The sequence below is a fragment of the Telluribacter roseus genome (assembly GCF_017355915.2).
Classification (GTDB): domain Bacteria; phylum Bacteroidota; class Bacteroidia; order Cytophagales; family Spirosomataceae; genus Telluribacter.
On record NZ_JAFEUV020000013.1, the window covers coordinates 1 to 57,671 of the forward strand.

Annotated in this window: 49 protein-coding genes (1 of these 49 running past the window's edge); 18 read left to right on the top strand and 31 right to left on the bottom strand. The window is 51.7% G+C overall.

Annotation, left to right across the window (positions count from 1 at the left end):
* Nucleotides 1-119 precede the first annotated feature (119 nt).
* Nucleotides 120-908: a 3-keto-disaccharide hydrolase gene (locus JTN23_RS20050; protein ID WP_247236824.1), complete on the bottom strand. Its 789-nt coding sequence runs from the start codon at nt 906-908 to the stop codon at nt 120-122.
* 173 nt (nt 909-1,081) lie between these two features.
* On the opposite strand from JTN23_RS20050, the gene JTN23_RS20055 reads away from it, so the two are divergent.
* From JTN23_RS20055 to JTN23_RS20065, 3 genes are all read left to right on the top strand, one after another.
* Nucleotides 1,082-2,920 carry a 3-keto-alpha-glucoside-1,2-lyase-like domain-containing protein gene (locus tag JTN23_RS20055; protein WP_247236825.1) on the top strand — a complete coding sequence of 613 codons (1,839 nt, stop codon included), beginning with the start codon at nt 1,082-1,084 and terminating at the stop codon, nt 2,918-2,920.
* A gap of 89 nt (nt 2,921-3,009) precedes the next feature.
* Nucleotides 3,010-4,959: a c-type cytochrome gene (locus tag JTN23_RS20060; RefSeq protein ID WP_247236826.1), complete on the top strand. Its 1,950-nt coding sequence runs from the start codon at nt 3,010-3,012 to the stop codon at nt 4,957-4,959.
* 138 nt (nt 4,960-5,097) lie between these two features.
* Nucleotides 5,098-5,466 carry a YccF domain-containing protein gene (locus JTN23_RS20065; protein WP_247236827.1) on the top strand — a complete coding sequence of 123 codons (369 nt, stop codon included), beginning with the start codon at nt 5,098-5,100 and terminating at the stop codon, nt 5,464-5,466.
* A 148-nt stretch (nt 5,467-5,614) separates the two neighbouring features.
* On the opposite strand, the gene JTN23_RS20070 is transcribed toward JTN23_RS20065, so the two are convergent.
* The 3 genes from JTN23_RS20070 to JTN23_RS20080 all read right to left on the bottom strand — a co-directional run bounded on the left by JTN23_RS20070 (nt 5,615) and on the right by JTN23_RS20080 (nt 8,578).
* Nucleotides 5,615-7,444, bottom strand: a complete 1,830-nt coding sequence (locus JTN23_RS20070) for an ABC transporter ATP-binding protein (RefSeq protein WP_247236828.1) — start codon at nt 7,442-7,444, stop codon at nt 5,615-5,617.
* A gap of 352 nt (nt 7,445-7,796) precedes the next feature.
* Nucleotides 7,797-8,054 (bottom strand): DUF433 domain-containing protein, encoded by a 258-nt coding sequence (locus JTN23_RS20075; RefSeq protein WP_409049463.1) that lies wholly within the window; start codon nt 8,052-8,054, stop codon nt 7,797-7,799.
* Between the two features lie 71 nt (nt 8,055-8,125).
* The gene (locus tag JTN23_RS20080; RefSeq protein ID WP_247236829.1) at nt 8,126-8,578 is read right to left on the bottom strand and encodes a hypothetical protein; all 453 of its coding nucleotides are present in this window, start codon (nt 8,576-8,578) and stop codon (nt 8,126-8,128) included.
* Between the two features lie 166 nt (nt 8,579-8,744).
* On the opposite strand from JTN23_RS20080, the gene bioB reads away from it, so the two are divergent.
* Nucleotides 8,745-9,716, top strand: a complete 972-nt coding sequence (gene bioB / locus JTN23_RS20085) for a biotin synthase BioB (protein WP_247236830.1) — start codon at nt 8,745-8,747, stop codon at nt 9,714-9,716.
* A gap of 353 nt (nt 9,717-10,069) precedes the next feature.
* Nucleotides 10,070-13,687 carry a PAS domain-containing sensor histidine kinase gene (locus tag JTN23_RS20090; RefSeq protein WP_247236831.1) on the top strand — a complete coding sequence of 1,206 codons (3,618 nt, stop codon included), beginning with the start codon at nt 10,070-10,072 and terminating at the stop codon, nt 13,685-13,687.
* Between the two features lie 157 nt (nt 13,688-13,844).
* Here JTN23_RS20090 and JTN23_RS20095 read toward each other — a convergent pair whose 3' ends face one another.
* The 3 genes from JTN23_RS20095 to JTN23_RS20105 form a co-directional block, all read right to left on the bottom strand.
* Nucleotides 13,845-14,924, bottom strand: coding sequence for an aminotransferase class V-fold PLP-dependent enzyme (locus tag JTN23_RS20095; protein ID WP_247236832.1), 1,080 nt, complete (start codon nt 14,922-14,924; stop codon nt 13,845-13,847).
* A gap of 94 nt (nt 14,925-15,018) precedes the next feature.
* On the bottom strand, nt 15,019-16,923 hold the full coding sequence (gene serA / locus JTN23_RS20100; protein ID WP_247236833.1) for a phosphoglycerate dehydrogenase: 1,905 nt from the start codon (nt 16,921-16,923) through the stop codon (nt 15,019-15,021).
* A gap of 162 nt (nt 16,924-17,085) precedes the next feature.
* Nucleotides 17,086-18,090 (bottom strand): YheT family hydrolase, encoded by a 1,005-nt coding sequence (locus JTN23_RS20105; protein ID WP_247236834.1) that lies wholly within the window; start codon nt 18,088-18,090, stop codon nt 17,086-17,088.
* Between the two features lie 179 nt (nt 18,091-18,269).
* Between JTN23_RS20105 and JTN23_RS20110 the strand changes: the two genes are divergently transcribed.
* On the top strand, nt 18,270-18,686 hold the full coding sequence (locus JTN23_RS20110) for a hypothetical protein (protein ID WP_247236835.1): 417 nt from the start codon (nt 18,270-18,272) through the stop codon (nt 18,684-18,686).
* A 10-nt stretch (nt 18,687-18,696) separates the two neighbouring features.
* On the opposite strand, the gene JTN23_RS20115 is transcribed toward JTN23_RS20110, so the two are convergent.
* From JTN23_RS20115 to JTN23_RS20160, 10 genes are all read right to left on the bottom strand, one after another.
* Complete coding sequence (locus JTN23_RS20115) at nt 18,697-19,083, bottom strand: DUF4174 domain-containing protein (protein WP_247236836.1); 387 nt, start codon at nt 19,081-19,083, stop codon at nt 18,697-18,699.
* A gap of 69 nt (nt 19,084-19,152) precedes the next feature.
* Nucleotides 19,153-19,533: a co-chaperone GroES gene (locus JTN23_RS20120; protein WP_247236837.1), complete on the bottom strand. Its 381-nt coding sequence runs from the start codon at nt 19,531-19,533 to the stop codon at nt 19,153-19,155.
* Between the two features lie 133 nt (nt 19,534-19,666).
* Nucleotides 19,667-21,136 carry an MBOAT family O-acyltransferase gene (locus JTN23_RS20125; protein WP_247236838.1) on the bottom strand — a complete coding sequence of 490 codons (1,470 nt, stop codon included), beginning with the start codon at nt 21,134-21,136 and terminating at the stop codon, nt 19,667-19,669.
* A gap of 4 nt (nt 21,137-21,140) precedes the next feature.
* The gene (locus tag JTN23_RS20130) at nt 21,141-22,085 is read right to left on the bottom strand and encodes a glycosyltransferase family 2 protein (protein ID WP_247236839.1); all 945 of its coding nucleotides are present in this window, start codon (nt 22,083-22,085) and stop codon (nt 21,141-21,143) included.
* A 48-nt stretch (nt 22,086-22,133) separates the two neighbouring features.
* The gene (locus JTN23_RS20135) at nt 22,134-23,867 is read right to left on the bottom strand and encodes a hypothetical protein (RefSeq protein WP_247236840.1); all 1,734 of its coding nucleotides are present in this window, start codon (nt 23,865-23,867) and stop codon (nt 22,134-22,136) included.
* Nucleotides 23,864-25,285: a DUF6056 family protein gene (locus JTN23_RS20140; protein WP_247236841.1), complete on the bottom strand. Its 1,422-nt coding sequence runs from the start codon at nt 25,283-25,285 to the stop codon at nt 23,864-23,866. Before JTN23_RS20140 ends, JTN23_RS20135 begins: the two co-directional genes overlap by 4 nt.
* Nucleotides 25,278-26,228: a glycosyltransferase family 2 protein gene (locus JTN23_RS20145; RefSeq protein WP_247236842.1), complete on the bottom strand. Its 951-nt coding sequence runs from the start codon at nt 26,226-26,228 to the stop codon at nt 25,278-25,280. Before JTN23_RS20145 ends, JTN23_RS20140 begins: the two co-directional genes overlap by 8 nt.
* A gap of 36 nt (nt 26,229-26,264) precedes the next feature.
* Nucleotides 26,265-27,176: a DMT family transporter gene (locus JTN23_RS20150; protein ID WP_247236843.1), complete on the bottom strand. Its 912-nt coding sequence runs from the start codon at nt 27,174-27,176 to the stop codon at nt 26,265-26,267.
* Nucleotides 27,173-28,249, bottom strand: coding sequence for an LptF/LptG family permease (locus tag JTN23_RS20155; protein WP_247236975.1), 1,077 nt, complete (start codon nt 28,247-28,249; stop codon nt 27,173-27,175). The genes JTN23_RS20150 and JTN23_RS20155 overlap by 4 nt, the downstream gene beginning before the upstream one ends.
* 23 nt (nt 28,250-28,272) lie before the next feature.
* Nucleotides 28,273-28,935, bottom strand: a complete 663-nt coding sequence (locus tag JTN23_RS20160; RefSeq protein WP_247236844.1) for a metal-dependent transcriptional regulator — start codon at nt 28,933-28,935, stop codon at nt 28,273-28,275.
* Between the two features lie 206 nt (nt 28,936-29,141).
* Here JTN23_RS20160 and JTN23_RS20165 point away from each other — a divergent pair, with 206 nt between their 5' ends.
* The 4 genes from JTN23_RS20165 (at nt 29,142) to JTN23_RS20180 (ending at nt 34,473) form a co-directional block, all read left to right on the top strand.
* The gene (locus JTN23_RS20165) at nt 29,142-30,473 is read left to right on the top strand and encodes an Nramp family divalent metal transporter (protein WP_247236845.1); all 1,332 of its coding nucleotides are present in this window, start codon (nt 29,142-29,144) and stop codon (nt 30,471-30,473) included.
* A gap of 96 nt (nt 30,474-30,569) precedes the next feature.
* On the top strand, nt 30,570-32,510 hold the full coding sequence (locus JTN23_RS20170; protein ID WP_247236846.1) for a KUP/HAK/KT family potassium transporter: 1,941 nt from the start codon (nt 30,570-30,572) through the stop codon (nt 32,508-32,510).
* A 142-nt stretch (nt 32,511-32,652) separates the two neighbouring features.
* Nucleotides 32,653-33,393 carry a TVP38/TMEM64 family protein gene (locus JTN23_RS20175; protein WP_247236847.1) on the top strand — a complete coding sequence of 247 codons (741 nt, stop codon included), beginning with the start codon at nt 32,653-32,655 and terminating at the stop codon, nt 33,391-33,393.
* Nucleotides 33,394-33,486: 93 nt separating this feature from the next.
* Nucleotides 33,487-34,473 carry an aldo/keto reductase gene (locus JTN23_RS20180; protein ID WP_247236848.1) on the top strand — a complete coding sequence of 329 codons (987 nt, stop codon included), beginning with the start codon at nt 33,487-33,489 and terminating at the stop codon, nt 34,471-34,473.
* A gap of 73 nt (nt 34,474-34,546) precedes the next feature.
* Here the strand turns inward: JTN23_RS20180 and JTN23_RS20185 are convergent, their stop codons facing one another.
* Entirely contained in the window at nt 34,547-35,503 is a 957-nt protein-coding gene (locus JTN23_RS20185) for an aldo/keto reductase (RefSeq protein WP_247236849.1), read from the bottom strand.
* A gap of 100 nt (nt 35,504-35,603) precedes the next feature.
* Entirely contained in the window at nt 35,604-36,179 is a 576-nt protein-coding gene (locus tag JTN23_RS20190) for a GNAT family N-acetyltransferase (protein WP_247236850.1), read from the bottom strand.
* 279 nt (nt 36,180-36,458) lie between these two features.
* Between JTN23_RS20190 and JTN23_RS20195 the strand changes: the two genes are divergently transcribed.
* The 3 genes from JTN23_RS20195 (at nt 36,459) to JTN23_RS20205 (ending at nt 39,406) form a co-directional block, all read left to right on the top strand.
* On the top strand, nt 36,459-37,520 hold the full coding sequence (locus JTN23_RS20195; protein WP_247236851.1) for an NAD-dependent epimerase/dehydratase family protein: 1,062 nt from the start codon (nt 36,459-36,461) through the stop codon (nt 37,518-37,520).
* A 140-nt stretch (nt 37,521-37,660) separates the two neighbouring features.
* Nucleotides 37,661-38,509, top strand: a complete 849-nt coding sequence (locus JTN23_RS20200) for a hydroxymethylglutaryl-CoA lyase (protein WP_247236852.1) — start codon at nt 37,661-37,663, stop codon at nt 38,507-38,509.
* Nucleotides 38,510-38,578: 69 nt separating this feature from the next.
* Nucleotides 38,579-39,406: an enoyl-CoA hydratase/isomerase family protein gene (locus JTN23_RS20205; protein WP_247236853.1), complete on the top strand. Its 828-nt coding sequence runs from the start codon at nt 38,579-38,581 to the stop codon at nt 39,404-39,406.
* Between the two features lie 35 nt (nt 39,407-39,441).
* Here the strand turns inward: JTN23_RS20205 and JTN23_RS20210 are convergent, their stop codons facing one another.
* The 3 genes from JTN23_RS20210 to JTN23_RS20220 form a co-directional block, all read right to left on the bottom strand.
* Nucleotides 39,442-41,004, bottom strand: coding sequence for an Rne/Rng family ribonuclease (locus tag JTN23_RS20210; protein ID WP_247236854.1), 1,563 nt, complete (start codon nt 41,002-41,004; stop codon nt 39,442-39,444).
* Nucleotides 41,005-41,305: 301 nt separating this feature from the next.
* The gene (locus JTN23_RS20215; protein ID WP_247236855.1) at nt 41,306-42,148 is read right to left on the bottom strand and encodes a tetratricopeptide repeat protein; all 843 of its coding nucleotides are present in this window, start codon (nt 42,146-42,148) and stop codon (nt 41,306-41,308) included.
* Between the two features lie 39 nt (nt 42,149-42,187).
* A complete protein-coding gene (locus JTN23_RS20220) occupies nt 42,188-42,493 on the bottom strand; it encodes an HU family DNA-binding protein (protein ID WP_247236856.1) in 306 nt (101 codons plus the stop codon).
* A gap of 156 nt (nt 42,494-42,649) precedes the next feature.
* On the opposite strand from JTN23_RS20220, the gene mutY reads away from it, so the two are divergent.
* From mutY to JTN23_RS20245, 5 genes are all read left to right on the top strand, one after another.
* Nucleotides 42,650-43,741, top strand: a complete 1,092-nt coding sequence (mutY, locus tag JTN23_RS20225) for an A/G-specific adenine glycosylase (RefSeq protein WP_262918586.1) — start codon at nt 42,650-42,652, stop codon at nt 43,739-43,741.
* Nucleotides 43,742-43,851: 110 nt separating this feature from the next.
* Nucleotides 43,852-44,364: a single-stranded DNA-binding protein gene (locus JTN23_RS20230; RefSeq protein ID WP_247236858.1), complete on the top strand. Its 513-nt coding sequence runs from the start codon at nt 43,852-43,854 to the stop codon at nt 44,362-44,364.
* Between the two features lie 216 nt (nt 44,365-44,580).
* Nucleotides 44,581-45,897, top strand: a complete 1,317-nt coding sequence (locus tag JTN23_RS20235; protein WP_247236859.1) for a transporter associated domain-containing protein — start codon at nt 44,581-44,583, stop codon at nt 45,895-45,897.
* A gap of 100 nt (nt 45,898-45,997) precedes the next feature.
* Nucleotides 45,998-47,470 (top strand): IMP dehydrogenase, encoded by a 1,473-nt coding sequence (gene guaB, locus JTN23_RS20240; protein WP_247236860.1) that lies wholly within the window; start codon nt 45,998-46,000, stop codon nt 47,468-47,470.
* 134 nt (nt 47,471-47,604) lie between these two features.
* Entirely contained in the window at nt 47,605-48,804 is a 1,200-nt protein-coding gene (locus JTN23_RS20245) for a cytochrome-c peroxidase (RefSeq protein ID WP_247236861.1), read from the top strand.
* Between the two features lie 317 nt (nt 48,805-49,121).
* Here JTN23_RS20245 and JTN23_RS20250 read toward each other — a convergent pair whose 3' ends face one another.
* The 9 genes from JTN23_RS20250 to JTN23_RS20290 all read right to left on the bottom strand — a co-directional run.
* Nucleotides 49,122-50,033, bottom strand: a complete 912-nt coding sequence (locus JTN23_RS20250) for an SDR family oxidoreductase (protein WP_247236862.1) — start codon at nt 50,031-50,033, stop codon at nt 49,122-49,124.
* Nucleotides 50,034-50,061: 28 nt separating this feature from the next.
* A complete protein-coding gene (locus tag JTN23_RS20255) occupies nt 50,062-50,772 on the bottom strand; it encodes a peptidylprolyl isomerase (protein WP_247236863.1) in 711 nt (236 codons plus the stop codon).
* The gene (locus JTN23_RS20260; protein ID WP_247236864.1) at nt 50,769-51,371 is read right to left on the bottom strand and encodes a hypothetical protein; all 603 of its coding nucleotides are present in this window, start codon (nt 51,369-51,371) and stop codon (nt 50,769-50,771) included. The genes JTN23_RS20255 and JTN23_RS20260 overlap by 4 nt, the downstream gene beginning before the upstream one ends.
* A gap of 69 nt (nt 51,372-51,440) precedes the next feature.
* Nucleotides 51,441-52,832 carry a BamA/TamA family outer membrane protein gene (locus JTN23_RS20265; RefSeq protein WP_247236865.1) on the bottom strand — a complete coding sequence of 464 codons (1,392 nt, stop codon included), beginning with the start codon at nt 52,830-52,832 and terminating at the stop codon, nt 51,441-51,443.
* 224 nt (nt 52,833-53,056) lie between these two features.
* On the bottom strand, nt 53,057-53,698 hold the full coding sequence (locus JTN23_RS20270) for a carbohydrate-binding family 9-like protein (RefSeq protein ID WP_247236866.1): 642 nt from the start codon (nt 53,696-53,698) through the stop codon (nt 53,057-53,059).
* Between the two features lie 172 nt (nt 53,699-53,870).
* A complete protein-coding gene (locus JTN23_RS20275) occupies nt 53,871-54,206 on the bottom strand; it encodes a hypothetical protein (protein ID WP_247236868.1) in 336 nt (111 codons plus the stop codon).
* Nucleotides 54,207-54,364: 158 nt separating this feature from the next.
* The gene (gene lgt, locus JTN23_RS20280) at nt 54,365-55,219 is read right to left on the bottom strand and encodes a prolipoprotein diacylglyceryl transferase (RefSeq protein WP_247236870.1); all 855 of its coding nucleotides are present in this window, start codon (nt 55,217-55,219) and stop codon (nt 54,365-54,367) included.
* Between the two features lie 262 nt (nt 55,220-55,481).
* On the bottom strand, nt 55,482-56,351 hold the full coding sequence (gene lgt, locus JTN23_RS20285) for a prolipoprotein diacylglyceryl transferase (RefSeq protein WP_247236872.1): 870 nt from the start codon (nt 56,349-56,351) through the stop codon (nt 55,482-55,484).
* A 167-nt stretch (nt 56,352-56,518) separates the two neighbouring features.
* A protein-coding gene (locus JTN23_RS20290; protein ID WP_247236874.1) for a PVC-type heme-binding CxxCH protein crosses the window boundary here: on the bottom strand, nt 56,519-57,671 show its final stretch. It continues 2,684 nt past the right edge of the window; 1,153 of the gene's 3,837 nt are visible here — the last part of the coding sequence; the start codon falls outside the window, past its right edge; its stop codon occupies nt 56,519-56,521.

The window sequence follows — 57,671 nt, forward strand, 5'->3', positions numbered from 1 at the left end:
GGCATTAATAATATGACACCCATCCAAATGGCTCAAAAACAGCATCCGCTGTGGACAAATTTTGCCCTTGCAATAACCTAGTTAACCAATACAGCTAACGCCTAAAAACTAACTAGCTATTACAACTCGCGCACCCAGATATTACGGAATCCTACGGGGTTGCCGTGGTCCTGCAGCAGGATAGGGCCTTTGCCATGCGGCTGTACCTTAGGTACTCCAATGTACTCGGTAGTACCTCTGATAGCGGTATGGTTCTGTACCAGTACACCGTTGAGCAGTACGGTTACGTAGGCAGGCTCAGACATCATACCTGCTTTGTTGAAGCGAGGAGCCGTGTAGATGATATCGTAGGTCTGCCACTCGCCGGGCTTGCGGCTAGGGTTAGCCAGTGGGATCGCCTGCTTGTACACCGATCCTACCATACCGTTTACGTACGTAGGGTTTTGGTAGTTGTCCAGTACCTGGATTTCGTAACGTCCCTGCAGGAAGATACCGCTGTTACCACGGCCCTGTCCGGTACCTTCTATCTTTTCGGGGGTCTTGAACTCCAGGTGCAGCTGGAAGTCACCAAACTCCTGCTTGGAGCGGGCAGAGAAACCTTTGGTTGAGTAAAGAACACCATCGGTTACCGGCCATTTCAGCGGGCCTTCGTTGGTATTTTCCCAGGCAGAAGGGGCATAGCCTTTGATCGCTACCCACTGGTCGGTGCTACGGCCATCGAACAGTACAATAGCGTCGGAAGGAGCGGTAGTACCCGTGGCAGTAGGACCAGGCATACCGGGAGTAATGATTGGTGGTACCGGTTCCCAGATTTCAGAAGACTGAGGGTTTTGTTTGGGTTGTTCGTTCTGAGCCTGAGCTGTCATAACGGCCATAATACCCATGGCCATCAGAATAATTCTTTTCATGCGAGTGGTTAAAAGTTATAATTAATAAAAAATTTTAAGAAATTGCGCAATAATACAAAAGGTAAAGTAATAATCTCCTTCATTCTAACGAGCAAAACTACCCTTTTGGCAGGATTAAATTGTAATTCTAAGTCTTTTCATAAATCACAAAGTAAAACAAACACATGCAACGAATGAGTAAAACCCTCCTGGGAGCCATGATGCTGGGAGCGGTAGCATGCCTAAGTAGCCAGGCAGTACTGGCACAACAGCCCATTCCTCTCAATGATATGAGTGCCTTTAAGTCAGAAAGTGATAACTGGCGTATTGTAGGGGATGCCTCCGTAGATATATCGCAGGTCAACGCGCTCAGCACTACACCGGGCAAAGGTGTACTGGCCTGTATTCACAAACAAGGTACTTACGGCAATAAGTACGAGTTGATGTCCAACTTCAAGCACGGCGATCTGGACATCGAAATGGACTTTATGCTCGCGAAAGGATCCAATTCGGGTATCTATCTGCAGGGCAACTACGAAGTACAGCTATTTGACAGCTGGGGAAAGAAAACCGCCAAGTACAACGACCTAGGTGGTATCTACGAGCGCTGGGACGACTCCAAGCCCGAAGGCCAGAAGGGATACGAAGGCTATGCTCCCCGATTGAATGTAGCCAAAGCGCCCGGTCTGTGGCAGCACATCAAGATCTCTTACCAGGCTCCTCGCTTTGATCAGGCCGGTAAGAAGATCGCTAATGCGGTATTCCTGAAAATAGAAGTAAACGGCATCACCGTACACGAAAACGTGGAAGTGAGCGGTCCTACCCGCGGTGCTCTTTCGGCTGATGTACCCATGGGACCTCTGCGTATCCAGGGTGACCACGGTTCGCTGGCTATCAAGAATGTCGTGATCAACAACTTTGACAAAAAGCCCGGTACACTAGCTGGCCTTAACTACAAGACCTACTACGGCAACTATTCGCAGGATCTGGATCCGGCTACGCTGAAAGTAGCCGAAACCGGTACGGCCGAGGCACTGACCTGGGATGTGCTGAAAGAGAATAACAACTATGTACTGGTGTACAATGGTACCTACAAGGCTCCTAATGCCGGTGACTATACCTTCAAGATGCAGGCTTCGGGCCACAGTTCCCTCAAGATCGACGGCAAGACTGTACTGCCAAACGAGTGGAAGAATACAAACGAGTTACGTGAGGGAACAACCAAACTGACCGCCGGTGATCATAAGGTAGAGATCTACCTCAACAAGCGTGATGGCTGGCTAAGACCGGTGCTGGGTCTTTGGGTAGCGGGTCCGGGCTTCCGTGAAGTACCTTACCACACCGTGGGCTCAACTCTGGGAGGCAGCCCGGCTGATCCTATCCTGGTACAGGCTGCCAACAACACCGTGCTGCGTAGCTTTATGGACATTCGCAATGCCGAAGGCAAGCGTCAGCGCATTGTACATTCGGTATCAGTAGGTAGCCCTGCTAACCTGCACTATACCTACGACCTCGACAAAGGTGCGGTGTTCCAGGTGTGGCGCGGAGAATTCCTGGATGCTACGCCTATGTGGAACGACCGGGGTGACGGTTCGTCACGTCCGCGTGGTAGCCTCACTTCCCTGATGGCGGCTCCTTTCCTGGCTAAGGTATCCGGACAGGCCGACTGGCCTTCTGATACGACCGGTAGCAAGTACCGTCCTAAGGGTTACGAACTGGATGCCAACGATGCGCCTACTTTCCGCTACGAAGCCTACGGCACCACCGTATCTGACAAAACCACGGTAGTAGACAACAAGTACTTCGAGCGCGAAGTGAAGCTGTCGAGCCCGGTAACGGGTCTGATGGCGCGCCTGGCCGAAGGCAAAAACATCGAGAAGGTTTCGGATGGTCTGTACGCGGTAAACGACAAGGCTTACTACATCCAGCTGAGCGGTACGGGTACTGAGCCGGTAATCCGCAAGAAAGGCAACCGTCAGGAGCTACTGGTGTCGGCCGAGAAAGGCGAGGTTCGCTATGCTATCCTTTTCTAAGCACCCGTTTCCATCAGAACCCGGAATTTGTAACAAACCTAATAGTACAGGCTATCACGTAGAGCGGTAGCCTTCCATAAATAATAATCATGAAGAAATTATTTCAGATTACCTGTATGATCATGGCGAGCCTGTCGGTGCTGCACGCACAGGAATCGCCCAAAGAAGAGGATTTCTACAAGATCCTCACCCCTTCTATTCCGGAAGGAATGATTCTGGAAGTAGGAGGTCTTACTACCCTTCCCAACGGTGCTATGGGTATCTCTACCCGCCGGGGTGAAGTGTGGATCATGGAAAACCCTACTAACCGCGCTCCTTACTTCCGCAAGTTTGCGTCGGGTCTGCACGAGATTCTGGGTCTGGCCTGGAAGGACGGCGCCCTGTACGCTGCCCAGCGTGGTGAATTGACCAAACTGGTCGATAAAGACGGTGACGGTAAAGCAGACCTGTACGAAACGGTATACGCATGGCCTGTATCGGGTCACTACCACGAGTACTCATTCGGACCTAAGATTGCTCCCGATGGTAGCTTCTTTGTGAGTGGTAACGTAGCCTTTGGTGATGAAGAGTGGTGGCGTGGCGAAAGCCGCGTACCTAGCCGGGGCTGGATCTTCCGCATTACGCCCGAAGGCAAGTACGAGCCTTACGCGACTGGTGTGCGTTCCCCTGCGGGTATCAGCATGCTGGATGGCGAGCTGTTCTACACCGACAACCAGGGCGACTGGATGGGATCGGGTGGAATCTGGCACGTGAAGAAAGGTAGCTTTATGGGCCACCCCGCCGGACTACGCTGGGCTGGCGAGCCGGGTTCACCCGTTAAGCTGACCGAGAAGCAGTTCTTTGCCGAAATCGACAACCAGCAGGTAAAGGATGCCAACGGCCGCTACATCAAGCCTGAGAACGACCCTAATCAGAAGAATCCTCGCTTCCTGTTCCAATTGAAGGAAAAGTACCCTGATATAGTACAGCTTCCGGCTGTATGGCTGCCTTACGGTATCCACGGGGTATCTACCGCTGAGATCATCAAAGACGATACACAAGGTGCGTTTGGCCCCTTCGCCGGACAGTACTTTGTAGGTGACCAGGGACAAAGCAAGATCATGCGTGTGATCCTGGAAAAAGTAAAAGGTGAGTACCAGGGAGCTGCTATTGATTTCCGTAGCGGTTTCCAGTCGGGTGTACTGCGTATGTCATATGCCAAGGACGGATCTATGTTCGTAGGCGAAACCAACCGTGGTTGGGGATCAGCTGGTGACGCCAACCAGGGCCTGCAGCGCCTGGTGTGGAACGGTAAGATGCCTTTCGAAATGTACACCGTGAAGGCGATGCCGGATGGATTTGAAGTAACATTCACCCTGCCCGTTGATCGTAAGTCGGCCGAGGACCTGAATTCGTACAACGTCAGCAGCTTTATCTATAAGCACCATGCCGTATACGGTAGCCCTCCGGTAAATAGCGAAGAGGTACCCATCAAAGGGGTGAAAGTATCGGAAGATGGCAAGAGCGTGCGCATTGTACTGGACGGTATGCGTCAGTACTACATTCACCACATCGATCTGAGTGGTATCCGGGCTGCCAACAACTACTACTCACTGGTGCACCCTTCGGCTTATTACACGCTGAATAACATTCCGGACGGAGAGAAGCTGAAAGTGACTGAGCTGAAGACAACCCGCGGCGCAGGAGCCAAAGTGGCCGCTGATACTAAGCCTGCGAAAGAGCACGTATCACCCGATGCAAAAGGTAAGCCTGCGGCTGCCACTACGGCATCTGCCAAAGCACCTACCTACGATCAGATCAAGCCTATCCTGCAGCGCAATACCTGTCTGGCCTGCCACTCGATAGATAAGAGATTAGTAGGTCCGGCTTATACCGAAGTTGCCAAGCGTAAGTACTCAAACGATCGCATCGTGGAGCTGATCTACAAGCCTGAGCCATCCAACTGGCCTGACTTCGCTACCCCAATGGCCGCTATGCCACAGGTACCGAAAGAAGATGCCCAGAAGATCGCCGCCTGGATCAACTCGCTGGCTAAGTAAGTCAGGTAGCTACCAAAATAGTATTAATACAGGAAGCAGTGCTGGTACATACTGGCACTGCTTCTTTTTTTATAGAATTGCCAGATATAGGGATTAGTATTACTTTACACGCCATAAACCCTTAACACACTCTTCTATATGAATCTGCTTGGCAACATTATCTGGTTGGTATTTGGTGGCTTGCTGGTCTTTATTGAGTACATGATCTCGGGCCTGCTGCTTTGCCTCACCATTATTGGTATTCCTTTCGGACTTCAGTGTTTCAAGATCGGGGTGATGAGTCTGGCACCATTTGGCCGGGAGGTGCGTGATGTACCGGGCAGTACCGGCTGTCTGTCCACGCTGTTCAATATCATCTGGATTGTAGTAGGTGGCATCTGGATCGCGCTGACGCACCTGGTCTTTGGCATCCTGTTGGCTATTACCATTATAGGCCTACCTTTTGCCCGTCAGCACTTCAAGCTCATGAGCCTTTCTTTAATGCCCTTTGGGAAAGAGGTGGTGTAGAGAAGGGGAGAGTTATCAATTATTAGTTTTACTACAGAGGTAAAGGAGCGGTACGCCGCCCGGTTATAGCACAGAGTGAAAAGGAGTTTTTTTAAGACTCTGTGCCCTCTGTGAAGTACTCAAAGTAACTTTGTGGTTAAAAAAGAATTTATTGGTACCCCTGCGCCTGTAGGTTAAACAGTTCGGCGTACTTACCATCCAGCTGAAGCAGTTCGTCGTGGGACCCGTACTCCAGGAGCTGTCCGTGTTCCAGGAAAAGGATGCGGTCGGCCATGCGTACGGTAGAAAAACGGTGGGAGATAAGTACCGCCATTTTGCCTTTGATTAACCGGCTGAACCGCTGAAATACCTCGTGCTCAGCGCGGGCGTCTAGGGCGGAGGTAGGTTCGTCCAGTACTACCAGCTGGGCGTCACGCATGTAGGCGCGGGCCAGGGCTACCTTCTGCCACTGTCCACCCGATAGTTCCTGCCCCTTCTTAAAACGTTTGCCTAGTACCTGTTGAAAACGATCCGGCAGGCGGTCTACTACTTCCTGCGCCAGGCTCTTACGGGCGGCATCCTCAATCAGGTCTACTTCCTCCCGACGCTCAATATCGCCCACGGCAATATTCTCGGCTACCGTCATTTCGTAGCGGATGTAGTCCTGGAAAATGATGCCGATGTTGGCCCGCAGGTCGGAGAGCTGGTAGTCGGCCAGGTCTACACCATCGAGCAGGATACGGCCTTCCGTCGGTTCGTAGAGCCGGGCCAGCAGCTTCACGAGGGTGGTCTTACCCGCGCCGTTCTCACCCACCAGCGCCAGCTTTTCGCCCGGCTCCAGCGTAAACGACAGGTTGCGGACGGCCCATACCTCGCTGTCGGGGTAGCGGAAGCTGACATTCTCAAACGTAAAGCCTTTTTGAATTGGGCGGGGGACTCTTTGTCCGGCAGCGTTGGCACCGATGGTAGGGGTAATGGCAAAAAAATCGAACAGGTCCTGCAGGTACAGCGCACTTTCGGCAATGCTCGAAAATCGTCCCATAATGCCCTGCAGCATCCCGTGCATCCGCTGAAACGAACCCGCCAGGAAGGTCATAGTACCTACCGTGATGACACCGCCGAGCGTTTGCATGAGTACGAATACAAAGGCGCCGTAGTAGGCCAGCGTACCCAGTACGGCCAGCAGGTACCCCCACACCGCGCGGCCGATGGCGATCTTGCGGTTTTCGTGGTAGTACTTGTCCGATAGCGTCTTAAAGCGCTCGGTCAGGTAGTTTTCCAGTCCGAATACTTTTACCTCCTTGGCGGTTTCGGCGCTGGCTCCGATGTAGCGCAGGTAGTCAAGTTCGCGGCGCTCAGGCGTCCAGCTACGGGTGAGGGAGTAGGTACGTTCGTTGAAATGGGTTTCGCCTATAAAAGACGGAATAACGGCTACGATCAGGATCAGGATCAGCCAGGGGTTGAAGGCAATAAGTCCGACGCCCAGTAGTACCAGCGTAATAATGTCCTGAATCTGGGAGAGCGTCTGCGACAGCAGTACCGTACGGCTGGTGGTCTGGCGGCGGGCCCGCTCGAGCTTGTCGTAGAATATAGGGTTTTCAAACTGGTACAGGTCCAGCTTGGCCGCGTGGTGTACCAGGTCAACGGAGGTTTTATTCGCCAGCAGATCGCCCAGCAGGCTGTCGCAGAGGTTGATGGCGCGGTTGAGCAGGTCCGAAAGCACCGCCAGACCCAGCTCCAGCCCTACTAGGGTCCAGAGGTACCGCTGTGATCCGGCGGGATTGTCCAGCAGGCGGATTACTTCATCGATGATCTCCTTGCCTACGTACAGTACCGCCAGGGGGATCGCCGACTTCAGCAGGCGGAAGAGGATGTTGCCAATGGTTAGCGAGGGGCTCGTATTCCATACCAGCCGGAAAAAGCGGGGTAGGTTCTGCAGCGCCGAGAAGCGCTTACGGAACGACTGATTATCAGCGGGCTGAGCAGGGAGAGGTTTCACTATAAGAATGACTGTCTATTTACTACAAAATCATTCTTACAGGCAAAAAGTTCTTATGGATAAGCTTGTTTAAGGAGACATTACTCCCGCAGGACTGCCTTCTGACAAGAATTGAAGGTGCCGCCCCGTTAGGGGCTTTATGCGGTTTTATACTGTTTGCTACTGAAGTATCGTCCCTATTGGGACTGCGGATTTTATAACTGACAAAATAAGAAAAAGTGATCAAGACAGGCCGCAGAGCGGCCACACTTCAGTAGAATTTACAAGCATAAATTAATTGTTTAAGCGCCGTAGGTGCGGCACAAACTTTACATATTTTTAATAAAGCTTGGAAGAACGTCGCAAAGTACCTTCATGCAGCCAGAGGAAATGATTTACCGGCTACTGTTTTACTGGCAAATTGCAGGCAGGCAAGAATATCTTCCCGCTCCAGTTCAGGATGGTCCTCCAGGATTTCTTCTTCTGTCATACCAGCGCCCAGCATATCAAGTATGACTTCCACTGGCCAACGCATTCCTCTTATGCAAGGCTTGCCGTGACAAATCTCCAAGTCAATAGTTATTCTTGACAGCAGGTTCATGAATGTAGTAATAAGTTGTTGATCAGTCAAAGATAAGTAATGGTAGGGGTTGCCTCAAAGTAAGTGCCTCTCTTTTTACAAAGCTCAGAGGGGACTACTACTCACTTCACCTTCACCGCTTTGATGCATATAGTTCTGATTACTTCGGAGGTAGTGGCGGTATTGCAGCGTATGGTTTCGGTGATAAATAGGCTGTCGCCCCGGAAGTACCCTTCCCCGGTCATGGAAGTAACACCGCACTGATCTATGCCCTGGCCCCGGTCGTAGCTGAACCCATTCTGGTTGCCTATCTGGGCTGTTACTACCTGTGCGGTAGGTACAATACCCGTGATGGTGAAGCGGCTCCCGGTCTGCTTGCCGATGGTGAGTGATACTTGTACCGTATCGTTTGACGTGGCCTTCGTCTGCTTGGGGCTGGAGAAAACTTTTACCCCCTGGTAGGTACCATCAGTAGGGGCAGAATAGGGGACCAGAGGAGCCGTAACGGCCTCTTTGTTCCGGCAGGAGAAGATAAGGACACCAACCGTAAACACGTAACTTAGCAGGATCTTCATAAAATGTATATTTATCAGCGCAGCTGAACTGGTTATAAATCAATGGGTACAAAAAAAGGACCAGACGGAACGCTTCCCCGAAAGTAAACGATAAGTAAAGGCTTTTGTATATTTCGCACTTATTTAGTGTTCCAGATTAGTCAATAAAGTAACAGAAGCCAGGATTATGATCAGAAACGACTGGACTCCGGAGGAGGTAAAAGCCATTTATAATACTCCCTTACTGGATCTTATTTTCAGAGCCGCTCAGACTCACCGCACCCACCACGACCCGGCGGAGGTACAGGTGTGTACGCTGCTGTCGGTCAAGACGGGCGGCTGCCCCGAAGACTGTGCCTACTGTCCGCAGGCGGCCCGTTACAGCACGGGTGTAAATACCCACAAGCTCATGGATGTGCAGGAGGTACTGCAGCATGCGCAGCGGGCCAGAGAGGCTGGCAGTACCCGCTTCTGCATGGGCGCGGCCTGGCGCGAAGTCCGCGACAACCGCGATTTTGATAAGGTACTTGATATGGTAAAGGGGGTAAATGAGCTGGGCATGGAAGTATGCTGCACGCTGGGCATGCTCACCGATACCCAGGCCCAGAAGCTGAAAGAAGCGGGCCTGTACGCCTACAACCACAACCTCGACACCAGCGAGGAATTCTACGATGATATCATCACCACCCGTACCTACAAGGACCGGCTGGAAACGCTGGAAAATGTGCGTAGTGCGAAGATTTCGGTTTGTTCGGGTGGTATTATCGGTATGGGTGAGACCCACGAGGACCGCATCGGTATGCTGCATACGCTGGCTACCCTGCCCGAGCACCCCGAGTCCGTACCGGTCAATGCGCTGGTGGCGGTAGAAGGAACGCCCCTCGAAGATCAGGAGCGGGTACCGGTATGGGATATGATCCGGATGATCGCAACAGCCCGTATCCTGATGCCTAAGGCCATGGTACGTCTTTCGGCCGGGCGCGTGTACATGAATATGGAAGAGCAGGCACTGTGCTTCCTGGCGGGAGCCAATTCCATCTTCTCGGGTGATAAGCTCCTGACCACACCCAACAAGGAGTCCGACTTCGACACCACGATGTTCCAGACGCTGAACATCCGGCCACGTCAGGCTTTTAAGGATAAGGAGGTACTTGCGTAACGGAACAGAGGGCGGTAGTGATACCGCCCTCTGTTTTTATATTGAGACTTCTGGACCTTCCCATTCCGCAACCCACCCGCGCTGAACTCCCTCTCAACATACGGCTGACTATTTCGAAGCACCATGTCCACCACCTGAGCAGCGTAGGAATTATGATAAATAATCTTCCCGTTCAATATGCAAGTAGGTGTATTCTGCTGTCCCCTGGGGTACTAATATTTCATAGTAATAGAGAAACCTACTCAGCAAAATATGGTTACTTTCGTAAAGAAACATCAGCTATACCGAAGCAAAGCCTGATCGTCTGAATCCTGCCGGTCAACCTCTTCAAGTAGTTCATACCTTACTCAACTATGACTGGCGATTATCAGCCTTATAATCCAAGCCGAAACCTCAACGAGCGCCTGGATATTGACTTTGCTTTGCAGGCCGCCGGACTGGGAGTCTGGGAACTGGACCCTGCTACCAGCCAGGTACTGTGGGATGACCGCTGCCGCGAACTTTTTGGACTGGCCAAAGATAACCTGCTCACCTATGAAAAAGCCATTCAATATATCCATCCTCAGGATCGGGAGAGGGTTGATCAGGCTGTACAGAGGGCTATGAATCCTCAGACCGACGGGTGGTATGATGTTACCTACCGCACCCTGGGGGCTGATGACGGTAAGCTTCGCTGGGTACGATTCTATGGACGGAGCTACTTTACGGAGGCGGGGCAGGTGTACCGCTTTGCCGGGGTAGCCCAGGAGGTTACCCAACAGGTACTGGCTCGCCAGCAGCAGCAGCAACTGGCCGTACTGGCGGAGCAGGCCCCTGAGTTTATGGCTGTTACCGATCTGGAAGGGCGAATGCAATATGTAAACCAGTACGGACTTGAGCTCTTCGGCCTCACGCAGGAACAGGTACTGAACAGGCATTTGACGGAGTTTGTCCCGCCCGAAGAAATGGATCGGGTCAACGCTGAGATCATGCCCAGCGTGTTAGCGGGCGAATGGGCGGGATTTGTCACCCTGATGCAGCCCCTGACCCAGCAGCGCATTCCCGTTGCCTGCAACGCGTATTTACTTTTGGATCCGGACAGTGGACAGCCCTATGGTATGGCTGGTATTGTCCGTGACCGGCGTCCGGAATTAAAGGCTCAGCAGAAGCAGCAGGAAATCGAAGCCAGGTTCCAGTCACTGGCCACGCAGGCTCCTCTGGGGGTGTTCATCGCTGATGAGCAGGCCTATGTAGAGTACTGGAACCCCTGGTGGCTGAACTTTACGGGACAGACCCTGGAGCAGGCCTTAGGCCGGAGCTGGGAGCAGCTGATTCATCCCCACGACCTGGACGCATTACTAACAGGATACCTTGAAGCTAGCCGGCAGCAGGTCAGCTATTCTATCGAAGCCCGGGTGAGACGCAGGGATGGTACTTATCGGTACCTGCTCTTTACGGGCGGCCCCCGCTATACCGCCGATGGTACCTATGTAGGTAATATTGGTACCGGCCTGGACATAGACGACCGGAAGCAGGCCGAGCACGCATTAGCCGAAAGTGAAGCCCGCTTCCGCACGATGGCCGAAGAGGCGGATATACTTATCGCGATGAGTAACGAGATCGGCCAGACTACCTACATGAACCAGGCCTGGACAAATCTGACGGGTCGGTCTGTTGCTGACTTAATGGACCGCGGGTGGGTTGATCTGGTACATCCCGAGGATCGGGAGGCTTTCCTAAACCTCTACCAAAACGCAATACAACAGCAAGTATCATTTAGTGGTGAGTTCCGCATCCTGAACAAGCTGGGTGAGTACCGCTGGTTATTGGCTCAATGCCCGACCCGCTTTCGGCCTGATGGTACGTTTACGGGCTATATCAGTTCCTGCGTAAATATTACAGATATCAAGCTAGCCGAAGATGCCCTGCGGCTTAGCGAAGCCAAACTACGCTCGGTGGTAGAAACCGCACCCGTAGCCATTGGGCTGTTCATGGGTCGCGACCTGGTCATTGAACTACCCAACCAGACATTTATTGATATTGTCGGCAAAGGCCCGGATATTGTAGGCAAGCCCCTGCGCGAGGTAATGCCGGAACTTGATACCGAAAATCAGCCCTTCCTGCAAATCCTGGATGATGTCTACACCTCAGGAAAGCAGTTTAGCAGCGCGGGTGCCCTGGTGCAGATTGTGCGGCAGGGAGTTATGACCTACAACTATTACAATATTACCTATACCCCGCTGTTCAACGAAGCCGGTGAGGTATATGCCATACTGGACATTGCGGTAGACGTAACAGAACAGATCCACGCCCAGCAGGAACTGGAGCAGCAGAAAACCTACCTGCAGAATGCCCTTGACATTGCCGACCTGGGTACCTATCATATTGATGTAGCCACCAACCTTGGCAGCTACCGGGATAACATCAGGCAGTGGTTCGGGCTGGAATCGCCAACAGAGTCTATGGAGGTTATTTTGAGTAAGGTACATCCTGACGATCGGGCCCTGGTGGCTCGCACACTGGATAGTTCGCAGCAATCAGAGGGAACAGGCCGCCATGACATCACGTACCGGCTTGCCGATACCACCGGCAAAACAACCCGATACCTGCGCAGCATTGGTAAAACTCTTTTTAATGAGGGACAGCCGTATGCCATCAATGGTATTATTCAGGACGTAACGCCCCAGATCCAGGCCCGGCAGATCCTGGAAGAACGCGAAACCGCCCTGCGCGGAGCCATTGAGCTGGCGGAGCTAGGCACGTGGGAGCTGGACGTAGCTACCGGCAGGGTAACCTACTCAGACCGGATCAAGTCGTGGTTTGGGTTTGACGGTGCCATTGAGAGTCTGCAAACGGTGTATAATCCTATCCACGAAAAAGACCGCAGCCGCGTAGAAGCCGCTCTCCTCCGTGCCCTGGAGCCAGGCTCCAGCGGCTTGTACGACGAAGAGTACACCCTGGTGAATCGACTAACCGGGCAGGAGCGCATCGTACATGCTCAGGGCATAACCCTTTTTGATGAACAAAGGCGCCCTATCAAGATCACCGGTACCGCGCAGGACATTACCCCTCAGCGCAGGTTGCAGCTGGCTCTGGAGCAGCAGGTACAGCAGCGTACTAAAGAGCTGGAAGCCGCCAATGCAAAACTGGCCGCTACAAATGCAGAGTATGCGGCTCTCAATAAAGAGCTGGAAGAGGCCAATGTACACCTGGTTCGCTCCAACGAAAACCTCCAGCAGTTTGCCTACGTCGCCAGCCATGACCTGCAGGAACCCCTGCGCAAAATTCAGCAGTTTGGTGACCTGCTTCAGAACCGCTATGGGGAGGCGCTGGGCGATGGTGCTGGCTATATTAAGCGAATGCAGTCCTCAGCGAGGCGGATGTCTGCCCTGATCGAAGACCTGCTCGATTATTCCCGCATATCGACCAGGCGGGAAGCAAGCTCTACCGTAGCCCTGAATGCCGTAGTTAAACGCGTGCTGTCGACCCTGGACTGGGCGGTTCAGGAAGCCGAAGCCCAGGTGAGCGTTGAGCCGTTACCCACTATTTTAGGAGATGCCTCCCAATTGAATCAGTTGTTCCAGAATCTGCTGTCAAACGCTCTGAAGTTTCGACGGCTGGATGGTGCGGACAGCCCCTCGACAGGCAGTAGGGTAGTACCCCAGATAAAGGTGCGCTCCGAGCAGGTATTGGCGTCAGACCTGCCCGAAAGGGTGAAGCCTGCCCGGGCCGCCGGGTCGTACTATCGCATTGATGTGATTGATAACGGCGTTGGCTTTGATGAAAAGTACCTCGACCGCATATTTCAGGTTTTTCAGCGGCTGCACGGCAAAAGCCAGTACGCCGGTACGGGTATAGGTCTGGCCATCTGCGAAAAAGTAGCGGCCAACCACGGCGGAGCTATAACGGCGAACAGCCGGCCGGGGCAGGGCTCTGTGTTTAGTGTATATTTCCCGGATTCAAACTTTAACGCGGAGACTGAGGAAAGGTAGAGCCGTTTCAGATCGAAAGCGTACTATTCAGCCACAGTACCGTATAAAGCAGGTGGGTTGAAAGGGGATGTACCAGAGCGTAACTGATTTTACTGCCTAAAAGAAAAGGCCGTCTCACCGACGGCCTTTCTGACAACAAAGTACTTCGTTGATAACTCTATAACTCCCCCAACGCCCTGATCAGCGCCTCCACCTGCTCGGTAGAAGTAGCCGGGAAGTTGGCGATGCGGACTTGCGTGGCTTTGTGCTCACCGTAGCCGCTGCCGAGTACCAGTCCTTTGGCTTTTAGGGCAGAGATAATTTCGGAAGAAGGCTGTTTGGTATTGGCTACCACTACCGTTTGCGAGCGGTGCTTAGGCTCCTGTACAAAGGTCTCAAATCCTTCATGCTGATCAATAAAGTTGTAGAGTAGTTTGGCTTTCTGCTCAGTCTCTTTTCTGATCCTGTCAACACCTACCCTGTTCATGTCCTCAGCTATCTTGCCTAACAGATATATACCCATCACGTTAGGGGTAGCGGGCGTTTCGTGGCTCTGGGCGTTTTTCCAGAGCGTGGGCAGGTCGTGGTGGGCACCGATGGTGAGGTTGTCGTACTTGCGCAGGCGTTCTGCCTTTTGCAGACACTTCTCATTCACAATCCATACCCCCAGTCCGGCGGGTAGTCCAAAGGCCTTTTGAACCGAGAAGAAAGCCGTATCGATCAGGCTGTAATCCAGATCGGGGTAGGGGGCTGAGGACACCATGTCTACCGCTATAAGTTTATCCGGATTGCTGCGCTTGATCTTATGAATATCCGATACGCGCATCTGCACGCCCGAGCTGGTTTCGTTGTGAGCCAGGCCAATCAACTCGGCGTACTCAGGTACTTCTACTTCCGAAGCATCAAATCCCTGCCCCATGGGCTTCTCGAGCTTGTGGGCAAACTTATGCAGGACCTGGGCGTACTGAAAAAACTTCTTGGAGAAGGAGCCATTGACCAGGTGGTAGCTTTCGTGCTCCACGCAGTTGAGCAGGATGCGCTCCCATGCCTCCGAGGCCGACCCCAGAAACAGGATCGCGTGCGTAGCGGGTACATTGAGTAGCGTACGGAGCTGCTCTACGGTATGCTGGTGGAGCGCGCGGTACTGCTGGCTACGGTGGGAGATAGAACCTAACTGCTGCTCAACGAAAGTTTGTACGTGTTGCTCAAAGCTGGGGTAAAGCTGGGCCGGGCCGGGGGTGTAAAAGGTATATTTCATAGGGTAAGATAGAGTCATATAAAAAGGCAATACGCAGAAGTAGCGTGTTTTAAACTAGCTTCTGCGTATTGCCCAAAGTTCATTCAGTTGACTGTTAGTAAAGCATCCGGAAGCGAATCGTACCATCGATCTCTTTGAGTTCTTTGATAAACTCTTCTGAGTAGTTCTTGGCAATATCCACGATTACGTAGCCAATGCTTTCGTTGGTCTTCAGGTACTGACCCGTGATGTTGATATTATGGTTGGCAAAGATGCTGTTCAGCTTGGCTAGTACACCCGGTACGTTAGCATGGATGTGCAGCAGACGGTGCGAGTTGCCCAGCTTTGGTAGCTGTACTTCGGGGAAGTTGACGCTACCGTAGGTACTACCGTTGTTAATGTACTCGAGCAGTTTGCTGGGTACAAAGTGACCAATATTCACCTGCGCTTCTTCGGTACTACCCCCGATGTGCGGAGTCAGGATTACATTGTTCAGGCCGCGTAGTTCACTGATAAACTCTTCGTCGTTGGTCTTGGGCTCCTTGGGGAATACGTCCACTCCGGCACCGGCTACTCTGCCACTCTTAACGGCCTCTACCAGCGCCTTGATATCCACCACGTGGCCGCGGGCCAGGTTCATGAATATGACGCCTTTCTTCATCATGTCAAACTCACGCTTGCCGATGAGGTTGGTATTTTCCTTGCGACCATCTACGTGCATGCTTATTACATCAGAGATCTGAAGGAGCTCTTCCAGCGAGCGTACCTTGCGGGCATTACCGATTGCCAGTTTGTCGACGGTATCGTAGAAGTACACCTCCATACCCAACGCTTCGGCTACTACCGATAGCTGAGTACCAATGTTGCCGTAGCCTACCAGCCCCAGCTTCTTACCACGTACCTCAAAGCTGCCGTTGGCCGACTTATCCCATACGCCCTCGTGCATCTGATTGCTCTTGCTAACGATGTTACGGATCAGCATGATCATCTCGCCTATGGCCAGCTCTACTACGGAGCGGGTGTTGCTATAAGGAGCGTTGAAGACAGCTACACCACGTTCGGTGGCTGCTTCCAGATCTATCTGGTTGGTACCGATACAGAACGCACCGATAGCCATTAATTTATTCGCATTCTCAAGTACCCGACGGGTGATCATCGTCTTGGAGCGGATACCAATGATGGATACATCCTTGATACGCTCGCACAGCTCGTCCTCATCGAGGGCACCCTTTACAAATTCCACCTTAAAGCCTTCTTCCTCAAAAGCCTGAACCGCTACGGGGTGTACGTTCTCGAGCAGGAGTACCTTGATGCGGCTCTTGGGGTACGACTGGCTGCGGTTGATCTTGTTGTGGTATAGGAATTCATCCAGGGAAGCCGCTACGTGATCAGCTACCTGTACCACGCGCTGGCGCTGTACGTTTTCGGTGAAAGCGTAGAAGCGGTTAGCCAGGCCCGACTCGCGAAGCTCGTAGTCCGTATAGCCATCGCCGATCACGTACACATCGCCGGACAGGTTCAGGGTACGCAGCAGCTTGATCTTGCCACCGTCGGTTGACAGTACATTAGCTTCATCAATCCCTACAATATTGCCATCATTATCAAAAAGGAACTCATTGGCGAACACATGGTCCTCACGAACCCCCATCTCAGTTACGATAGGTACAATGAATTCCCTGAAACCGCTCGAAATAATATAAATCTGATCTGCATACTCCGTCAGGAACTGCTTATTACGCTGGAATGAGTCGGATATCTTGGTACGCAGAAAATCAACGAGGATATCAATGTGCTGGCGGTTGGCCGACAGCAGCTCGATGCGGCGGCGCAGGCCTTCCGCAAACGACATCTCACCATTCATGCCCTTTTCGGTCAGGTCCCGAATTTGGTCTACGATACGCACGCGGTCAGGGTGTCCGGCCAGGGCAATGCTTGCCAGTTCGTCCAGTCCTTCCACTTTGGTGAAAGTACTATCAAAATCAATGATAAAGTACGTGGGGTTGATTGTTTGAGTCAACATGAAGCGGCAGGTGACAGATTTGCAATAGTATATTTTCTATAAGTCAAGTGATTGGTTTTAATCACTCTTCCTACAAAATTAATAATCTGTTAACTACCTCACTAATAAAAAAAAGCCCGTTCGTACATAACTTGTTATTATTCAAGTAATACGCATTTAAATTCAATAATTAGGCTGTTCCTGCAGGAATTTCAGGGCTCTTCGCTCAGACCAGTAGGCGCCTTCAATGAGTTGGGCGGGGCGGAAGCCACAGTGGCCGCCGTCGGCCGTAAGCTCCAGCCATACATTGGGGTGGTTCGCAATGAGCTGCTGCGGTAGCGAGTCCGGCGGAATGAGCGGGTCGTTTAGTGCGTTGACAATCAGGGTAGGTACACTAATATATTCTACGTAGTTCTTGGCGCTGGAGCGGGCGTAGTAGTCGTCGGCACTTTCGAAGCCATGTATGGTGGCGGTAAAGATATGGTCAAAGTCGTAGAAGCTCTTGACGAGCTGGTACTGGCTGGCATCGATGTGCTCCGGAAAGTGGAGGCCCTTCTGCTCTACCTTGGGTTTCAGCGTACGCAGGAACCGCTGCAGGTAGATGCGGTTCTCCCGCTTTTCGATGGCGCGGCTACAGGCCAGCAGGTCCATGGGTACACTGAATACTACTACTTTCTGGATCGCCGGATTTATAAATTTTCCCTGTTCGCCCGCGTATTTGAGTGTCAGGTTGCCGCCCAGGCTGAAGCCCATCAGGTATATCTCGCCATAGCCTTTGTCAAGGGCGTGCTGTACGACCAGATCGAGGTCATCGGTAGCGCCGCTGTGGTAGAACCGGGCCTGCTGGTTCATCTCGCCGCTACAGCTCCGGTAGTTCCAGGCCAGGCAGTCGTAGCCGTGGCGGATCAGCAGGCGCACCATGCCGAGTACGTACTGTCGGGTGCTGTTGCCTTCCAACCCGTGTGAGAGTATCACCAGCGCGGGTTTCGTACCTTTCCTCCTTTCTTCCCTTCCTCCCTTAGCTAAAGCCCAATCCAGGTCCAGGAAGTCCTGATCCGGGGTAGTAATGCGTTCACGCTGGTAGGGTACATCGTTGATCTTTCGGAACAGGGCCGGATAGATACTTTGAAAATGCCCGTTGGGCAGCCAGAACGGGGCGATAGGAGTGGTGGTATGAACTAGGGGCATGCGCGTCAACAACTAAAAAGACGAAGGTACTGATACTTTTTAACACATTCGGGCAAAGGGAGGTTCATGGCCAAGTATTTCCGGATGGGAGTATAGGTCCTGATAAGTACCTACAGAAAAATGGGGTTGTTTTCCAACCAATGATCAGCCCGGCAGGTCTCTGTTTCAAACATAGAACCATGAAGAAGTTAAGCCTGCTACTAAGCCTTATACTACTTATTAGCTGCGAAAAAGAAGAACTGAGTACTGCCGAAAGATCAATCGTGGGCAAGTGGCAGCTGGTAGAGTACTGCGTAAGTCCCGGTGCGGGGGAATGCGTTGCACAAATGGCTACGGCTATCTATACCCAGACTGTCGAGTTCAGGAAAGATGGTAGTTTTATTGAGAGGATACCCGAGCGGCAGAAGTTCTGGACGCCTATTATGAGTTCGGGGCAGTACCGGGTACTTGAAGATAAAGGTAAGATCGAGTTTCAGTTTGATATATCATCCAGCCGAACACCCGCCGCGATGGACTACCAGTTTGCCGGAGATCGGATGACGCTGCTGCCCGTCTGTATTGAAGGGTGCCGATATACCTACGAGAGAATCAGGTAAAACCGGCAGGCTAGTTACGGCGCTTCATCTCGGCCCGGCGCATGGGCATGGAGTCAATCAGTCCGAAGAGCTTCTCCTGACTCACCGGTCGCTCGCTCTGAAGCTTTACCGAGCCATCTTTGCCAATGAGCCACACGCCAAAAGCCTCCGGCTTACTTTGATACTGTCGGATGAGGTAGCCCTGGTCTTTGAGGCTCAGGCGATCTTTCAGGCAGGTAATCACTACGATATCCCGTTCCGTTAGTTCGCCGGGGGCGCTGTCCAGGAGGCGCAACTGCTCTTTGTAATAATCAGATTCCTCACCAGGCGCGTATACCAGCACGATCCGGTTTTTCCAGATCATGCGGTCGATGCGCTCCTGGAGTGAAGGAGCCCCCTGTACAGCCCATACCATCATTATCAGCGCTACCCACACACGTCAAGCTATCTTTAACAGCCTAACCTTCTGTATAGCGGATGGTTTTGCTTATTCAAATAAATCTTCCGAGCGGTCGAGCATCAGGATAGACGACTGCGGCACGATCACGTACTTTTCACCGTCGTATTCAAGGTCAATGGCATTGCGCTGCAGATAGATAGCCACATCACCTTCTCTGGCCTGCAGGGGCATGTACTTTACTTTCTCCTCGGTCTCCTTCCAGGGCTCGTCTTCGGCAGGTACCGGTATAGGGTAGCCGGGACCAACCTTAACTACGTACCCGGTTTGTACCTGTTCCCGCTCGGTTACGGTGGGGGGGAGGTAAAGACCACTGTTGGTACGTTCATTGGGATTGTTGGGACGTATAAGTACCCGGTCTCCAACGATAATCAGGCGTCTCAGACGGTTGTCGGCAGTAACTTCAAACATAGTAGTAGGGTAGTATAAAAAGCCTACTGATAGTTCCATCAGTAGACTTTCAGGTTTGGTGTCTGTAAAATGATAGTAACAAGTACCGTGCAAAAAGCATGCACGATCTATCATTGTGCCAAAATGACAGCCGTCAGAACTGGAAGTAAATAAACTGATTGGATGTAAATACTCCCAGGAAGTAGCACAGGAAGGCAATAAGCCCAAACAAAACGAAGAACGTAACCGTATTGCGCGTAGGAATAAAGAGGTAGTAATGCTCCTTAACCAGCAGGAATACGATCAGAAGCGCACAGAACCACATCTCGACACTATTGAAGGGCGAACGCAGAGGAGCATCCCACGAGAGCGTCAGTATTTTTTCGAGGATCAGGAAAGCCTGGCTGACAGGAGCCTTGTCATTGCGGAAGAATACCCATGTCAGCATGACCAGCGTAAAGGTAAAGAAGAGGTTCACAGCCGTGATGGCAGGATTCTTCGGTAGCTGGATTCCTGACTTCCTGAGCCATTTATCCTTCAGACCACCCAGTACAGAGTACAGTCCGTGTAAGCTTCCCCAGATCACGTAGTTCCAGCTGGCCCCGTGCCACAGGCCACTGACCAGGAACACCGTGAAGAGGTTCATCTGACGCCGGGCTTCGCCGCGCCGGTTGCCTCCCAGCGGGATGTACAGGTAGTCGCGGAACCAGGTAGAGAGCGATATGTGCCAGCGTCCCCAGAAGTCCGATATGGAAGTAGCTTCATAGGGGCGGTGGAAGTTTTCCATGAGGGTAAAGCCCATCACCCGGGCCGCTCCGATGGCAATGTCCGAGTAGCCCGAAAAGTCGCAGTAGATCTGGAAGGTAAAGAACAACGTAGCTACCAGCAGGGTAAGCCCATTATGGTCCTGCGGACTATTGTAGGCGTAGTCCACCATCAGGGCCAGCCGGTCCGCTATAACTACCTTTTTGAACATACCGAAGGCCATCTGCATGAGGCCCGCCTTTACATTCTCAAAGTCATACTTGAAGTAGGAGTGGTACTGAAAGAGCATGTTCTGCGGACGCTCAATGGGCCCCGCTACCAGCTGCGGGTAGAACATGACATAGAGTGAATAGATACCGAAATGCCGCTCAGCAGGCTGGTGGCCCCGATATACCTCTATGGTGTAGCTCATGGCCTGGAACGTATGGAACGACAGACCAATCGGCAGAATGATGTTACCCACCCCGTTGACCATCCATTCGGCTACGCGGTGCGGCAGCAGGCCATCCAGCGGAGGTACTATGGCCCTGAATCCAACCGTATTGAGAATGCCGTTAAGGCTTTCGCCCAGGAAGTCGTAGTACTTAAAGAAGGCCAGTATGCCTATATTAGATATGAGGCTCAGCACCAGCAGGGCTTTCTTCCGTTTCTGGTCCTGTGCCTTTTCAATCCATATTCCCGCGTAGTAGTCAATGACGATGGTGCCAAACAGGATCAGGATATAGATCGGCTTGAACACCATATAAAAGTAGCAGCTGGCTGCCAATAGCAACATCCAACGGCCACGCCACGACAGGCTATAGTAAGCCAGCGTAATGACAATAAAAAAAATCAGGAACTGGAGAGAATTGAAAAGCATCGGATCAGACGTACTCGCGGTTTACTATTTCTTCTTTGACAATAAAGAGCGGTCGGCCTTTGGACTGGAAGAAGATCCTCAGTACATATTCTCCAATAATACCCAGCGCCAGTAACTGCACACCACTAAACAGGATGACTACAAAAAGCAAAGCGGTGAAACCTTCGATTACTGGATTAAAGAACAGCTTCTTGATGACTACAACGAAGAAATACACCAGTGATATAGCGATAGCTATGGCACCGGTATTGGTCATGAATTTGATCGGAAATTCACTGAAATTGAATATACCATTGTAGGCCAGCCGGAACAGCTGCTTGAGCGAATACTTTGATTCACCCGCTACGCGCTCATCCCGCTCGTACTCAAAGCCCACTTGTTTGAACCCGATCCAGGAGCGCATACCCCGGAGGTAGCGGCTTTCTTCGGGCATTTTGATAAGTACATCAGCTACACGGCGGCTGATGAGGGAGAAGTCGCCACTATCCAGTGGGATCTCGACGTACGATATAGATTTGAGCAGGCGGTAGAACAGGTAGTAACCCGTACGTTTGGCCATATTCTCCTTACGCTTACGGCGAACGGCATATACGACATCGTTGCCCTCCTTCAGGAGCTTATAAAATTCAGGAAGCAGTTCGGGCGGGTCCTGGAGGTCACCGTCAATAATAAAAAGGCCCTCACTACCCCGGGCTCGGGCTATACCGGCCGAAAGAGCCAGCTGGTGGCCATGGTTTCTGGAAAGGAATACGCAGTGGTAGCGTGGATCAGACAGAGCTACCTGGCGCATCATGAGTGCCGTATTGTCGCGGCTGCCATCATCTATCAGGACTACCTCAACGGAGAGCGGGCAGCTGTCCATCAGGGCGTTAAGCCTTTCTACTAAATGAGGAAACGATTCAGATTCGTTATATAATGGTGCTACAATGGATATTTGAGGAGTTTCCAATTCTTCTACGTTTAACAGACCGACGCCCGCAAAAATACATCTTTCAATCTATATTGTTTTAAATCCTTGTTCTTCGGAGATGGTAATGGAGCGGATTATGCCACTTTCTACCTGTCCGTCACCTACCCTAAGCACCCCCAGTTCGTACTCTCCGGGGGGGATGAGTGAATAGGGAATCATTAAAGCGCGCCCTTTGTCAAAAAGGCGGAATATATTACGCCCCCGGTACAGATTCTGATCTACACGGAATACGTATAGCTCTTTACCCTGTCTCAGGAAAGCATAGGAGCCGGTATCAAATCCGGCCTTATAAGGAGTGTCAGGCTCAAGCACCAGAATGGCTTCAGAAGTCGTCTGGATCTGTACCCTCAGCGCCGGTGGTAATGGTGTTTGTACGGACCGCATCTGGTCGTAGTACGGCTTAAAGTCGTCCGGATACGCATAGATACCGCGGGCTGTTACATCCTGCATCAGCGCCTCTACATACTCGCCGGTAGGGGTGCCCGGGAAGTGCCCCAGCCCGAAGGAGTGGTGCTCCTGGTTGAATACATTGACTAATAAGGACTTACGGCGCTCGATAATGGCCGGGAGGTAATGCAGCAGGCTCATGGCCCAGATAAATACCCCAAGCCCCAGTGTGATCCGGAAGCCCCAGGTTCTCCACATGTCCTGCGCGTTAGCGCCCAGGTAGGCTAGGTACCCCACGATCAGGAATACCGCCGGGTAGATCTTGTAATTACTCACCACCATTACCTCAAAACCAAAGCGCGGCCGCAGGAAGCCAATAATAGCGGCATTGGACAGGATAAATACCATAACCCCGAGGGAGAAGTAGGTAACCTGCTGCTGATGAGTGATAGTAGCCTGCATGCGCTCCGTGAACCGGGGCAGCTGGGCCGGCCAGCGGAGTGTCTGGCGTACCCAGGGGAGGACTAATCCCAGCAGCCAGGGTACTACCCATAGCATAGTCAGGAGCCCCATCAGAACGGGTAGGGCGGTACGGATCTGGATCGGACGCTCAAAGAAGAAGTCGAACAGACCGCCCAGGAAGGCAAAGAAGCCCAGGAATGACAGGTGGGGGTGATTTTTGAAGTACTCGATGCTGGCCTCATTACCCATGGTGGTCATGCCCTGGAAGTACAGCCATATGGCAAGGCCACCCGCTACGATCCAGATACCTAACTGACGCCATTGTGACCACAGGAGCAGAATGGCAGCACCACCCACCCACACAAATATACCGTTGCTCATGGCGAAGTTGGCACAAAAGCCCGCCAGGATAGCCCAGCCGAACCGCTTCTGTACCAGGAGGTACATTGTGAGGCAGACAAAGAATACCACCGGCTGGTGCTGCAGGCTACAGATCGCCCACAGGAATATAAGGTGGTACTGGATCTGAAACAGCAGAAACGGAACCGGGAGAAAGTACTTGAGGGAGAGTCCTGTACTTCTGAAAACCTTCCAGAACAGGGCAAAGGTACCAAAGGTAAAAAGCGCCCCTACAATGTGCAGATAAGTAAAGTGGAGCGTGCCGGTAACCCAGTAGTAGATGACCGTCAGCAGCTTACCGAATACCATCCGGTGCTCGTTGTTGGGGTGGAAGAGCAGCGTTATCTTCTCACTGAGGCTGTCGCTCAGGATCCATTTGTGCAGCAGGTCCGGGAAAGGCTCGAAGTCGTCGAACCAGGGTACATTGACTGAATACCGCAGCAACACGTACACCCAAAAAAGAACAGGCAACGTCAGAACAAATCCTAGTAGTAGCTTATTGTTTGTTTTCACTTTGCTTTATTCTCTTCTGCCAGATAGATAACCTCTTTTCCGTAATAACCGGCCAGACACTTGTTCCACCAGTGTTTCGGATCATTCTTGATGTCCTCCACAAAGAGTGTATTGGGTAGGTTATGGATGGGGGGCAGATATAACACCGAATCCCGGGAGGTCTTGATTAAATCATAACGATGATACATTTCCTGGTCAAATGCGGCCGCTTTTCCGCTCAGCCAGTCCTGATACAGTGCGCGGGTATTGGTGCTGTAATAGAACTTGAAAAACAGCGAGACCCCCAGCAGCACAACCAGAGCCAGATAGGCCCCCGAACGTAACTTCGCTTCGAATGAGTAGGTACGGGCGAGGTAGTCTGTCAAAACGCCTAGGTTATAAAAACAGCCGAGCAGGAAGTACAGGTATACGCAGTTGATCACTCGTGGCGCCGGGCTACCATTGCCATAGAAAGCGGCAAAGAGCTGAGCGGCCAGTATACCGATCCACAGCAGCAGGGAGTACCACAGAGGAATCTGGAAGTACGTGCGCCCCTGCCGGCTGATTCGTGTCAGGATCAGGCACCAGCCCAGCGAAAACAGCAGCAGCGGTACATTGATCCAGTCCAGGAAAAGCCGTGGTAAGGTTTGAAAAGAAGAAATAATCGAAAAGGAAATATTACCGCTGAGCGTATCTCCACCCATGCGCTCCTGGTTGCCGGGAGCGGTAAAGTACAGGTAGCAGGAAATAGCAGCGATGACCGCTGTACCTATCATAAGGCCGTCCCACTGGCGCTGGAAAAGGATACGGTAGCCCCACCAGCCGGCTATGAGCAGTACCAGTACCAGGAGGTTGATCTCGCTGCTGCCAATGATCGCAAATACCATCAACGCCAATAGTACTCCCGAAGCTATCTGCATAGGCCGGGTTTCGAGCCGGTACCACCGGAGTAACACCACGATCCAGCATACAGTCAGGATATTAGGTACGGTGTAGGTAACAAAAGCCGCCATCCAGTAGAAAGCTTCCGCGATGCTGGCCAGATTGAGAATGTACAAAAAGAAAATAACTCCCGCGAATCCTGCGTGAGCCAGTCGGGATAGGGTAGGGGTAAGCTGGCGGGCCAGCAGGTACAGGGAGCCTATCGTACCCAGGAAAAGGAGGATAGGGAGTACCTTGAAGCCTTCCACCCAATGAAATAGGAGTGGATTGGAATGGTTGAGCAGGATACCAAAATACCGCCCCGTCCAGCCGATGTAGTACCAGTTCATCGCTTCTACCCAGCCATGCTTAAATACCGTATCGATATAGCAGTAGTCATCGGCCGGGGAGGGATGATTGTACAGCGACAGTGCGACCAGGGGCAACAGCACGCTAACCAGCAGTACTATATTCAGCCAGTTACCGGCAATGCGGTATTTCTTGTATAGGTTATTCATTCACTACTTTCTCAATAATATAGCGTGGGCGGGCTTTTACTTCTTCGTATATCTTACCTATGTACTCGCCGATAAGGCTAAGTGCTATCATATTGAATCCGCTGAAAAATGTAATGGGCAGGATGGTAGAGGTCCAGCCGGGAATGGTTTCGCCAAGCAGGAAGGCTACTACAATATACGTGACGATAGCCATGGCCAGCATGAAGTTCAGTACGCCAAAGTACAGTACCAGGCGCATGGGGAAGTTAGTAAAGGAAGTAATACCGTTCCAGGCAAAGAGCAGCATCTTGCTCAGGGGATACTTGGTTTCGCCGGCGGTACGCTCAAGACGCTTGTAGAATACCTTGTTGCTCTTGAAACCAATCATCGGGATGATACCGCGCAGAAACAGGTTGACCTCCCGGAAGTTGCCCAGCTCCTGTAGGATCCGGCGGTCCATCAGGCGAAAGTCAGCGTGGTTAAATACCACGGGCACGCCCATTTTCTGCATTACTTTATAGAAACCTTCGGCCGTTGAGCGTTTGAACCAGCTATCGGAGCTACGGTCATCGCGTACCCCGTATACCACCATGGAGCCCTCCTGATAGCGCTCTATCATAGAAGTAATGGCATTGATATCATCCTGCAGATCCGCATCAATGGTCACGAAGCAGTCAAAATGGTCTATATGGTGCTCCAGACCAGCCAGGATGGCGCTCTGGTGACCGAAGTTACGCGAGAGCTTCACCCCGATTATATCCGGGTCCTTCAGGCTTAGTTCTTCTATGATTTCCCACGTGCGGTCCCGGCTTCCGTCATTCACAAAGCATATCTTACTACCGGGAGTGATAAGTCCCCGTTGTTTGATGTCAGCGTAGTACGTTTTAAGGGTAGAATAGGTATAATGTAAAATGGCTTCTTCGTTATAACACGGAATCACTAACAGCAAGTGAGCTGGTTTCATAGATATGCTAAGATTGTGCGAGGCAAAAATATAAACTTATCGGTTTTTCTGTACCTTAGATTGCCACTTGATTAAGACTGGATAGGATATTACCGCTAGCAATATTACTAACGTACCTACATAAAAACCAGTAGTCATACGTTCTTTTTCACCAAATACCAAAAAGGCCAGCGCTATCCCGTATACAGGTTCGAGGTTGACCGTAAGGTTAACCATATACGCAGAAAACTGTTTCATCAGATGTGTACCCATCGAATAGGCGTATACCGTACATACCCACGCCAGTATCAGTATCCATAGCCAGTCAGTACCCTTGGGCCACAATGAGATACCCTGATTCCAGCCCATTGAGTGGAACAGCAAAACAAATACCAAAGAACATACACTAGCCCCAATCATTTCGTAAAATGTAATGACGAAGGCATCGTGCCGGCGCACCAGGCGACTATTAAATACTGTGAAAAGAGAGGCCAAAAACGCGGAGCCCAGCGCCAGGATCAGCCCCAGCGCATGATCAAACTCAAACCGGAATACGATGTAAAGACCCGCTACGGCTACCAGTCCCAGGCCCACTTCTACCGGACGGATGCGCTGCCGGTTGATGGCCGGCTCAACCAGGCTCGTCCAGAGTGAGGCGGTAGACATACCCGCCAGACATACCGAGGCCGTGGCTATCCGGGCCGAAGCAAAGAACAGGATCCAGTGTAGTGAGAGCAGGAAGCCTACCAGCAGCATACGCACGGCATCGGAAGCCGGAATTCGAAATTTCTTTTTTCTTATTAAAAGCACTGCCGCCAGGCCAACGGCTGCCAGTACAGTACGATACAGTACCAGCACAGTGGGTGACACGGATATAAGCAGCCCCAGAATAGCCGTAAAGCCCCAGATAAGTACCAGGAAGTGCAACTGCAGGTACGACCGCAGGGGAGGTGAAGCCGGCTGACTCATCGGGGCAGGGTCTTGAATAGCACCACCCCAATGATGGAAAATACAATGTTAGGCAGCCACACGGCAAACAGGGTATTGATATTACCGGCTTCGGCTACCCCTTTGGACAAGAGGAAGAACAGGATATAGATAAAAGCCAGCAGGAAGCCCATTGCAATCTGCCAGCCCACCCCGCGACGACTTTTACGCGCCGATACAATCACACCGATAGCAGTCAGGATCAGGATGGCGAAGGGTTGCGTAAAGCGGGTGTACTTCTCGATCAGGTATACTTCCACGCCATCGGCTCCCCGGCTCTGCAGCAGCTCGATGTAGTTATTGAGTTCCGGCAGGGTGAAGGTCTCGAAGAGGTTGTAGTTACTCTCAAAGTCCTTCGGGCTCAGGTTGATCGTAGTGTCTACCTCCGTGCCAAAGGTCAGGTTTTCCTGCAGGCTATCGAGCGTCCGTACCCGGTAGTCATGGATCGTCCACTTCTTTTTCTCGGGCTTCCATTCGATGCGGTCAGCCGACAGCTTCTGTACCAGCTTATTATCCCTGATGGTTTCCAGCGTAAATTTATTGCCCGTTTTGGTGGCTACGTTGTAGCTTTCGAGGTAGGCGTATACTTCGGGGGCGATCTTGATGTGTACATTACGCCCATCGTAGAAAAACTCATCCTTGACGTACTGCTGCTCAAACGCATTACGCACCTTGTTGGCTTTGGGAAGTACCCATCCCACCAGGTAGAAAGTCAGGAGCCCCAGCACCGTAGCCCCCATAAAGTACGGCAGCAGCAATCGGCCGAAGCTGATACCGGTACTCAGCATGGCGACGATTTCGGTGCGGGCGGCGATGCGGGAAGTAAAGAATACCGTCGCTATGAACACCATCAACGGACTGATGTAGTTGGCCCAGTAAGGGATCAGGTTGAGGTAGTAGTCAAATATGATAGCTCGCGCGGGAGCCTGCTTGTTGATGAAGTTATCTATCTTCTCGGTGTAGTCGATCACACAGATAATCAGCACGATCACCATTGCCACAAACACGTACGTCAGCAGGAAGTTCTTAAGCAGATAGCGATCCAGTATTTTCAGTTTCATAGGGGCGGATACAGTCCTTACAGACGTTGTACAAGTACATTCCTGGACACTTCTTGACTTATAAACAAAGTGCGCTGGCTGTTGATCTGGATTTGGGCTGATTTATCAAATTCGTTTACTTCTTTTATTTCTATCTCACAACCCAGGGTAAGTCCGGAGCGGTCGAGGTGCTGCAGAAAAGCCGGTGTATGCTCCAGTACCCCCATCATCAGGGCTCTGTGACCCAGCGGAATGTCCGACAGTTTCAGGTAATCAGGTGCAGGCATATTGCCTTTGGCATCGGGGATCGGATCGCCGTGCGGGTCAAACTGCGGATGGTCCAGGTAGGCATCCAGGCGTTCGACCAGCCGATCCGACGGGATGTGCTCCAGCTCTTCGGCTATATCGTGTACCTCATCCCAGCCAAAGCCCAGTTTCTCCACCAGAAAAACCTCCCACAACCGGTGCTTACGTATCACCTTCAGAGCTACCTTCTGGCCTTCCTCCGTGAGGCGCACCCCCTGGTACTTCTTATAGTGAATCAGCCCCTTTTCGGCCAGTTTGCGAAGCATATCCGTAACCGAAGCCGCCCGGGTAGCTGTACTTTCAGCCAGTGCATTGGTACTGACTTCCAGATCGTCCCGACCCGACAGGTTATGGATAATTTTCAGATAATTTTCTTCCGTGAATGAATTCTGCATTTTGGCCGACTCTGGTTGCAAGGCATTTCTTACTCCTAATAACGCAAAAGTACGATTTACTTATTATAATTAAAAAAATTTAGGGCTGTCTAAAAATGTATTTAAACTTATTTTTATATTTGCTTTGACTTAGTAGAAACTTATTTTAAGACAATTAGTTAAAGCTACTGACTATGGATAATGGCTTACTCTCACATATGCCCCTAATGAACGAAGAACGGCCCTCGACCCCGGGGGCAACCCGGAAGGGGCTTCCTTCGCTGCCTGAAGTACATGCATCCATCGAGGTACCGGAAGGAGTTGGTTTTTGGAAAAAAATGAGGGCTTTCATAGGCCCTGGATTGATGGTAGCGGTCGGGTATATGGACCCCGGCAACTGGGCTACCGATATAGAGGGAGGCTCGCGGTTTGGTTATACGTTACTGTCAGTGATCCTGATCTCGAACCTGTTTGCAATGTTGCTGCAGCACCTGTCATTAAAGCTGGGTATCGCCACCGGGCGTGACCTGGCCCAGGCCTGCCGCGACTACTACTCACGCCCGGTAGCTTTCGGGCTGTGGGTACTGTGCGAGATAGCTATAGCGGCTACTGACCTGGCCGAGGTGATCGGCTCGGCCATCGCGCTGAACCTGCTCTTTGGCCTGCCTCTGCCCGTAGGTGTAGTCCTGACCGGACTGGACGTGCTGCTGATCCTGTATTTTCAGCATAAGGGATTCAGGGTACTGGAGAGCATCGTAGGTGGGCTCATTGGTATCATCCTGGTGAGCTTCGTGTACGAGTTGATCGTTTCGCAACCTTCGGTGTCCGGTATTCTGGGCGGACTGGTACCCCAGTCGCAGATCGTGACCGATCCGTCGATGCTGTACATCGCTATAGGTATTCTGGGAGCTACCGTGATGCCCCACAACCTGTACCTGCACTCAAGTATCATCCAGACCCGCGCCTATAAGCAGGACCATGCCAGCAAAAAGAGCGCGATCAGGTTTGCCACCATCGACTCCACCGTTTCGCTGGCGCTGGCCTTTATTATCAATGCGTCTATCCTGATTCTGGCGGCGTCGGCTTTTCATGGTAAGGGGCACTTTGGTGTAGCGGATATTACCGATGCCTACCACCTGCTCGATCCCCTGCTGGGTGTAAAGCTGGCTAGCATATTCTTTGCGGTGGCTCTGCTGGCATCGGGTCAGAACTCTACCCTGACGGGTACTCTGGCCGGGCAGATCGTGATGGAGGGCTTCCTGAACCTACGCCTCAGGCCCTGGTTGCGCCGGCTGATTACGCGCCTTATAGCCATAGTGCCGGCCCTGATTGTAGCCATCCTGTACGGTGAGAAAGGTACTACGGAGCTGCTGGTACTGAGCCAGGTGATCCTGTCACTGCAGCTGAGCTTTGCGGTGGTGCCGCTGGTGATGTTTACCAGCAACAAGAGCCTGATGGGACGCTTTGCCAACAGCCGTGGACTTACCGTTCTGAGCTGGGTAATTGCCCTGATCATCATGGTACTGAACGGATATCTGCTGCTGAATACCCTGTTATAGTACCTTCCTGCGTGTATCAGTAAAATTAAAGCGCTAAGAGTAAAATCTTTGCAAGGGGTTTCATAACTTTCGCCGCTTTTTTAGGGAGAATATAAAATGGATACCCACAAACATACTGACAGAATTTCATTAGCGGGGTCATTAGTTGCATTAGGTATTATCTATGGTGATATCGGGACCTCTCCCCTTTATGTAATGCAGGCTATTATTGGTGAGTCAGGTATCACTGACGAGATTGTATACGGAGCTTTGTCGTGTATAATCTGGACACTTACCCTTCAGACTACTATTAAGTACGTGATCCTGATACTCAGGGCCGATAACCGTGGTGAGGGTGGTATATTTGCCCTTTTTGCTCTGGTTCGGCGACACGCCAAGTGGCTTACCGTACCGGCCATAATCGGGGGTAGTACTTTATTAGCCGATGGTGTTATTACGCCTCCTATTTCGGTATCATCAGCTATTGAGGGACTTGAGATACTCTATCCGACTATCGAGACCATACCCATTGTAATTGGTATCATTACGCTGCTGTTTCTGGTTCAGGCTTTTGGTACTCAGATGGTTGGCAGGGCTTTTGGCCCCATTATGATTGTCTGGTTTTCGATGCTGGCCGTCTTAGGTACCAGCCAGATCATCAGTCATCCGGAAGTACTTAAGTCTTTTAACCCGTACTACGCCTACTTATTACTGGCTGAGCATCCCGGCGGATTGTGGCTATTGGGTTCAGTATTTCTGTGTACTACGGGAGCCGAGGCCTTGTATTCCGATATGGGGCACTGCGGCAGGGGCAATATCCGGGCTACCTGGCTGTTCGTTAAGATTGCGCTATTGCTCAACTATCTGGGACAGGGGGCGTGGCTCATAACACATGCAGGAGAATTTCTGCACGGTCGCAAGCCTTTCTACGAAATTATGCCCAGCTGGTGGCTACTGCCGGGTATTGTCATTGCTACCTCAGCGGCTATTATTGCCAGCCAGGCCATGCTTACCGGCTCGTTTACACTTATATCAGAAGCCATCCGGCTTAACTTCTGGCCCAAGGTTCGACTGGTATATCCTACCAATGAGAAGGGCCAGCTATACGTGCCCAGTATCAACTGGCTGATCTGGGCCGGCTGTGTAGGCGTGGTGCTTTACTTCAAGGAGTCGGCCAATATGGAGGCGGCCTACGGACTGGCTGTTAATATGACCATGATCATGACCACCTTCCTGATGACCTACTACCTGTACGTACATCGGGTAAATATGTGGTGGGTAATCGGGTTTCTGGTCCTTTACTTGTCGATTGAGCTGTCATTCCTGGGGGCCAACCTGCTTAAGTTTATGCATGGTGGTTGGGTATCGTTGCTGGTAGCCAGCCTTGTTGCCATCATCATGACCGTCTGGCTCAGGGCCTTTTACATTAAGCTACGACTTACCGAATACGTCAAGTTGGACGACTACTTGCCGGCGCTGCGTGAGCTGAGCAACGATATCAGCATTCCGAAGTATACGACGCACCTGGTATTCATGTCCAATGCATCACGGGTGTCGGAGATCGAAAGTAAGATTATCTACTCCATCTTTCAGAAACGTCCCAAACGGGCGGATATCTACTGGTTTGTCCACGTAGAGACCACCGACGATCCCTATACCATGGAGTATAAGGTAAATGTGATCGCCGAAGATGACGTGATCAAGGTAACCTTCCGGTTAGGTTTCCGGGTGGAGCAGCGCATCAACATGTTCTTCCGCCGGGTAATCGAAGATATGGTGAAGAACAAAGAGGTGGACATCACCAGCCGCTACGAGTCGCTCAACCGGCACAACATTACGGGTGATTTCCGATTTGTAGTACTCGAGCGCTTCCTCTCCGTGGAGAACGACCTGCCTTTCTTCGAGCGGCTGGTTATGAAGGCCTACTTCGGCATCAAGAGCATCACTACTTCTGAGGATAAGTGGTTTGGGCTGGAAAGTAGCTCCGTAAAAGTAGAAAAGGTACCGTTGGTGATTCGTCCGATCGAGAACGTCAAGTTAAAGCGGGTATATAGCTAATCATTTGCTCTGTCATAGCCTTACAGGCCATCGGTTCGAAAGAGCCGGTGGCTTTTTTTATGGCTAATTTCATAACTCTGGCTCCCCTTCGGTGGTAGTAGACATATTGTTTCACTTCTATAAAGTCAAGCAGAAGAATGTAATGGCAGCTGAAACCTATGAACATGATTCCTATCTGTCTGATTGGATAGCTAAGTACCTGCCTCTGGTGCTATCAGTATGTATACTAGGCGGAGGGGTACTCTGCTATTTTATTATTCCAGACTTTCAGCGGTTTTGCCGGGAGGCCTGGCAGGTACTGACCAGTAGTGATGAAGGCCGCATCGCCCGGTGGATCGCCCGGTTTGGCTTTTGGGGGCCCATGCTGCTGCTGGTTCTGTTCATTGTCCAGATGCTGGCCTTTGTACTGCCGTCCTGGCTGCTGATACTGGTATGTACCATTGCCTACGGTCCCTGGTGGGGGAGCGGTCTGGCCCTGCTCGGCATCCTGTTTGCTTCTCTGGTTGCCTATTTTATTGGAAAGGGACTAAGCGAGCACACCCTGCTGGCCCTGCTCGGCGAGAAGTCAGAACACAAAATGCGATCCTACCTCGAGAACTACGGACTGGGTACTGTCATCGTGTTCAGGCTGGTCCCTTTTCTTTCCAACGATACCATCAGCTTCGTAGCCGGACTTACCCGTATGAACTTCTGGCGGTTTATGATGGGGACAGCCATTGGCATCAGCCCACTGATCATGCTGCTGGCGTATCTGGGAGAAGACATGCAGCGGCTGAAGCAAGGACTGATCTGGGCGAGTGTAGTCTGCATCGTGGGGTTCTTTGGGTATGTGTGGTGGGATAAAACCCGGGGGCCGGAGGCCCGCAGTAAGGCGCAGGAGTAAGTACCGGGGAGGCACCGGGTATAGTAGAAGCCCCTGATCGTCCACTTTATCATGTAGCTAAATTATTCTATCACATACAAAACCAAACTAGACATGAAGTACAGAAGGCTTGGGAAAACTGAATTTAGAGTGTCCGAAATCAGCCTGGGTACCTGGCAGGTAGGAGGGAAATGGGGAGAGGATTTTAGCCACGAAAGAGCAGATGAGATACTGAATACGGCGGTAGACGCCGGCATTAACTTCATAGACACGGCCGATGTGTACGGAGGGGGCGAGAGCGAAAAGGCGGTGGGCAGGCTGGTACGTAACCGCTCGGAGCAGATCTACGTCGCTACCAAGTGCGGCCGGCAACTGAGTCCCCACGTCAATGACTCGTACAAGCCCGATGCACTAAGAAAGTTTGTGGAAAGCAGCCTCAAGAATATGAACCTGGAGCGGCTGGATCTGATCCAGCTCCACTGTCCACCCACGGAGGTGTACTACCGCCCTGAGATATTCGAAATGTTTGACCGCCTCAGAGACGAAGGAAAGATCGACCACATGGGCGTTAGTGTCGAGAAGGTAGAAGAGGCGCTGAAGGCCATCGAGTACCCCAACGTCTCGACAGTACAGATTATATTCAATATGTTTCGTCAGCGGCCCGCGGAGCTATTCTTCGGAGAGGCCAGCCGCCGGGATGTAGGCATTATAGTGCGGGTACCTCTGGCCAGTGGCTTGCTGACGGGGAAGTTTGATGAGCAGTCGACCTTCGACAAAGGGGACCACCGTAACTTCAACCGCAACGGCGACGCCTTTGATAAGGGTGAGACATTCTCCGGTATAGATTATCAGACGGGCGTAGAGGCCGTACGCGAACTGAAAGAGGTATTTCCGGCCTACGAGAACCTGGCTCCGGTGGCGCTCCGGTGGATTCTGGATTTCAACGAAGTCAGCTGCATTATACCGGGCGCTTCGCGTCCGGCTCAGGTAATTTCCAACCTTCATGCGAAGGAGATACCGATGTTATCGTCGGCCCAGCTGACGGCCGTGCAGGATATCTACGAACGCCGCATCCGAAACCAGGTACATCACCTCTGGTAGTACTTTTCTATTTCACAAGCATACTTGCGTGGGGAGGCTGTTGTAACAGCCTCCCCATTGTTTTGATGGCCAACTACTCATCCCACAGCTGAGCGGTAGTAGTATAGTAGGCGCCTTCCCTGGCCCAGGTGCTGCCGTTGACATACCGGAAGTGACGGTCCAGTTCGGCGATCTGTGCCATATCATCCTCGTCTAGTTCCACGGCGACAGCTTCCAGATTCTGACGCAGTCGCTCAGGACTCACCGACTTAGGTATTACCGAAGTACCTCTAATGACACCCCAGCTAAGCAGAACCTGAGCAGGAGTGCAGCTGTGCTTTTCGGCAATGGAGGCAATGGTAGCATCCTGTAGCAGCACGGGGTCGTCTGATTTGACCAGGTGTACGGGGCGGTCGCTGGAGCCAAGGGGCGAGTAGGCCGTGATATGTATATTGACGTTCTTACAGTAGTTCAGCAGTACATTCTGCTGCAGGTACGGGTGCATCTCCACCTGGTTCATCTCGGGGTGGATTCGGGCTGTTTCTAGTAGGTTACTGAGCTTTTCCATGCTGAAGTTAGACACGCCTATATGACGGGCCAGCCCCTGATCCACACACTGCTCCATACCTTCCCAGGTTTCGGAAAGGGGTACTTCATCCAGACTCAGAAAATCTTCCGCGCTGCTCGGAAATCCCACCCCCTCCCTCAGGGCTACCGGCCAGTGGATAATGTACAGGTCCAGGTAATCCAGGCTGAGGTCCTGCAGGGTTTTCTGCAGGGCAGGTACTACCTGTTCGCGGCGGTGAGCGTTGTTCCATAGCTTGGAGGTCACCCACAGGTCTTCACGCTTTACGATGCCTGACTCCATAGCATCTTTGAAAGCCTGGCCTATTTCCGCTTCATTACCATAAATAGCCGCACAATCAATGTGACGATATCCGATCCGCAGGGCTTCCATCACCGCCCGGTACACTTCGCCTTCCTTGGACTTCCAGGTACCCAGTCCAATAGCTGGCATGGTATCGCCATTCTTGAATTGTAATGTTTTCATTAGGAGTAGTGGTTAGAATTAGTTTGTAAGAATGATGAGTTTAAGATGGTCGGGTAAAGCAGAGCCTCTTGCGGGGTCAGTAATACAGCCCTGGTGGCTACTATCCTGCTCTGTCCAAAGACCGTTTCTTCTGGTAAGAGCGTGCAGATCCGGTACTACCGGGTCGTTTCAGCCGCCACCAGAGCATGCCCTCTACTTCCTGATACTGCTCAAAGTTGAGCTTCAGCAGGGTGCGCTGGGAGGCCAGATTATCTTGCTCGGTTTCGGCCAGAATACATGCAACTCGTGGCTGGTCAAACGCCCACTGGATTACGCCTCTGAGTGCTTCGGTCATGTAGCCCCGGTTTTGGAAAGTATCGTAGGTTCCGTATCCTACTTCTATTTCACCCGCGTCGTTAGGCTCGCCCTTGAAGCACAAATCGCCTACAATCACGTTTTCTTTTTTGTGTATAATGGTCCAGAGGGTAAAGAAAACCGGAATTCTGAACAGCCCGTCAATGGTGGGCAGGAGCATAACTTCCAGGGCTTCGGTCAGAGCCGGTGGTATGGTACGGGGAATGGGCTTTACCCCCAGGTCCTCTTCCAGCGAAAAATCTGTACGACTGTACATCTTAAGCTGTCGTTGCGTCAGGGGTACTATATAGAATTGTTCAGTTTCTACTAGCGGAGTTGTCATAGATTCAATAAGAGGTGTGGGGGCAAAATTATATATTGTCTGTTTTCAAACTACCCAGGCTGCCCAAAATGAGCCGCATGGGTAGTAGGTTCAGCAGGGTAACTGTCTGAGTGGTTGGCCGGTCGCTAATCTACTGCCAAAAAGACTATGGATTAACTTAAGCAAAGTATTATAGTTAAAAATGGTGAACGGCATTTTTACAATTTATCTAAAATGATAACTTTGAGCACCGGAGTTTAGTTATAGGACTCGGACATTCTTTCATTCAACTCAAAATCCATGAAAATACTCATTACCGGAGGAGCCGGGTTCGTGGGGTCATCGTTGGCAATTTCGCTCAAAAAAAGTTATCCTGATTATCAAGTATTCGCACTGGACAACCTCAAGCGCAGAGGATCCGAGCTCAATTTGAGCCGCCTCAAGCAGGCTGGTGTCGAATTTATGCACGGTGATATCCGGAGCAAAGAAGATTTTGATGCCCTGCCCGCTGTGGACAAAGTCATTGAAGCATCGGCAGAACCATCGGTATTGGCCGGATTGGACGGTACTCCCGACTACCTGATCAACACCAACCTGTTTGGTACGGTCAACTGTCTCAACTACGCGCTCAAGCACAAGGCTGACTTTATATTTCTGTCGACCAGCCGCGTATATCCAATCAAGACCATCGAAACGCTGAATTTCGTGGAGGAAGAAACGCGCTTTGCGCTTTCCGACGATCAGCCGGTACCGGGTGTATCATCCAAAGGAATTGCTGAAAACTTCCCCCTCGACGGAGCCCGTTCCCTGTATGGTACTACCAAGCTGGCTTCGGAGCTGCTGATTCAGGAGTACAATGAGTTTTATGGACTCAAGACGGTAATTAACCGCTGCGGAGTACTGACCGGCCCCTGGCAAATGGGTAAGGTGGATCAGGGAGTGATGGTGCTATGGATAGCCAAGCACTACTTCGAGCAGCAACTGGGCTACTTCGGGTACGGTGGTACCGGTAAGCAGATCCGCGACATGCTGCACATCGATGACCTCTACCGCCTCATCGACTGGCAACTGCACAACCTGGATCAGGTAAATGGCGAAATCCTGAACGCAGGAGGTGGCTTGGAAAGCAGCGCTTCTCTGCAGGAGCTGACCAAGATCTGCCAGGAGGTAACTGGTAAAACCATTCCGATCAAATCCGTTGCGGAAACCCGTACCGCTGATATTCGCCTGTACGTGACTGATAACTCCAAGGTTACCGCCATGACCGGCTGGAAGCCCGAAATCGGGATTCGTAAGATCGTGGAGGATATCGCCGCCTGGCTAGCCGAGAACGAAAAGGACCTGGCACCAATCCTGAAATAGATAAAAGGAACTATATGCTTTAAAGGGCAGAGTACCCGTATTTTTCGGGTACTCTGCCCTTTGGTTCTTATTTCGCTGCCTCAGCAGGCCATAGCCCCGCTATTTTGGTTATATAATTCTATCCATCTACCGAATGAGCTATGAAGATTATTGAATGCCCCCGGGACGCCTGGCAGGGGTACCAGCCATTCATACCTACCGATAAGAAGGTACAGTACCTCAATACCCTGCTTCAGGTTGGTTTTGATACCATCGACTTCGGGAGCTTTGTGTCAGCCAAAGCTATGCCCCAGGTGAGTGATACGGAGGTAGTAGTCAGGCAACTGGATCTATCAGGTACCAATACCCGCCTGCTCGCTATAGTAGCCAATGAGCGGGGAGCACAGCAGGCTTGTCAGTTTGAGCAGATCACCTATCTGGGGTACCCGTTTTCTATTTCCGAGACATTTCAGTTACGCAATACCAATGCTACCATTGAGGAGTCGGTGGGTAGGGTAGAGGCAATTCAGAGGCTGTGCCGGCAGCATGGCAAGGAGCTGGTGATCTACATCTCCATGGGCTTCGGCAATCCGTATGGCGATGCCTGGGATGCCGGTATAGCTCTGCACTGGGTAAAGCAGCTTGCTGCTCTGGGCATCCGAACCTTCTCCCTCGCCGATACCGTGGGTGTCGCCTCGATGAATGATATTCAAACAGTTTTCAGCCAGCTTATTTCTTCCCGTCCTGATCTGGAGTTTGGCGCTCATTTTCACACCACTCCCGCTGGGTGGCGCGCTAAGGTAGCTGCTGCCTATGAGGCAGGCTGCCGCCGGTTCGACGGGGCCTTGTTTGGCTACGGGGGCTGCCCTATGGCTCAGGACGAACTCGTAGGCAACATGCCCACCGAGAACCTGCTGGACTTTGTACAGGAAAATCAGGAACTGATCGCGCTGGACTATGAGGCCCTGGCTGAGGCAAAGCGCCTATTTTCGAAGCTTGTAGGTACTTAGCTTACATGGGCTAGCTTCTTCCTGCGAAATTCTTTATCATCTGATGACGCTAACACCTAACACCTGCTTATGCGCTTTTATACCAAAGAAGATATTCAGGCTTTCAATCAGATTTCATTCAACTACATCAAAGCCACACAGGACGGGCATGTCTTCCGGATCACGCTCAACCGTCCGGTGAAGCGTAATGCCTTCACACCTACCATGGCTCAGGAGATTACCTATGCGCTGGCGTATGCCCATTATAGTGACGATGTGTGGTGTGTCGTAGTGGATGCTGAGGGACCGGTATTCTGTGCGGGAGCTGATCTCAATGCCTTTCATGATCCTACCATAGACCAGGCTAATGATGGCCTGCCTACTCCCCATGTACCCATTACACTAGGAGATGCATTTGCTGACCTGTCTAAGCCCTGTATTGCGCAGGTAGAGGGAGCGGTATTGGCGGGAGGCTTCCTGATTATTGCCGGCTGTACTTTTGTGGTGAGTGTACCTGAGGCTACCTTTGGACTACCGGAAGTAAAGCGGGGTATATGGCCGATGCAGGTAATGGCCTCGCTGCTGCGAATCATGCCTCCCCGGAAGGTACTTGAGATATGTATTACCGGTAAATCCTTCTCGGCTGATGAGGCTTTGAGCCTAGGCTTAGTAACGCAGGTGGTAGAAAATACGCAGATAAAGAATGAGGTAGCTGAACTGGCCCGACAGATCTGTCAGAATGCACCCTTGGCCATCAAAGTAGGCATGGAGACATTCAATCGGTTGTTTAGTGTTCCGGAGGAAGAAAAGCATACCTTTCTGAAAGCACAACTGAATAAAGTAGTGCTGTCAGAGGATGCAAAAGAAGGCATTGCCGCCTTTAGGGAAAAGCGACAGCCCAATTGGAAAGGAAAGTGAAACAATGTAACAAGTACTAGCTGGTACCTGCTGCCTTAGCCGATCTGAGCCAGATCGATCTCTTCCCCGAACTGGTTGTGGAACTTGAAGTCCACTACCCCAAGCGAGCTATCCGGCATTAGCTTCACCCATGTCTTGTACTTAAAGAACCACTTCACCTGCTGTGACATCAGGCCCTTGGTAAAGTACGAGTGCAGGAAGGGATGCAGAGATATACTGATCCCGCGTTCGTTCTGCTTGGTCAGGATGTAGTCCAGATTGTTCAGAATAATGTCCGATACCAGTATACTGGCCTGGATGGTACCTGTTCCACCGCAGGTAGGGCAGGTTTCGCGGGTAACGATATTGAGCTCGGGGCGTACACGCTGACGCGTGATCTGCATCAAACCGAATTTCGACAGGGGCAGGATGGTGTACTTCGAGCGGTCGGTTCTCATTTCATCCCGCATGACATCATGAAGCTTCTTCTTGTTTTCAGCTTTCTTCATGTCAATAAAGTCCACCACGATAATACCCCCCATATCGCGCAGACGGAGCTGACGGGCAATTTCCTTAGCAGCTTCCAGGTTTACGCTGAGAGCAGTTGCCTCCTGGTCTTCTTCGGTATTGGACTTATTGCCACTGTTGACGTCAATAACGTGCAGCGCTTCGGTATGCTCAATGATGAGGTACCCACCGCCGGGCAGGCTTACTGAGCGGCCAAAGAGCGACTTGATCTGCTTCTCCAGTCCGAACTGTTCGAATATCTTGTTCTTTCCGGCATGCAGCTTCACAATATGCTCTTTCTCGGGAGCGATGGACCGGATATAGTTTTTGATATCCTCGTATACATCTTTGGAATCTACGGTGATGCTGTCGAATGACTCATTCAGCATATCACGCAGAATGGACGAAGCACGGTTCATCTCGCCGATGATACGGTCGCGGGGCTTGGCGTCCCGCAGGGCTTTGATACCCTTATCCCACTTTTCAAGGCAGTTCTGAAGGTCTCTGTCAAGTTCCTCCACATCGTGACCCTGGGCTACCGTACGAACGATCACCCCAAAGTTGGCGGGCTTGATAGAAGAAATAAGTCGTTGCAGACGCGTGCGTTCCTGCTTGTCGGTGATCTTCTTGGAGAGGTTGACCGAGTTAGAGAAAGGTACCAGTACTATGTAGCGTCCGGCAATGGAGATGTCGCACGAAAGGCGGGGACCCTTGGTAGAGATAGGTTCTTTGACCACCTGTACCAGTATGGGCTGATTCTTGGAGAGTACTTTGTCAATCTTGCCCAGCTTATCAATCTCGGGTTCCATTTTGAAGTTGTTAAACCTCCCCGTGTTGACGCGTTTGGCAATGACGTCTTTGGTAAACTTGTTAAGGGAATTGATATTAGGCCCCAGATCGAGGTAATGCAGGAAGGCATCCTTTTCGTATCCCACATCCACAAATGCGGCATTCAGCCCCGTTACCAGTTTTTTTACCGTACCGAGATAGATATCTCCTACAGTAAAGCTCTGATCGGGTTCTTCAACGTGGTATTCTAATAGGCGTTTACTCTGCAAAAGGGCTATACGTTCCCCTTTTTGAGTTGAATTTATTATTAATTCGTTACTCAATGTACAACCAATTAATTGGCCTGAAATAGTTATTAATTGTACACACGATGTGGTAGATCAGGTGTGTAAACAGGAAGTGGTCTGGATAAAGGTAAAACCGGACCGTGGCTTAGCCTGACCAATCCGGTTTTACACATTCATTACTTCTTCTTGTGTCTGTTCTTTCTTAGACGCTTCTTTCTCTTATGGGTAGCAATCTTGTGTCTTTTTCTTTTCTTTCCGCAAGGCATAGCTTTTGACGGTTATTAGGTTAAAAAATAAAAATTAATCAATCTGGTGAGTACCGGCAGGCGGTACCTTATTACTTTAGTCGCTGTTCCAGCTCGACGATGGCTTGCTGGATCACCGGATCAGTTTCCTTCTTTTTTACTTCGGCTAGTACCTTACGAGCTTCGTCGTTACGTCCCAGTTCTACCAGGCTCACACCCAGATAAAACTGCGCCTTGGTGTTTGAAGGGTTATTTAGGATGATCTGCTGAAAACGTTCCACCGCTTTGGAGTACTGGTTGGAGCGCATCGACAGAATTCCCAGGTTGAACAACGCTAACTCATTGGTAGGATCGGTATCAAGGATCTCCCTTAGCATCATGATGCCCTGCATGGGTGAAGCAGAATTGACATACGTCATGGCCATATTAGCCTTCGCTGCCAGCAGGCCAGGGTTTTGATCCAGGGCTTTCTGATAGTATTCCCGGGTTTTTTCTCCCATCCTCTTTGCCTTCGATTCATCTACGGCAAATCCAAACGCCTCATAGTAACGATCACCTGCGCGTAGCCAGCTCTCAACGGTCGGGCTAAGCAAGGCGGCCTGTTCGGCATAGTAAGCAGCACTGTCAAACTTCTGATACTGTGCAAAAGCGTCTGAAAGCTTGGCGGCGGCCGCTATTCGGTCACCCGCGGTAGCCTGGTTATAGCCAGTCCGGAGTGTCTCAATTTTTTGTTGCTGCTCAGCAGTTAAGGCCTGGCTGGAATGGTCATTGTTGGCGCTTTCGGCCAGATGTCCCTCGCTTGCCGGCTCCTGAGCGGCGGTTTGTTCGGTACTCACTTTCTGGTTTTTGGTGTTCACAACTACCTTGGGCAGGCTATACAAAGTCCCGACCAATGCGACCGCTGAAACACAAACCAGAATGATTGACCTTTTCATAGTTAACGTATTGAATTGCCCTTACAATGGTAAGGCAGATTACTTTTCAACGACAGCTTTCAGCCGTTCGCTGGTCTTTACCTGCTCAACGAACACTTTAGCTGGTTTGAAGCTTGGTACGAAGTGCTCATCGATAATCATGGAAGTACCCTGCGAGATATTGCGGGCTACTTTGCGGGCGCGCTTCTTGTTGATGAAGCTGCCGAATCCTCTCACATAAAGATTTTCGCCTTCAGCGAGTGAATCTTTAACAACGGTGAAGAATGTTTCGAGGGTTTGCTGAACGTCAGCCTTGTCCACACCGGTTTTCTCAGAAATTTGAGCGATTACGTCTGCCTTAGTCACTGTGTTTACTAACTTTAAAGTGTATTACTTTATTTAAAAAAATTACCTCTTGATTTTTTTGGGAGTACAAAGGTAGCGCAAATTTACTAAAACTTAAAAGGGTTACTTTTCCCTTTTTTATATAAATCACTAAAAAACAGGAAGTAAAAGTTGAGAATGAGCAGCAAGGATGTCTCCGGATTCAGAGAATTTAGTACTATACTAATAAAGTGGTATCACCGTCACCATCGCGATTTGCCCTGGAGACGTACGAATGATCCCTATAAGATATGGCTCTCGGAGATCATACTACAGCAGACCCGCGTGGTGCAGGGAATGCCCTACTACCTGCGGTTTGTGGAGCAGTACCCTACCTTGCCTGACCTGGCGGCCGCGGACGAGAAGGAGGTACTGCGGCTGTGGCAGGGACTGGGCTACTACTCGCGGGCCCGCAACATGCACCAGACGGCCCGGCTGATCGTGCAGGAGCAGGGGGGGCAGTTTCCGGGTTCGTACGCGGAGCTGCTCAAGCTGAAAGGAATAGGAGCCTATACGGCCGCAGCCATTGCCAGCTTTGCCTATAACGAAGCCGTAGCGGCCGTGGATGGGAATGTATACCGGGTACTGGCGCGGATCTTCGGAGTCGAGACCGATATTACCAGCAGCGCGGCCAAGAAGGAGTTTTCGGCGCTGGCGCAGCAGCTACTCCTACCTGAGGATGCCGCTACCTTCAATCAGGCCATGATCGAGTTTGGCGCCATCCAGTGCCAGCCCGTGGCGCCCGACTGCCTGCTGTGTCCGTTCAATGATGTGTGTTACGCCTTTCAGCACGGGGCGCAGGCGCGGCTGCCCGTCAAGGGCAAAAAGAATAAGGTACGCGACCGGTACCTCAACTACTTTGTGGTGGAGAAAAACGGGCAACTGGCCCTGCGGGAGCGTACCACTAAGGATGTGTGGCAGGGTATGTATGACTTCTACCTGATCGAGACGCCCGGAGAGCCAACCCACCTGGACGATCTGCTGTCGGACCACGTGCTGGCCCACTGGCTCGAGATGGGCGAAGTAGTACGTACCGCCGGGCCCTACGTGCACCTGCTCTCGCACCAGCGCCTGTATGCCCGCTTCTGGCACATCCGGATGTCGCCGGAGCGGAGTATCCTGCTTCCGGACGAAATGGCTTTCTATGAGGAAGATGAAGTAGAACAGTTGCCCAAACCTGTATTAATAAGTACCTATTTGACCGAAAATTTCTTTAACTTTAACAGGTAGTTCGGAGTACTGGTAAGCCCTTACTATGTACCCGGCAGGCTCCGCTGCTCTTTTACAGAGAAGAGCTGTAGAACAATATCTAATCATAAAACTTAGCTGAAACCAACAACATGGCAGGAAGTGTAAACAAGGTGATTTTGATCGGTAACCTGGGTAGTGATCCTGAGGTTCGTTATCTGGAAGGCGGCTCATCGGTAGCCCGGTTCAACATAGCTACATCGGAATCATACACCAACAAGAGTGGTGAGCGCGTGGAGCAGACCGAGTGGCACCGGATTGAACTATGGGACCGGCTGGCCCAGATTGCCGAGAAGTACCTGCGCAAGGGGAACTCGGTGTACATTGAAGGCCGTATCCGTACCGAAAACTGGACCGACAAAGAGGGACAGCAGCGCTCGGGTGTTACTATCCGTGCTAATACGCTGACCCTGCTGGGCGGCGGCGGTGGTGGTAACAACGGTGGTGGCGGAAACTCTGACTCGGGTAGCTCCGACTCCGGAAACAGCTCGTATGCAGCTCCGGCCCCCAGTCGTCCGGCCAGTGCTCCGGCTGCTCCCCGTCCGCAGGATCCGGTACCTCCCTCGATGGCGTCCGGATCTGACGAAGATGATCTGCCTTTCTGACCTGATACAACTACCTTATACCGAGGCCCCACCCCCGTGGGGCCTTTGATTTTACGCAGGAATTCGTAAATTTATCTCCCTTCCCCAACTACTATTGAAGAAAGATTGTCATATTTCGTGGCGAAATGGACGTGTGGAATGATTTTTAAATAGTTTTCAGTAACGAAAAGTCAACTTCTTTTCATCAGAACTAACCCAGAAAGCACAGTACAGCCAGTGAAAGACCTACCCGATAGTGACGATCCTTTGTCCCGAACGCACGCTACTACCTTTTTTATTCGTCGTGACCTCCTTCCGTTCACGGCTCTGACAGCTTCTGTGTGGTTCGAAGTATTTGCTCCTGAGGTAGCCCTGGTTTCAGCCCTGTTGCTCTTTTCGCTTTTTATATCTGGTCTTAGAGCGGCCTATGCCGCCACTGCCCTGACCGACGCCCCTTGGGAGCGTAAAAACACCTCCGATCTTATTCATCTCGATCGTTCGCAAAAGCTCACTTTATCCGTAGTGCAGCGTATGTCGACGTTGCTGGCCTTTCTGCTGGCGGCCCGTCTGGTGTGGCTGATTTTCTGGACCAGCGAGGATACAGGTTTTCGCTGGGTACCTATCGTTCTACTATGCTTCTGGCTGTGGTGCGATGCGCTGGTACGCTACTACGCCGGCCGCAACGCCCATCGCTTTACCCAACGCATGACTCCCATAGTACGGCCCATCCTGAAGATAATGGCACCCCTGACCCGGACCATCAACTCGGTAGGTACTAAGTGGGGAATACTACTCCCCGAGGGCGTAGAGGCCACCGCCGAGCGCCTGGAGGCGCAGTCGGAGAGTGAGGAAGAGCGAGACCTGCTCCGGGGACTGGCTAATTTTGCCCAGACTACCGCCCGGCAGGCTATGCGCCCGCGGCTCAACATTACGGCTTTTGATATAGAGCTGGATTTCCACGAGCTGATGGATAAGATCAATAAGTCGGGGTACTCGCGGGTACCTGTCTTTCGCGACACGCTGGATTCGGTGGAAGGGATCCTCTACGTCAAGGACCTGCTGCCCCACCTGCACCGCGATGAGCACTTTGCCTGGCAGAAGCTCCTGCGTCAGGCGTATTTTATACCCGAAAGTAAGCGGCTCGACGACCTCATGCAGGAGTTTCAGAACCGGCGCGTACACATGGCCATTGTGGTGGATGAGTATGGAGGGACCAGCGGACTTATTACTCTGGAAGATATCATTGAGGAGATATTCGGAGATATCAACGATGAGTACGATGAGGAGGAGGAGATCAACTTTACACGGGTAGACGAAAAGACTTTTGTATTCGAGGGCAGAGCCGCTATCAATGATTTTTGCCGTATTGTAGGGCTGGATCATGATTACTTTGAAGAGGTAAATAACAACAGTGAATCGCTGGCCGGACTGCTGCTGGAGCTGTTTTCGAGGCTGCCCCGTACCGGCGATCAGGTTACCTTCAGGGATGTGACATTTAAGGTACAGTCGGCCGATAAAAAACGGATCAAGAAAGTAAGGGTACTGGTGGCGTAGCAGATTCTTAAAAAAATAATATTTGTAGTTCACTAAAAAACTTTGCCAAGTCCAAACTTATACGTAATTTTGCCCGGCAAATAACGATAGATTATTTGCTATGAGCACAGCCCCATCCAAAGTCCTCTACGAGGCACTCACCTACGACGACGTTCTTCTATTGCCTGCCTATTCGGAGGTTTTACCACGCGACACTCGTACCAATACCAAGCTTACCCGCAACATCCAATTGAATATACCGCTTATATCGGCGGCTATGGATACCGTTACGGAATACGAACTGGCCATTGCCATGGCGCAGGAAGGTGGTATCGGTATCATACATAAGAATATGACCCTGGAGGCACAGGCTGAGCAGGTACGTAAGGTTAAGCGTTCGGAAAGCGGTATGATCCTGGATCCGATCACGCTGACCAAAGGAGCTACCCTGGGCGATGCGCACCAGATCATGCGTGAACATAAAATCGGGGGCATACCGGTCGTTGACGAAAACAACAGACTCGTTGGTATCCTTACCAACCGTGACCTGCGTTTTCAGCGTGACCTGACCCGCCCCGTTACCGAGATCATGACCAGCGAGAATCTCATTACGGCTTCCGAAGGAATTACAATGGAAGAGGCCGAGACCATCCTGCAGGAATACAAAATTGAAAAGCTTCCGATTGTAAACGGTGATAACCAACTCACCGGACTTATTACCTACAAGGATATCCTGAAGCGTAAGTCGCATCCCAATGCCTGCAAGGACCAGTACGGTCGTCTGCGTGTAGGAGCGGCGGTAGGTGTTACGCCCGACCTGATCAAACGCGTAGAAGCGCTCGTAAAAGCAGGCGTGGACGTAGTTAGCCTTGATACGGCCCACGGCCATTCGCGCGGAGTACTTGACGCAGTAAGATCTATCAAAGAACATTTCCCCAAACTGGAAGTCATTGCCGGGAACGTAGCTACCGGTGAGGGAGCCCGTGCTCTGGCTGACGCCGGTGCCGACGCCGTAAAGGTAGGGGTAGGTCCGGGTAGTATCTGTACTACCCGTATCATTGCGGGTATTGGGGTGCCTCAGCTATCGGCCGTAATGGCTGCTGCCGAGGCTCTGAAAGACACCGACGTACCGGTAATCGCCGACGGTGGTATCCGTTTCTCGGGTGATGTAACCAAGGCCCTGGCCGGTGGCGCCAGTACCGTGATGATCGGCTCTATGCTGGCCGGTACCGACGAGGCTCCGGGCGAAATCGTGATCTATGAAGGACGTAAGTTTAAGATCTACCGCGGTATGGGCTCTATCGAAGCCATGGGCGAAGGTTCTAAAGACCGCTACTTCCAGGACGCCGAAGATGATCTGAAAAAGCTGGTACCCGAAGGAATCGTAGGACGTGTACCTTTCAAGGGCAGCGTATCGGAGATCGTGTACCAGATGGTAGGTGGTCTGAAAGCCGGTATGGGCTACTGCGGTGCCGGTGATATACCCACCCTGCAGAACGCCAGTTTTGTAAAGATCACCTCAGCCGGTGTGAAGGAAAGCCACCCGCACGATGTAATGATCCAGAAAGAAGCTCCTAACTACTCTTCACGGTAGTCGGGCCAGAATATAAGTCACAGCAGCCCCGGAGGTACTACCTACGGGGCTGCTGTGGTATACAACCTGCTCGGTATGACGGTAAATCAGGCGCCTGTTCCACTTTTAAGGTACAAGAGATAACTCAACCTCTCATGAACCGCTTCACTATCAGCTATCTACTGTGTGCAAAGCTGCTGGTACTGGCCCTGCTGACAAACTCATGTAAAAGCCGGGATAGTACGCAGAAGGGAGTGGAAAAGCCGGAGGAGCAAACCATCGCAGTACTGGGCGCACTGCCTCAGTACGTTACTGATCCGCCGGACAACCCCAGTACACCGCAAAAAATTGAGCTGGGGCGGCTCCTGTTTTATGATCCTATACTGTCCGGTAATAAAGATGTTGCCTGCGCTACCTGCCATCAGCCGGAGTTCAACTATGCTGAGTTTCTGGAAACGTCCATTGGGGTCAATGGCATTGGGAGTGGGAGTAAGAGGCACTTTCTGTCGCCCAATGATATTCCCTTTGTCAAGCGTAATTCACAGAGTATCCTGAATACAGCCTTTAACGGGATCCGAAATGGGGAAGCCTATGATCCCACGGTGGCACCTATGTTCTGGGATAATAGAGCCAAAAGCCTGGAAGAGCAGGCACTGCTGCCTATCATGACGTTCGAAGAAATGCGGGGGCACCGCTTTACGGATGAGACGATTCTGGAAGAGGTAGTTGGTAGGTTGCGCGTTATCCCCGAGTACCGGACGCGGTTTGGCGAGGCTTTTAAAGGCGAGCGTAATCCTATTCACGCGCAAAATCTGTCGAAGGCTTTAGCCGCCTACGAAAGAACCCTGATCGCTACTAACTCGAGGTTTGACCAGTACATGCGGGGGGACGCCGACGCGCTATCTGCTAGCGAGCAGGAGGGCCTGCAACTGTTCCTGAAAACGGGCTGCGCCCGGTGCCACTCGGGGCCGATGTTCTCGGACTTTAAGCTCCATACGCTGGGCGTACCGGATACTCCTAATCACAAAGAGTCAGACGCTGGAATTAACCACGACTACGCCTTCCGCACCCCTACGTTACGAAACCTACGGTATACAGCTCCGTACATGCACAGTGGTAGGATAGCTACCCTGGAGCGGGTACTGGAATTTTACGAGGATGTTTCAGGAGGCGAAATCAGTAACCCGCACGTAAAGGCCAACCAAATGGACCCGCTGGCGGTACAGATGAACGTGAGCTTTCAGGATATATCGCGGATCGTAGAATTCCTGAATACGCTCAACGACGACTCCTTTGATAAGACTGTCCCCCAGCGGGTACCTAGTGGGCTGCCGGTAAAAGGTAATGTTAATTAAAAACCCAAATGCCAATATTGCATAGTCATCTAATCACCACCATATCTTCTACTATATGAAATCACTGCATCTAAGACCCCAGATGAAACTTCTGTTCATCAGCTTTGTAGTAGTAACCTTGGGCTGTGTCCTGTTTATTTATGATGTAAAACCCCTGGGGCAGGTATTACTAGCGGCAGGTAGTATTCTGAAGGTATATGCGGTGATCAGAATATTTCTAAAAGTCTATAAAGCAGCCTGAGTAGGGGCGCTATCTAAAATAGAAAAGCGGATGCAGGTACCTGAATCCGCTTTTTATGTATAAGCTCAATAGTAAGTTACTTCTGCTGGATCTGCTCGGCCAGTATGGCAATACCTTCCTGGAAACTACGGGGCTCGTAGCCCAGTACATCGCGTGACTTATCCAGTATAAAGCCGGTACGGGCGGGGCGACGGGCGGGCTGGGTAAAGGTAGTGGAGTCTGCCTCGGCAATAAGAGACTTATTCAGTCCAAAGAAATCAGCCGCCATGATGGCCATCTCGTAAGGCGTGAGCAGGTCTTTGCCTGAGATATTAAAGATACCTTCGGCTTCGCCATCAGCAATAAGGTAGCAACCCATGGCCAGGTCTTCGGCTAGGGTAGGGGTACGCCACTGGTCCGTTACTACTTTGATATTCTTACCCTCTTCCAGCGATTTTTTCACCCACAGGATGATGTTGCTGCGGCTCATGTCATGGGCAATGCCGTAGACTAGTACCGTACGGGCAATAGCCCAGCGGATATTGGAATGAATGACAGCCTTCTCGGCAGCGTACTTGCTCCAGCCGTAGAAGCTGAGCGGATTGGGCTCGGCATCCACATCGTAGGGGCCCGCCGCACCGTCGAAGATAAAGTCGGTGGATACGTGCAGCAGGAACGCATTGGCTGCCTGGCAGGCCTCTATCAGATACTCCACGGCTTTTACGTTCTGAGCCCAGCAGGCTTCTTTCTCGGATTCGCACTGATCTACGTTGGTCATGGCGGCCGTATGGATCACTACCTCCGGACGCGTCTGGAGTACCACCTGGCGTACCTGTTCGGCGTCAGTGATGTCCATGGGGTAGTACTCGTAGCCTTCCGTGAAAGGCAGCCGGTTGTCGCCGCGGGCGGTGGCAATCGGTTGGATATGGGGCTGCTGTACCAGCAGTTCGATGAGCTTCTGGCCCAACAGGCCGTTGGAGCCGGTAATGAGGATACGTTTCTTTTCCAAATTGGTCAGTAGTAGCTATTTAACTGAATTATGATTCAAACTGATACCCGTACTTTTTCGTTATTTTTTTCTTGCGCAGCAGCTCCACCGACACCTTCATGGAGATGTTCTTTTCGGGGCGGTTGCGGGCATCGCCGGGCTGAGCCGCTATAGTATCAATGACCCCTATGCCGTCAATCACCTGACCGAATACCGTATAGGCACCATCGAGGTGGGGAGTACCTCCTTCGGTTTTATAGACCTGCTGCTGCTCGGGAGTCAGCTGGCGGGCGGCGCGGGTCAGCTGGCGGTTCAGATCAGCTTCGCTCCACTGCTTCCCATCTACTATATAAAACTGACAGCCGCTGGAAGCCTTCTGGGGGTTGTTGTCGCGGGCAGCGGCGAGTGCTCCTTTGCGGTGGAACAGCTCCGGCCTGAACTCGGCCGGTACGGTATAGCCTACATCACCACTACCCAGAGCCGCGCCAGACTGGGCGTTGCGGGAGTTAGGATCGCCTCCCTGGATCATGAAGTCGTCGATAACCCGGTGAAAGAGCAGCCCGTCATAAAAGCCTTCCCTGGCTAGTTTGACAAAGTTGGCCTTGTGCTGGGGTGTCTGGTCGTGCAGGACCAGGCGCATGGTACCAAAGTCGGTAGTGATAGTGACGAGGTAGTCTTTCTTCTTTTTTTTCTGAGCAAGGCAATCCGGTACTACCAGGACCAGAAGTCCCACTAGTACTACGCTAAAAAATGGTTTCATCGATTAGAGGCAAGTACTGTTTTATCGGAGGGTATAAAGGACATTTTAAGGCCGAAATCTTTACCGGCAGATACATTCTCGATGGTTACCTGCGCCGGGTTCTTTTTCCATGTGATGCTCTTGGCTCCCTCCTGCTTAGGGGCACCGTAGCGTTCGGTAAAGTTGCGTTTGGCGGCATCCCATAGCTGCTGCGTAGCGGTAGGGCTATTCAGGTATATATCTACGGTAATTCGGTTGACGCGGTTGTTAGCGTGATAGTACTGGACGTCAATGGTTTCGAGCTGCTCGGTGTCGTGGGTGAAGCCGATGTGGTCGGTGGTATCTTCAAACATTTCAAAGTTCTCACCAGCCCTGACCTTACTAACCGGATCCCCGAAGGATACTCCCCGGATAATACCGTTATTGGATTCGCCCATGATCGTTTGAAACAGGGCTGACTGATCGCTGTTCAGATCGGCCGGGGTAGGATTGGACATATCAATGGAATCAACAACTACCTCGTTCTCATCACCCGTTTTGGTCTTGGTACGGCAGCCATCACTCACCACTCCTATCAGTAACGCTACTGCCAGGAAGCGTAAAGCCGTAAAAGTATTCATATGATTATAAAAGCTTTAGTTTAGGCAAAAGTATAAATTCAGGAGGTAAATGGCGCACAAATGCCAGAATTAGAATTGTCGTCCAAAGTTGAAAAAGAAGCGCTGTTCGCCGTTACCGTTTACCGTAACATTAAAACGGGCCGTCATGTTATAAAAAGTTACCACATCCAGCCCCATCCCAACCCCGTACAGCAGGGTATTGCCCAGCCTAGTATTGCTCCGCTCGGGGTAGAAGTTGCGTACGTAGCCGGCGTCGGCAAAGGTGTTGAGGTAGGTAGCCAGCGGAATGGTGTTGAACTGCTGCAGGGGGATCCAGGAGAAGTGCTTCTGGATGTCAAATAGTTTGAATTTCAGCTCGTTCTGCAGGAGTGCGTAGTGCTGGCCATCCACCACGTACAGCTCATACCCACGTACCAGATCCGAGCGGTATCCCAGGCCAAGGGTCTGGAGGTAAGGCTGGCGGCGGGGCAGCGAGATGCGCCCCCGGATACCACTGTTGGCGAACCAGCGCTTGCTGATCGGTATGTAGTGCCGGTACCAGCCGTACAGGTAGGCCAGATTGACATTATCAGTAGGCAGGAGCCCTAGTTTACTTACCTGAAAACCGCCGATGCGTCCACGCAGGGGGTACTGTACGTTGTCGCGCCGGTCGTGGCTGAGTATGTAGGAGAGCTGAAAGTACTGCTGCAGGCTACGCCCTCCCAGTAGGTAGTGAGGATTCAGGGCAGTTATGGTATCGGAAAGCCCGATGTAGTTCCAGCGGAAATCTACGGAGTGGAAGGTATAGAACTTATTACGGCGGGTCAGGCTGACGAAAGTATAGAAGCGCTCCCGGTTCAGGTTTTCGCTGTTGAAGTAGTCGAGCTTGTCCCGCCAGGTGCGGTAGGGCATGCTCTTGTTGGTGGTGTAGGATACTCCCGTGGTGATACCGAGCTTCTGGGCTTTGTCTATGTACGGTACCGAGTAGGTCATCTCGTACTTGGGAATAAACCCAAACTCAGCCAGAAAGCGGAGGCGGTCAGCCCGGCCTGTCAGGTTGTTGTAGCTCATGTACAGCCCATAGGTCACGCGGCGCAGGTCGCGGTCGCGGTCGTACCACCACTCGTTGAAATTACGGTCGGCCAGCTGAAATACAGGAATCGCAAGAAAGTACCAGCGCTCCTTGACCACCACCCGGATATCCACTACCTCGGTGGCGTCTTCGGTAGTGGCCTCCTGAGGGAGCGTCTGCATCTCAACCGTCACAAACAGATTGGTATTCACAATCTTACGGCGGTCTATCTCCAGCCGATCGGGTAGTTCGCTACGGCGTAGGGTATCGCCGGGTTTAAGCGCCATTTCGCGCAGGATGATGGGTGTACGGGTGCGGTAGTTACCCTCTATACTGACACTGCCTATCAGTACCAACGCGGTAGTATCCGCATCAACGGCGGGCAAATTCTGTGATTGTACGGTACCCATCAGCAAGCAAAGTACTCCAACTAAACAAATACCGTAGTATCGCAACATAAACGTAAACCCTTACTGGAAGAACTATCAGGACGTAAAATGGCTAAAAATGTCTGAAAAAAGTAGTACTGGCAAGGATAATACTACAATGGCCCCCGATTTATTGTTCTCCGCAATGACCACTTATGTTGGACAGGCTCTTCAGGCAGTGGGTGAGCCGGTAGCCTGGGCTCCCCCTACGTCAGTTGTAAAGTACCAAAGCTATCGGGACGGTGGAAGCGGGGCGTAGCACCGCTCCGGGTGGAGTTCCAGCACAGGAACGAGCAGTTGTCAGGAGCGCATTCCCAACCGGTAGCAGGTTGCTCCTTCAGGACAATCCGGTAAAAATTGAGGCGGTAGGTAGTAGCGCTCAAGTCACCAATCAATTGTCGGGGTATTTCGATCCGGCCCTTCCAGCTATCCCCTTCGGTATGTACTGTATGGATAATACCCGCCTGCTCGTACGGTACCATGTCCAGTGTCATGGCATCACCTTCTTTAGTGGGGTTGTGTATTCGGCCTACAAATACCGCATTGTTAGGGTTGATTTCCAGCTCCAGGTAGCGGGTGGGGGTATCAGCTCCCGCGGCTATGAATACTTCAAATACTTCCTGCCGCCATAGCTCGGTATTGTGTTCGGTGTAGGTATTGTACTGCCAGTAAGGATTATTCAGGCACTCAAACTCCACCCGTAGGTACTCATCATCGTAGCTTAGGCGGACCAACGTCTGCACAGATGACTCACTCCCGTCAGTAGCCTCGCAAAAGTGCTTCCGGGGAAGCGTTAGCCATCTATTTTTAGAGAGGGTTAGGGTATAGTCGGGGAAAGATGCAAGCATGTAGGTTTAGGTAAGAATAATAACTTGATTCGAAGTCCGTGGCGGTAATAATACGGATTAAGTACGTAAGGATCAAAACTTACTTGCCATTACGTATACCATACAGTACTCCCTTGTACTAGCTCTGGTGCCGGTATAAAGGTACGTGTTCAGAACTTCGGTTAGATCTGCGCTAAGCTTTTCCCTGTTTAACTTCCGGCGTGAACGTATGATTTACTCCCATGCGGATAAAATTGCCAGCCATCAGCAAAAGCCAGAACTGGGCAGTAGGCTCAGCGGAGGCAGGTGATGCATTAGGCATAAGCGCCATAAGTATAAAGGGCATGAATAGGAGTCCACAAGCATCCAGTAGGGAAGAGCGACGGATGTGGTAGGCGGCGTAAAAAGCCGTAGCCGTGGCTACTATCTTGATCAGCAGGTTGTACCAAGCCGGTAGAGTTAACTGAGTCAGGAAGGGCAGAAACAGGAGCCCGGCAGTTGCGAAAAGTACAGCACGGTAGATTTTCATAGGCTAGCGAGTGTAGTGGGGATGATGTGGCTTTCAAGCCAAGATCTAAAATGTTTCTCACATATAAAATACCCTACTCTATATAAGGAGACGCTTGATTAAAAATAGGCCCAGCGGTAGCGTACCGCTGGGCCTACTGTTGAAATGACGAGTAAAGACTACCTGCTGAGGCCGGGCTGGTGAGCCGTGCTTTGCCGGGCCGCGTTCTGCCTGGACCTCCACAGCAGGTATATACCCAGCAGCACCGCCGGAATGCTCAGGATCTGCCCCATGTTGAGCAGCTGATTGTTTTCAAAAGCCACCTGATTCTCTTTCAGGAATTCGTATATGAAACGAAGGGTAAAAATCCAGATCATGAAAATACCCGCCATACTGCCCTCAGGCGTACTGGCTTTGTAACGGTTCCAGTACCATAACAATACAAGGAAAAGCAGCAGACAGGTAATGGATTCGTACAGCTGGGCCGGATGGCGGGGAATCTGCGGGTACTCGGTATTTTGCATAAATATAAAGCCCCAGGGCAAGTCGGTAGGGCGGCCTACTATCTCATGGTTCATGAGGTTGCCAAATCGGATAAAAGCGCTCCCCAGCGCCCCTACGATAGCTATACGATCCGCCACCCACAGGAAGGTCTGGCCGGTGGCGCGGTGCGAGCGGGAGTAAAGCCACAGGCCCGTCAGGATACCGACCAATCCCCCGTGGCTGGCCAAGCCGGCGTAAGGAGGAAGGATGACCTCCAGCGGGCGGCTAAACAGTACCTCGGGCTCGTAGAACAGGAAGTGCCCCAGCCGCGCGCCCAGTATGGTAGAAATCACCATGTACAGGGTCAGCGTGTCAATGTCTTTCAGCGGTTTGCCTTCTTCCCTGAAGATATGGATCATGATCTGCTGGCCGATCAGAAAGCCCGCCGCGAATAGCAGTCCGTACCAGCGGACAATGAAGGGGCCGAAGCCACCAATTTCGGGAATGGTGAATAGTTCAGGGCTGGCGTTCCAGATAATGTAGGCGGTCATAATAATTAACTCTGCTGGAAGAGGCGGTTAGATGTGGATAAACAAGTACTTATAGCATCACAAAAGTAACCCTCCCGCCGAAAGTAAGTACTTCGTAAACAGCAGGATGCGGTAGTAGGGGCGGAGCATGCAGTAGGATAGTTCTTTTGACCAATCTGCCATACCTTTTTTAGAAAACAAAGAGTACTACTGCTTCCTTAAAAGAACCCCCAGCGGTACACCGGGTACCGCTGGGGGGTTATCTAATCGTGGTGAAAAAAGGCTATCGGCTATACCGGGGCGCAGGATTGTCACTGGGCTGGGTGAGGTTTTTGCCCTCAGCGTTCTGCTTGGATCGCCACAGGAAGTATATACCTAGTAGTACTGCTGGTATGCTTAGTACCTGTCCCATGTTAAGAGCCAGGTTATCTTCAAAGGCCACTTGGTTCTCTTTCAGGAACTCATAGAAGAAGCGAAGTGTAAAGATCCAGATCAGGAAAATACCCAGCATACTTCCTGCGGGTGTCTGACTTTTGTTACGGTTCCAGTACCATAGCAAAACAAAGAAAAGGATCAGTGATGAAATAGACTCATACAACTGAGCCGGGTGGCGGGGGTGTTGTGAGTACTCCATATTGCGCATGAATATGAATCCCCAGGGTACATCCGTGACTTTACCTACAATCTCGTGGTTCATGAGGTTACCAAAGCGGATAAAGGCCGCTCCCAGCGCTACCGTGATCACAATACGGTCGGTTACCCATAGGAAGGTCTGGCCGGTGGCGCGGTGTGAGCGTGAGTAGAACCACAGCCCCGTAAGTATACCAATGGCCGCCCCGTGACTGGCCAGACCCGCATAGGGAGGAAGGATGACTTCCAGCGGGCGGCTGAACAGTACCTCGGGCTCGTAGAACAGGAAGTGTCCCAGTCGGGCACCCAGTACGGTAGAGATCACCATGTACAGGGTCAGCGTATCGATATCTTCCAACGGCTTACCTTCTTTCTTGAAGACATGGATCATGATCTGCTGGCCGATCAGAAAGCCCGCCGCGAACAGCAGTCCGTACCAGCGGACAATGAAGGGGCCAAAGCCACCGATTTCGGGAATGGTGAATAATTCAGGGCTGGCGTTCCAGATAATGTAGGCGATCATAGGTACTTGCTAAGGTGAAGAAGGGTTGCCTTTTTACTAGATTGATGGGTTTTGTATCTGGCAAAGTTAAAAGGGCGTTTTGAAATAGGGCAAAAAGCCGTCAGTTATTTTATGAAAGGCATAGTACATCTATCAGCTTCTGGAAATACGGTTTGGCTGGTACCTTTTTATTTTGGCAGCTCCACCTGCGCCCTAGTCCGCATGTAGGCAATCAGCTCCGTAATCTCTTTGTCCGTGAGCGTTTCCAGTAGTCCGGTAGGCATCATAGAAGCCTGATTCACCTCCCGCGTCTGAATATCTGACTTATTCACCACTACGGCATCCTGTCCCACTAGTCGCAGTGTGAGCTGGCGCTCCGTTTCCTTCGCCACGTTTCCTACGTAAGTACGTCCGTCGCGGGTCGTGACTACCACCATTTTGTAGTCATCCTGTATTTCGCCGCTGGGGTCGAGGATGTTGCCGAGCAGGTAGTCGAGGTTAGCGCGGTTGGAACCGGTTAGTTCAGGACCCATGATGCCTCCTTCGCCGTACATTTTATGACAAGGGGCACAAGTCCGCTGGAATATAAGCCTACCTTGAGCGGGACTGGCACCCGCTACGGCTTTGTCGGTAAGGAGCTGGCGGTACTTGTTGTAGGCTTTCTCATCAAGAGCTACGTGGTCAATCGGCCCCCATACCTCCACAAAGCCACTGCCTACCACCCGGCGTAGCTGCCGGGCTACGTAAGTAGGTACCTCTTTTTTGGGTACAGTACCTTTGGCAATTGCCTGGGTCAACTGCCACCCAGACTTGGAGCGGGAGGCGAGCGTCTGAATGGCTTCGGTCTTCTCAGTGGGGGTGAAGCCCTTATAACGTTCCAGCAGCAGCTTAGCCAGTGGCTCACTGTCGTAGCTGGCGATGGCGCGGATGGCATCCAGACGCAGATCCTTATCATTGAGTAGTGCCGGTAGCTCCTTCGCTAGCTCCGGCCATTGACGCGAGGCCAGGGACTGCAGAGCCTTCTGCCGCTGCCCGGCGGGAGCTTGTGTCCGTTTGAGCAACGCCATGTTCTGCTGCGAAGCTTCGGCATCACCGAAGTGCTGGCCCAGTTCCTGCGCCAGCTGGGATGTCTGTGCATCCGACTTCTTCAGCTTAGCAGATACAGCGCTCCAGTTGGCGGGTGTTTTGATGTCGGTGCGGCCTTCCAGCGCGTCGCGCATACCCAGCAGCAGGTCTCCCTTTACGGCGGGTAGGGTACCGATGGTAGCTACCAAAGTTTCAGCTGCGTCGGCATCTACGATACGTCGGGCTATGAATTGTGTTACCAGCGGCAGTTTGCTC

Coding starts and splice junctions, on each gene's coding strand:
- JTN23_RS20175 (WP_247236847.1), top strand. CDS start 32,653: ATGGCAGCTGAAACCTATGAACATGATTCCTATCTGTCTGATTGGATA.
- lgt (WP_247236870.1), bottom strand. CDS start 55,219: ATGACCGCCTACATTATCTGGAACGCCAGCCCTGAACTATTCACCATT.
- JTN23_RS20060 (WP_247236826.1), top strand. CDS start 3,010: ATGAAGAAATTATTTCAGATTACCTGTATGATCATGGCGAGCCTGTCG.
- JTN23_RS20120 (WP_247236837.1), bottom strand. CDS start 19,533: ATGTTTGAAGTTACTGCCGACAACCGTCTGAGACGCCTGATTATCGTT.
- JTN23_RS20215 (WP_247236855.1), bottom strand. CDS start 42,148: ATGAAAAGGTCAATCATTCTGGTTTGTGTTTCAGCGGTCGCATTGGTC.
- guaB (WP_247236860.1), top strand. CDS start 45,998: ATGAGCACAGCCCCATCCAAAGTCCTCTACGAGGCACTCACCTACGAC.
- JTN23_RS20260 (WP_247236864.1), bottom strand. CDS start 51,371: ATGAATACTTTTACGGCTTTACGCTTCCTGGCAGTAGCGTTACTGATA.
- JTN23_RS20275 (WP_247236868.1), bottom strand. CDS start 54,206: ATGAAAATCTACCGTGCTGTACTTTTCGCAACTGCCGGGCTCCTGTTT.
- lgt (WP_247236872.1), bottom strand. CDS start 56,351: ATGATCGCCTACATTATCTGGAACGCCAGCCCTGAATTATTCACCATT.
- JTN23_RS20205 (WP_247236853.1), top strand. CDS start 38,579: ATGCGCTTTTATACCAAAGAAGATATTCAGGCTTTCAATCAGATTTCA.
- JTN23_RS20195 (WP_247236851.1), top strand. CDS start 36,459: ATGAAAATACTCATTACCGGAGGAGCCGGGTTCGTGGGGTCATCGTTG.
- JTN23_RS20125 (WP_247236838.1), bottom strand. CDS start 21,136: ATGCTTTTCAATTCTCTCCAGTTCCTGATTTTTTTTATTGTCATTACG.
- serA (WP_247236833.1), bottom strand. CDS start 16,923: ATGTTGACTCAAACAATCAACCCCACGTACTTTATCATTGATTTTGAT.
- JTN23_RS20160 (WP_247236844.1), bottom strand. CDS start 28,935: ATGCAGAATTCATTCACGGAAGAAAATTATCTGAAAATTATCCATAAC.
- JTN23_RS20190 (WP_247236850.1), bottom strand. CDS start 36,179: ATGACAACTCCGCTAGTAGAAACTGAACAATTCTATATAGTACCCCTG.
- JTN23_RS20110 (WP_247236835.1), top strand. CDS start 18,270: ATGAAGAAGTTAAGCCTGCTACTAAGCCTTATACTACTTATTAGCTGC.
- mutY (WP_262918586.1), top strand. CDS start 42,650: ATGAGCAGCAAGGATGTCTCCGGATTCAGAGAATTTAGTACTATACTA.
- JTN23_RS20150 (WP_247236843.1), bottom strand. CDS start 27,176: ATGAGTCAGCCGGCTTCACCTCCCCTGCGGTCGTACCTGCAGTTGCAC.
- JTN23_RS20090 (WP_247236831.1), top strand. CDS start 10,070: ATGACTGGCGATTATCAGCCTTATAATCCAAGCCGAAACCTCAACGAG.
- JTN23_RS20140 (WP_247236841.1), bottom strand. CDS start 25,285: ATGAATAACCTATACAAGAAATACCGCATTGCCGGTAACTGGCTGAAT.
- JTN23_RS20270 (WP_247236866.1), bottom strand. CDS start 53,698: ATGCTTGCATCTTTCCCCGACTATACCCTAACCCTCTCTAAAAATAGA.
- JTN23_RS20050 (WP_247236824.1), bottom strand. CDS start 908: ATGAAAAGAATTATTCTGATGGCCATGGGTATTATGGCCGTTATGACA.
- JTN23_RS20245 (WP_247236861.1), top strand. CDS start 47,605: ATGAACCGCTTCACTATCAGCTATCTACTGTGTGCAAAGCTGCTGGTA.
- bioB (WP_247236830.1), top strand. CDS start 8,745: ATGATCAGAAACGACTGGACTCCGGAGGAGGTAAAAGCCATTTATAAT.
- JTN23_RS20115 (WP_247236836.1), bottom strand. CDS start 19,083: ATGATGGTATGGGCTGTACAGGGGGCTCCTTCACTCCAGGAGCGCATC.
- JTN23_RS20265 (WP_247236865.1), bottom strand. CDS start 52,832: ATGGGTACCGTACAATCACAGAATTTGCCCGCCGTTGATGCGGATACT.
- JTN23_RS20165 (WP_247236845.1), top strand. CDS start 29,142: ATGAACGAAGAACGGCCCTCGACCCCGGGGGCAACCCGGAAGGGGCTT.
- JTN23_RS20200 (WP_247236852.1), top strand. CDS start 37,661: ATGAAGATTATTGAATGCCCCCGGGACGCCTGGCAGGGGTACCAGCCA.
- JTN23_RS20170 (WP_247236846.1), top strand. CDS start 30,570: ATGGATACCCACAAACATACTGACAGAATTTCATTAGCGGGGTCATTA.
- JTN23_RS20145 (WP_247236842.1), bottom strand. CDS start 26,228: ATGAAACCAGCTCACTTGCTGTTAGTGATTCCGTGTTATAACGAAGAA.
- JTN23_RS20255 (WP_247236863.1), bottom strand. CDS start 50,772: ATGAAACCATTTTTTAGCGTAGTACTAGTGGGACTTCTGGTCCTGGTA.
- JTN23_RS20080 (WP_247236829.1), bottom strand. CDS start 8,578: ATGAAGATCCTGCTAAGTTACGTGTTTACGGTTGGTGTCCTTATCTTC.
- JTN23_RS20065 (WP_247236827.1), top strand. CDS start 5,098: ATGAATCTGCTTGGCAACATTATCTGGTTGGTATTTGGTGGCTTGCTG.
- JTN23_RS20180 (WP_247236848.1), top strand. CDS start 33,487: ATGAAGTACAGAAGGCTTGGGAAAACTGAATTTAGAGTGTCCGAAATC.
- JTN23_RS20055 (WP_247236825.1), top strand. CDS start 1,082: ATGAGTAAAACCCTCCTGGGAGCCATGATGCTGGGAGCGGTAGCATGC.
- JTN23_RS20230 (WP_247236858.1), top strand. CDS start 43,852: ATGGCAGGAAGTGTAAACAAGGTGATTTTGATCGGTAACCTGGGTAGT.
- JTN23_RS20095 (WP_247236832.1), bottom strand. CDS start 14,924: ATGAAATATACCTTTTACACCCCCGGCCCGGCCCAGCTTTACCCCAGC.
- JTN23_RS20185 (WP_247236849.1), bottom strand. CDS start 35,503: ATGAAAACATTACAATTCAAGAATGGCGATACCATGCCAGCTATTGGA.
- JTN23_RS20105 (WP_247236834.1), bottom strand. CDS start 18,090: ATGCCCCTAGTTCATACCACCACTCCTATCGCCCCGTTCTGGCTGCCC.